Source organism: Rhodomicrobium sp., assembly GCF_047605405.1.
Taxonomy (GTDB): domain Bacteria; phylum Pseudomonadota; class Alphaproteobacteria; order Rhizobiales; family Rhodomicrobiaceae; genus Rhodomicrobium; species Rhodomicrobium lacus.
Window position 1 is genome coordinate 1 of sequence record NZ_JASGFR010000013.1, and the last position, 56,784, is coordinate 56,784.

The 56,784-nt window shown below is 63.5% G+C and carries 52 protein-coding genes and 1 pseudogene (1 of these 53 only partly in view); 26 read left to right on the forward strand and 27 right to left on the reverse strand.

Annotated features, from left to right (window positions below; all coding sequences use genetic code 11):
- The 7 genes from QM659_RS07015 to QM659_RS07045 all read left to right on the forward strand — a co-directional run.
- On the forward strand, positions 1-561 hold a 561-nt coding region (locus QM659_RS07015), incomplete at its 5' end, for an SDR family oxidoreductase (protein WP_415187874.1).
- Positions 561-2,168 carry an acyl-CoA carboxylase subunit beta gene (locus QM659_RS07020; RefSeq protein ID WP_415187875.1) on the forward strand — a complete coding sequence of 536 codons (1,608 nt, stop codon included), beginning with the start codon at positions 561-563 and terminating at the stop codon, positions 2,166-2,168. The genes QM659_RS07015 and QM659_RS07020, both read left to right, overlap by 1 nt.
- Positions 2,169-2,293: 125 nt before the next feature.
- Complete coding sequence (locus tag QM659_RS07025) at positions 2,294-2,452, forward strand: hypothetical protein (protein ID WP_415187876.1); 159 nt, start codon at positions 2,294-2,296, stop codon at positions 2,450-2,452.
- 100 nt (positions 2,453-2,552) lie between these two features.
- On the forward strand, positions 2,553-3,842 hold the full coding sequence (murA, locus tag QM659_RS07030; protein ID WP_415187877.1) for a UDP-N-acetylglucosamine 1-carboxyvinyltransferase: 1,290 nt from the start codon (positions 2,553-2,555) through the stop codon (positions 3,840-3,842).
- Between the two features lie 30 nt (positions 3,843-3,872).
- Positions 3,873-4,379, forward strand: coding sequence for a DUF2948 family protein (locus QM659_RS07035; RefSeq protein WP_127075484.1), 507 nt, complete (start codon positions 3,873-3,875; stop codon positions 4,377-4,379).
- A gap of 155 nt (positions 4,380-4,534) precedes the next feature.
- Positions 4,535-5,836 (forward strand): histidinol dehydrogenase, encoded by a 1,302-nt coding sequence (hisD, locus tag QM659_RS07040; protein ID WP_415187878.1) that lies wholly within the window; start codon positions 4,535-4,537, stop codon positions 5,834-5,836.
- Between the two features lie 9 nt (positions 5,837-5,845).
- Positions 5,846-6,340, forward strand: a complete 495-nt coding sequence (locus QM659_RS07045) for a UPF0262 family protein (RefSeq protein ID WP_415187879.1) — start codon at positions 5,846-5,848, stop codon at positions 6,338-6,340.
- Between the two features lie 393 nt (positions 6,341-6,733).
- Here QM659_RS07045 and glnA read toward each other — a convergent pair whose 3' ends face one another.
- Positions 6,734-8,143: a type I glutamate--ammonia ligase gene (gene glnA / locus QM659_RS07050; RefSeq protein WP_127075478.1), complete on the reverse strand. Its 1,410-nt coding sequence runs from the start codon at positions 8,141-8,143 to the stop codon at positions 6,734-6,736.
- Between the two features lie 105 nt (positions 8,144-8,248).
- A complete protein-coding gene (locus tag QM659_RS07055) occupies positions 8,249-8,587 on the reverse strand; it encodes a P-II family nitrogen regulator (protein WP_013418230.1) in 339 nt (112 codons plus the stop codon).
- 365 nt (positions 8,588-8,952) lie between these two features.
- On the opposite strand from QM659_RS07055, the gene QM659_RS07060 reads away from it, so the two are divergent.
- Complete coding sequence (locus QM659_RS07060; protein WP_127075476.1) at positions 8,953-10,446, forward strand: NAD(P)H-hydrate dehydratase; 1,494 nt, start codon at positions 8,953-8,955, stop codon at positions 10,444-10,446.
- A gap of 358 nt (positions 10,447-10,804) precedes the next feature.
- On the opposite strand, the gene QM659_RS07065 is transcribed toward QM659_RS07060, so the two are convergent.
- The 8 genes from QM659_RS07065 to mdh form a co-directional block, all read right to left on the reverse strand.
- Positions 10,805-11,722 (reverse strand): ROK family protein, encoded by a 918-nt coding sequence (locus tag QM659_RS07065; protein ID WP_415187880.1) that lies wholly within the window; start codon positions 11,720-11,722, stop codon positions 10,805-10,807.
- A 135-nt stretch (positions 11,723-11,857) separates the two neighbouring features.
- Positions 11,858-12,406 (reverse strand): hypothetical protein, encoded by a 549-nt coding sequence (locus QM659_RS07070; protein WP_127075472.1) that lies wholly within the window; start codon positions 12,404-12,406, stop codon positions 11,858-11,860.
- A 440-nt stretch (positions 12,407-12,846) separates the two neighbouring features.
- On the reverse strand, positions 12,847-14,256 hold the full coding sequence (lpdA, locus tag QM659_RS07075) for a dihydrolipoyl dehydrogenase (RefSeq protein ID WP_415187881.1): 1,410 nt from the start codon (positions 14,254-14,256) through the stop codon (positions 12,847-12,849).
- Positions 14,257-14,382: 126 nt separating this feature from the next.
- On the reverse strand, positions 14,383-15,669 hold the full coding sequence (odhB, locus tag QM659_RS07080) for a 2-oxoglutarate dehydrogenase complex dihydrolipoyllysine-residue succinyltransferase (RefSeq protein WP_415187882.1): 1,287 nt from the start codon (positions 15,667-15,669) through the stop codon (positions 14,383-14,385).
- A 212-nt stretch (positions 15,670-15,881) separates the two neighbouring features.
- Entirely contained in the window at positions 15,882-18,839 is a 2,958-nt protein-coding gene (locus QM659_RS07085; RefSeq protein WP_127075466.1) for a 2-oxoglutarate dehydrogenase E1 component, read from the reverse strand.
- Between the two features lie 167 nt (positions 18,840-19,006).
- Positions 19,007-19,882 carry a succinate--CoA ligase subunit alpha gene (gene sucD / locus QM659_RS07090; protein WP_127075464.1) on the reverse strand — a complete coding sequence of 292 codons (876 nt, stop codon included), beginning with the start codon at positions 19,880-19,882 and terminating at the stop codon, positions 19,007-19,009.
- A gap of 45 nt (positions 19,883-19,927) precedes the next feature.
- Entirely contained in the window at positions 19,928-21,127 is a 1,200-nt protein-coding gene (sucC, locus tag QM659_RS07095) for an ADP-forming succinate--CoA ligase subunit beta (protein WP_127075462.1), read from the reverse strand.
- Between the two features lie 107 nt (positions 21,128-21,234).
- On the reverse strand, positions 21,235-22,206 hold the full coding sequence (mdh, locus tag QM659_RS07100; protein ID WP_303487154.1) for a malate dehydrogenase: 972 nt from the start codon (positions 22,204-22,206) through the stop codon (positions 21,235-21,237).
- A gap of 644 nt (positions 22,207-22,850) precedes the next feature.
- On the opposite strand from mdh, the gene trxA reads away from it, so the two are divergent.
- The 3 genes from trxA to QM659_RS07115 all read left to right on the forward strand — a co-directional run bounded on the left by trxA (position 22,851) and on the right by QM659_RS07115 (position 24,841).
- On the forward strand, positions 22,851-23,765 hold the full coding sequence (gene trxA / locus QM659_RS07105) for a thioredoxin (RefSeq protein ID WP_303487156.1): 915 nt from the start codon (positions 22,851-22,853) through the stop codon (positions 23,763-23,765).
- A 21-nt stretch (positions 23,766-23,786) separates the two neighbouring features.
- Positions 23,787-24,464, forward strand: coding sequence for an LON peptidase substrate-binding domain-containing protein (locus tag QM659_RS07110; RefSeq protein ID WP_415187883.1), 678 nt, complete (start codon positions 23,787-23,789; stop codon positions 24,462-24,464).
- A gap of 185 nt (positions 24,465-24,649) precedes the next feature.
- Positions 24,650-24,841: a Trm112 family protein gene (locus QM659_RS07115; RefSeq protein ID WP_127075454.1), complete on the forward strand. Its 192-nt coding sequence runs from the start codon at positions 24,650-24,652 to the stop codon at positions 24,839-24,841.
- A gap of 299 nt (positions 24,842-25,140) precedes the next feature.
- On the opposite strand, the gene QM659_RS07120 is transcribed toward QM659_RS07115, so the two are convergent.
- The 3 genes and pseudogenes from QM659_RS07120 to QM659_RS07130 form a co-directional block, all read right to left on the reverse strand.
- Positions 25,141-26,547 carry a sensor histidine kinase gene (locus tag QM659_RS07120; protein WP_415187884.1) on the reverse strand — a complete coding sequence of 469 codons (1,407 nt, stop codon included), beginning with the start codon at positions 26,545-26,547 and terminating at the stop codon, positions 25,141-25,143.
- Positions 26,544-27,208: pseudogene (locus QM659_RS07125) on the reverse strand (response regulator transcription factor). Before QM659_RS07125 ends, QM659_RS07120 begins: the two are co-directional and overlap by 4 nt.
- Positions 27,209-27,517, reverse strand: coding sequence for a PepSY domain-containing protein (locus QM659_RS07130; RefSeq protein WP_415187885.1), 309 nt, complete (start codon positions 27,515-27,517; stop codon positions 27,209-27,211). It abuts the pseudogene before it with no gap.
- Positions 27,518-27,667: 150 nt separating this feature from the next.
- Here QM659_RS07130 and QM659_RS07135 point away from each other — a divergent pair, with 150 nt between their 5' ends.
- Together QM659_RS07135 and QM659_RS07140 are read left to right on the forward strand one after the other, a co-directional pair.
- The gene (locus tag QM659_RS07135; RefSeq protein WP_415187886.1) at positions 27,668-27,955 is read left to right on the forward strand and encodes a PepSY domain-containing protein; all 288 of its coding nucleotides are present in this window, start codon (positions 27,668-27,670) and stop codon (positions 27,953-27,955) included.
- Complete coding sequence (locus tag QM659_RS07140) at positions 27,955-28,542, forward strand: cytochrome b/b6 domain-containing protein (protein ID WP_303487172.1); 588 nt, start codon at positions 27,955-27,957, stop codon at positions 28,540-28,542. Before QM659_RS07135 ends, QM659_RS07140 begins: the two co-directional genes overlap by 1 nt.
- 164 nt (positions 28,543-28,706) lie before the next feature.
- Here QM659_RS07140 and QM659_RS07145 read toward each other — a convergent pair whose 3' ends face one another.
- Positions 28,707-30,284 carry a glycoside hydrolase family 3 N-terminal domain-containing protein gene (locus tag QM659_RS07145; protein ID WP_415187887.1) on the reverse strand — a complete coding sequence of 526 codons (1,578 nt, stop codon included), beginning with the start codon at positions 30,282-30,284 and terminating at the stop codon, positions 28,707-28,709.
- A 539-nt stretch (positions 30,285-30,823) separates the two neighbouring features.
- On the opposite strand from QM659_RS07145, the gene QM659_RS07150 reads away from it, so the two are divergent.
- On the forward strand, positions 30,824-32,197 hold the full coding sequence (locus QM659_RS07150; protein ID WP_303487175.1) for an ATP-binding protein: 1,374 nt from the start codon (positions 30,824-30,826) through the stop codon (positions 32,195-32,197).
- A 438-nt stretch (positions 32,198-32,635) separates the two neighbouring features.
- On the opposite strand, the gene QM659_RS07155 is transcribed toward QM659_RS07150, so the two are convergent.
- A complete protein-coding gene (locus QM659_RS07155; protein ID WP_415187888.1) occupies positions 32,636-32,788 on the reverse strand; it encodes a hypothetical protein in 153 nt (50 codons plus the stop codon).
- Positions 32,789-32,807: 19 nt separating this feature from the next.
- On the opposite strand from QM659_RS07155, the gene QM659_RS07160 reads away from it, so the two are divergent.
- Entirely contained in the window at positions 32,808-33,869 is a 1,062-nt protein-coding gene (locus QM659_RS07160; RefSeq protein WP_415187889.1) for a tetratricopeptide repeat protein, read from the forward strand.
- A gap of 96 nt (positions 33,870-33,965) precedes the next feature.
- Here the strand turns inward: QM659_RS07160 and ligD are convergent, their stop codons facing one another.
- Positions 33,966-36,875, reverse strand: a complete 2,910-nt coding sequence (gene ligD / locus QM659_RS07165; protein WP_415187890.1) for a DNA ligase D — start codon at positions 36,873-36,875, stop codon at positions 33,966-33,968.
- Entirely contained in the window at positions 36,875-37,849 is a 975-nt protein-coding gene (locus tag QM659_RS07170) for a Ku protein (RefSeq protein ID WP_415187891.1), read from the reverse strand. The genes ligD and QM659_RS07170 overlap by 1 nt, the downstream gene beginning before the upstream one ends.
- 263 nt (positions 37,850-38,112) lie before the next feature.
- Between QM659_RS07170 and QM659_RS07175 the strand changes: the two genes are divergently transcribed.
- Complete coding sequence (locus QM659_RS07175) at positions 38,113-38,814, forward strand: SDR family NAD(P)-dependent oxidoreductase (RefSeq protein WP_415187892.1); 702 nt, start codon at positions 38,113-38,115, stop codon at positions 38,812-38,814.
- Positions 38,815-38,831: 17 nt separating this feature from the next.
- Here QM659_RS07175 and QM659_RS07180 read toward each other — a convergent pair whose 3' ends face one another.
- Positions 38,832-39,500, reverse strand: a complete 669-nt coding sequence (locus QM659_RS07180; RefSeq protein ID WP_415187893.1) for a glutathione S-transferase family protein — start codon at positions 39,498-39,500, stop codon at positions 38,832-38,834.
- 183 nt (positions 39,501-39,683) lie between these two features.
- On the opposite strand from QM659_RS07180, the gene QM659_RS07185 reads away from it, so the two are divergent.
- The 3 genes from QM659_RS07185 (at position 39,684) to QM659_RS07195 (ending at position 42,833) form a co-directional block, all read left to right on the forward strand.
- Positions 39,684-40,883, forward strand: a complete 1,200-nt coding sequence (locus QM659_RS07185; RefSeq protein WP_415187894.1) for an acetyl-CoA C-acyltransferase — start codon at positions 39,684-39,686, stop codon at positions 40,881-40,883.
- Between the two features lie 145 nt (positions 40,884-41,028).
- On the forward strand, positions 41,029-41,580 hold the full coding sequence (locus QM659_RS07190) for a hypothetical protein (protein ID WP_415187895.1): 552 nt from the start codon (positions 41,029-41,031) through the stop codon (positions 41,578-41,580).
- Between the two features lie 380 nt (positions 41,581-41,960).
- Entirely contained in the window at positions 41,961-42,833 is an 873-nt protein-coding gene (locus QM659_RS07195; RefSeq protein WP_415187896.1) for a thermonuclease family protein, read from the forward strand.
- A 111-nt stretch (positions 42,834-42,944) separates the two neighbouring features.
- Here QM659_RS07195 and QM659_RS07200 read toward each other — a convergent pair whose 3' ends face one another.
- From QM659_RS07200 to rpmF, 3 genes are all read right to left on the reverse strand, one after another.
- The gene (locus tag QM659_RS07200; protein ID WP_127075423.1) at positions 42,945-43,511 is read right to left on the reverse strand and encodes a CarD family transcriptional regulator; all 567 of its coding nucleotides are present in this window, start codon (positions 43,509-43,511) and stop codon (positions 42,945-42,947) included.
- 336 nt (positions 43,512-43,847) lie between these two features.
- Positions 43,848-44,915: an NrtR DNA-binding winged helix domain-containing protein gene (locus tag QM659_RS07205; protein WP_127076319.1), complete on the reverse strand. Its 1,068-nt coding sequence runs from the start codon at positions 44,913-44,915 to the stop codon at positions 43,848-43,850.
- A 283-nt stretch (positions 44,916-45,198) separates the two neighbouring features.
- Entirely contained in the window at positions 45,199-45,384 is a 186-nt protein-coding gene (gene rpmF / locus QM659_RS07210) for a 50S ribosomal protein L32 (protein WP_013418306.1), read from the reverse strand.
- A 529-nt stretch (positions 45,385-45,913) separates the two neighbouring features.
- Between rpmF and QM659_RS07215 the strand changes: the two genes are divergently transcribed.
- The gene (locus tag QM659_RS07215) at positions 45,914-46,540 is read left to right on the forward strand and encodes an acetate uptake transporter family protein (protein WP_127075421.1); all 627 of its coding nucleotides are present in this window, start codon (positions 45,914-45,916) and stop codon (positions 46,538-46,540) included.
- Between the two features lie 86 nt (positions 46,541-46,626).
- On the opposite strand, the gene QM659_RS07220 is transcribed toward QM659_RS07215, so the two are convergent.
- The 4 genes from QM659_RS07220 to QM659_RS07235 all read right to left on the reverse strand — a co-directional run bounded on the left by QM659_RS07220 (position 46,627) and on the right by QM659_RS07235 (position 49,677).
- The gene (locus QM659_RS07220; RefSeq protein ID WP_415187897.1) at positions 46,627-47,598 is read right to left on the reverse strand and encodes a tetratricopeptide repeat protein; all 972 of its coding nucleotides are present in this window, start codon (positions 47,596-47,598) and stop codon (positions 46,627-46,629) included.
- A gap of 88 nt (positions 47,599-47,686) precedes the next feature.
- Positions 47,687-48,265, reverse strand: coding sequence for a thiamine phosphate synthase (locus QM659_RS07225; protein ID WP_415187898.1), 579 nt, complete (start codon positions 48,263-48,265; stop codon positions 47,687-47,689).
- 183 nt (positions 48,266-48,448) lie between these two features.
- Complete coding sequence (gene gap / locus QM659_RS07230) at positions 48,449-49,456, reverse strand: type I glyceraldehyde-3-phosphate dehydrogenase (RefSeq protein ID WP_127075415.1); 1,008 nt, start codon at positions 49,454-49,456, stop codon at positions 48,449-48,451.
- Positions 49,453-49,677 (reverse strand): hypothetical protein, encoded by a 225-nt coding sequence (locus QM659_RS07235; protein WP_415187899.1) that lies wholly within the window; start codon positions 49,675-49,677, stop codon positions 49,453-49,455. The genes gap and QM659_RS07235 overlap by 4 nt, the downstream gene beginning before the upstream one ends.
- A 126-nt stretch (positions 49,678-49,803) precedes the next feature.
- Here QM659_RS07235 and QM659_RS07240 point away from each other — a divergent pair, with 126 nt between their 5' ends.
- The 6 genes from QM659_RS07240 to pyk all read left to right on the forward strand — a co-directional run bounded on the left by QM659_RS07240 (position 49,804) and on the right by pyk (position 55,571).
- Complete coding sequence (locus QM659_RS07240; RefSeq protein ID WP_415187900.1) at positions 49,804-50,367, forward strand: hypothetical protein; 564 nt, start codon at positions 49,804-49,806, stop codon at positions 50,365-50,367.
- Between the two features lie 212 nt (positions 50,368-50,579).
- Positions 50,580-51,104: a DUF1499 domain-containing protein gene (locus QM659_RS07245; protein WP_415187901.1), complete on the forward strand. Its 525-nt coding sequence runs from the start codon at positions 50,580-50,582 to the stop codon at positions 51,102-51,104.
- 101 nt (positions 51,105-51,205) lie between these two features.
- Positions 51,206-52,075 carry a carboxylating nicotinate-nucleotide diphosphorylase gene (gene nadC, locus QM659_RS07250; protein ID WP_415187902.1) on the forward strand — a complete coding sequence of 290 codons (870 nt, stop codon included), beginning with the start codon at positions 51,206-51,208 and terminating at the stop codon, positions 52,073-52,075.
- A 177-nt stretch (positions 52,076-52,252) separates the two neighbouring features.
- On the forward strand, positions 52,253-53,557 hold the full coding sequence (locus QM659_RS07255) for a glycerate kinase (protein WP_303487210.1): 1,305 nt from the start codon (positions 52,253-52,255) through the stop codon (positions 53,555-53,557).
- Between the two features lie 80 nt (positions 53,558-53,637).
- Positions 53,638-54,141 carry a DUF1036 domain-containing protein gene (locus tag QM659_RS07260; protein ID WP_415187903.1) on the forward strand — a complete coding sequence of 168 codons (504 nt, stop codon included), beginning with the start codon at positions 53,638-53,640 and terminating at the stop codon, positions 54,139-54,141.
- Positions 54,138-55,571, forward strand: coding sequence for a pyruvate kinase (gene pyk, locus QM659_RS07265; protein WP_303487213.1), 1,434 nt, complete (start codon positions 54,138-54,140; stop codon positions 55,569-55,571). The genes QM659_RS07260 and pyk overlap by 4 nt, the downstream gene beginning before the upstream one ends.
- A 53-nt stretch (positions 55,572-55,624) precedes the next feature.
- Here the strand turns inward: pyk and rph are convergent, their stop codons facing one another.
- Together rph and QM659_RS07275 are read right to left on the reverse strand one after the other, a co-directional pair.
- The gene (rph, locus tag QM659_RS07270; protein WP_127075399.1) at positions 55,625-56,338 is read right to left on the reverse strand and encodes a ribonuclease PH; all 714 of its coding nucleotides are present in this window, start codon (positions 56,336-56,338) and stop codon (positions 55,625-55,627) included.
- Between the two features lie 280 nt (positions 56,339-56,618).
- On the reverse strand, positions 56,619-56,784 hold the 3' portion of the coding sequence (locus tag QM659_RS07275) for a hypothetical protein (RefSeq protein WP_415187904.1). 674 nt of this gene lie beyond the right edge of the window; 166 of the gene's 840 nt are visible here — the last part of the coding sequence; its start codon lies beyond the right edge, outside the window — the gene reads right to left on this strand; it ends in the stop codon at positions 56,619-56,621.

Below are 56,784 nucleotides of genomic sequence, written 5' to 3' on the forward strand. Positions count from 1 at the left end.
CCGCTGATGGCGATCCCGAAAAAAGGCTTCGAGGCCGTCGTCGCGACAAACCTCACCGGCGGCTTTCTCATGATGCGCGAGGTGTTCACGCAGACGATGCGCGAGCACGGCGGCGCGATCGTGAACATGGCCGCCGACATGTGGAACGGCATGCCAGGCATGGGCCATTCGGGCGCGGCGCGGGCGGGCATGGTGAACCTCACGAAGACGGCGGCGTTCGAGTGGGCTTTCGCGGGGGTGCGCGTGAATGCGGTTGCGCCGGGCTGGATCGCGTCGTCGGGCATGGACCGCTACGAAGGGCCTGTGAAGGCGCTCATTCCGAAGCTCAAGGATCACGTGCCGCTGCGCCGTCTCGGCACCGAGGCCGAGGTTTCCGCCGCGATCTGCTTCCTGCTGTCCGAGGGCGCGGCCTTCATCAACGGCGTAACGCTCCAGATCGACGGAGGCGCGCCGCTCGGCAACCCGCTGTTCGACATGGGAACAAGTCCGCCCTCCCCCGAATTCAACGGCTTTCACCGCGCCGGAAAGCCGAAGGTGCTCGATCCGAAGGACGAAAGCTGATGCCGCCGCTGCCCTCGAAAATCGCGCTCGACTCCGATGCCTTCAGAGCGAACGCGGCGGCGATGCTGGCGAAGGTCGAGGCATTTCGCGCCGCCGAACGCGCCGTCATCGCGCATTCCGCGAAGGCCGCCGACAAGTTCGCCGCGCGCGGTCAGCTTCTGCCGCGCGAGCGTGTGACGCGGCTTCTCGATCCGGGCACGCCGTTCCTCGAACTGTCGACGCTCGCGGGTCTCGGCATGCATGACGACGACGGCGAGGCGCGTGCGATGGGCGGCGGCAGCGTCATCGGCATCGGCGTCGTGTCGGGCAAGCGCGTGCTCGTCTCGGCGAGCGATTCCGCGATCAAGGGCGGCACCGTCTCGCCCATGGGCCTGCGCAAGGCGCTGCGCGCGCAGGAGATCGCGCTCGAAAACAAGCTGCCGCTGATCTATCTCGTCGAATCGGGCGGCGCGAACCTCCTCTATCAGGCCGAGATGTTCGTGGAAGGCGGGCGCAGCTTTGCCAATCAGGCGCGGCTTTCGGCGGCGGGCATTCCGCAGGTCGCGGTGGTGCACGGATCGTCCACGGCGGGCGGTGCCTATCTCCCCGGCCTTTCCGATTACGTGATCCTCGTGCGGGACCGCAGCAAGATCTTCCTCGCGGGGCCGCCGCTCGTGAAGGCCGCCATCGGCGAAGACACCACCGACGAAGCGCTCGGCGGGACCGATCTGCATGCAAGCGTGACCGGGCTCGGCGAATTCGTGGCGCGCGACGACGCCCATGCCATTCAGCTCGCCCGCGATCTTCTTGCAAAACTGAAATGGGACCGCGTGCCCGCCCGCGCCAACGCCGCCCCTCCGCTCTACGCCCCCGAAGAGATCCTCGGACTCGTGCCCGTGTCGGAGCGCGAGCCTTACGACGTGCGCGAGATCATCGCCCGCATCGTGGACGGTTCCGACTTCCTCGATTTCAAGCGCGACTACGGCGCGGAAATGGTCTGCGGCTTCGCGACAATCAGCGGTTTCGAGATCGGCATCCTCGGCAACAACGGCGCGATCCAGCCGGACGGCTCGACCAAGGCCGCGCAGTTCATGCAAGCGTGCGACCAGACCGGCACGCCGCTCGTCTTCCTGCAAAACACCACGGGCTACATGGTCGGCAGCGCGGCCGAGCGCGGCGGTGCGATCAAGCACGGCTCGAAGATGATCCAGGCGGTCGCCAACGCGCGCGTGCCTAAATTCACGATCCTCGTCGGCGGCTCATACGGCGCGGGGAATTACGGCATGTGCGGGCGCGGCTTCGATCCGCGCTTCATCTTTTCCTGGCCGAACGCGCGCGTTGCCGTGATGGGCGGACCACAAGCGGCGAAGGTGATGGAAATCATCACGCGCGCCAAGTTCGAGAAGGCGGGCGGTGTGAACGAGCCTGTGCTGCGCCAGATGGCGCAGGCTATCGAGGCCCAGCTCGACCGCGAATCGACCGCGCTTTATGCCACCGCGCGGCTATGGGACGACGGCATCATCGACCCCCGCGACACGCGCGCCGTGCTTTCGCTGTGCCTGTCGCTCGCCGCCGAAGCCGATGCGCGCACCCTTCGCCCGAACGCTTTCGGCGTCGCCCGGCTTTAAGGAAGAACTGCCGCGAAAAGACTCGGATATGTTAGCGTTTCGTCAGCACTGGCCGCTGTTGATCGATCGCGCTAGAACTTTCTTAGAATCGTGCCCCTACCATCATGACTGGGTTGCAAGAAGACATGGCGAAGGAGAAAAACCCGGCGGGTGCGGAGCCCGACGCAAAGATTTCGCGCGATGAGGAGAAGAAAAAGCGTCTCGCTGCCGCCCTGCGTCGCAATATCGCCCGGCGAAAAGACACGAAACAGACTACTTCGGGGGAAGGCCCCGACACGGATTAAGGGCTATACCGGCTTGCTAGGGGAGCAGCGCTCGTTTAGCGTGCCGCGCTTACGCCGCTTTTTCCGGGCAAACGGCATCATCATTCAACCGACAGGCATCATGGATAGAATTCGCATAGTCGGCGGACGGCACCTGAACGGCACCATCCCGATCAGCGGCGCGAAGAACGCGGCATTGCCGCTGATGATCGCGAGTCTGCTCACGCCCGAGACGGTCACGCTGAAGAACGTGCCGAACCTCGCTGACGTCAGCCTTCTCATCCGCATTCTTCGCAACCACGGCACCGACGCGGCTTTCGACGGCAAACGCGCGAACGGCCATGCCCATCAGGGCGACACGATCCATTTCACGGCGCGAGACATCGTCGACACGACCGCGCCTTACGACATGGTGCGCCGCATGCGCGCAAGCTTCTGGGTGTTAGGCCCACTGCTCGCGCGCGAGGGCAAGGCGCGCGTCTCGCTGCCGGGCGGATGCGCCATCGGCACGCGCCCCGTCGATCTGCATCTCACCGGCCTTCAGGCGCTTGGCGCCGATATCAAGCTCGATGGCGGCTATGTGGTGGCAAGCGCGCCCGGCGGCCTCAAGGGCGGCGTCGTGCGCTTCGCGAAAGTGTCCGTGGGCGCGACACACAATGTGCTGATGGCGGCGACGCTCGCGAAGGGCGAAGTCGTGATCGAGAATGCGGCCTGCGAGCCGGAGGTGGTCGACGTCGCGGCCTGCCTGTCCAAGATGGGCGCGAAGATCGAGGGCGCGGGCACGCCCACTATTCATATCCAGGGCGTCGACGAACTCGAAGGCGCGACGCACACCGTTCTTCCAGACCGCATCGAGACCGGCACTTACGCCATGGCGGTCGCGGCTGCTGGCGGCGACGTCACGCTCGAAGGGGCGCGCGTCGACCTTCTGCCTGGCGTGCTCGATCTGCTCCGCGGCGCGGGCGTCGAGATCACCGAAACGAACCGCGGCATTCGCGTATCACGCAACGGTGCCGCCCTTCGCCCCGTGAGCGTCGAGACGGAACCCTTTCCCGGCTTCCCGACCGATCTGCAGGCGCAGCTCATGGCACTGATGTGCCGGGCTGAAGGCATTTCGGATATCCGCGAGACGATTTTCGAAAACCGCTTCATGCATGTGTCGGAATTGACGCGCCTCGGCGCCGACATCGAGGTTAAGGGTGAGATGGCGCGGGTCAAGGGCGTGCCGCGACTGCACGGTGCTGAAGTCATGGCGACGGACCTTCGCGCGTCGGTATCGCTCGTGATCGCGGGCCTGATGGCCGAAGGCGAGACGATGGTAAACCGCGTCTATCACCTCGATCGCGGTTTTGAACGCCTCGAAGAGAAACTTGGGTCTTGCGGAGCGGAGATCGAACGCCTTCATTCATGAGTGAAATTTCACTCAGCGAGGCTCCGTGTCATGGGCTCTTTACCCAAAGCTCCCCTCAAGCTCATCGCCCTCGACGAAGACGATCTGAAAATCATCTCCGCCCATCTGCAGGACGCCGTGATCCGCATGGCGGACATGGCCTATGTGCCGGGAGAACACCGGTTCGCCGCGATCCTGAACCGCTTCGACTGGTTGTCCGCAGTCGAGAGCGATGGCGATCTCGCCGCACTCCACCGCTGCCGTTGCGCGCTCCGCTTCGAACGCGTCAAACGCGCGCAGGTGCTGAATATCCGCCCCGGCGCGCCTTCGGAATTCGCCGAGCTTCTTGCCGTCACCTACGAAGAATCCGAGCCGCCGGGCGGATTTATCACGCTTTACTTCGCGGGAGGCGGCGCGCTTCGTCTTCATGTCGAGTGCATCGAGGCTGAAATGCGCGACCTTGGCGCAGCGTGGAAAACGGCTATAAAGCCTGAGCATGCCTTGGGCGAGGCCGAGCCTGGGGCACCCAACGCCGAGTTGGTGCGGGATTCGAGCTAGGCGGGCGCATCCGGCGCGATCTCTGGGCAATTCCCCATCGGATCGTCGCGAGCCTTCCAGGCATGGAGCTTCGCCACACGGCGAACAAACGACATCGATAACAACATCGTGAGCGCCCGCAGAACTGGGGGCTCGAAAGAGACGGGACGACTTTCTTGACACTCTTCTTGCGTTCGACGGAACCTGATTTTCAGCAGCGGTTCGATGCCCTTGTGCAGGGACGGCGCGACCAGCCGCATGATGTGCAGGATGCGGTTCGCTCCATCGTCGCTGCGGTGCGCGACCAAGGCGACGCGGCGCTCGTCGCGTTTACCGAGCGCTTCGACCATGTGAACATCGCCCACACCGGCCTTGCCATCGCACCGGAAGAGCTTGAGGCGGCCTGGGACGGCCTCGCGTCCGATCTCAAGGCCGCACTCCAGACCGCATACGAACGCATCGAGAAGCATCACCGCCGCCAGATCCCCGCCGACGACCGCTATGCCGACGCCATCGGCGCGGAGTTGGGGCACCGCTGGACGCCGCTCGACTCGGTCGGCCTCTACGTGCCGGGCGGCAAGGCAAGCTATCCGAGTTCGGTCCTGATGAATGCCGTGCCGGCCAAGGTGGCGGGCGTGCCGCGCCTCGTGATGGTGGTGCCGACGCCAAGGGGTGAAGTGAACCCCGCCGTGCTCGCCGCCGCCCATCTCGCAGGCATTCGCGAAGTGTACCGCATCGGCGGCGCGCAGGCGGTGGCAGCGCTCGCCTACGGCACGGAAACAATCAAGCCGGTGGTCAAGATCGTCGGCCCCGGCAACGCGTATGTGGCCGAGGCCAAACGGCAGGTCTTCGGCATCGTCGGCATCGACATGATCGCCGGGCCGTCGGAAGTCGTCGCGGTTGCGGATGCCAAGGCCGATCCCGCCTGGCTCGCGGCCGATCTGCTCGCGCAGGCGGAGCATGACGAAGCGGCGCAATCGATCCTCATCACGGACTCTCCCGCCCTCGCCGAGGCGACCGCGAAGGCCGTAGACACGCAGCTTGGCGTCATGCCGCGCGGCGCGATCGCGGCCAGAAGCTGGGCCGACCATGGTGCCGTGCTGCTGGTGTCCGACCTGTTGAACGAAGCGCCGCCGCTTGTGAATGCGCTCGCGCCCGAGCATCTGGAGCTTGCCTGCGACGAGGCGGAAGCCATGCTGCCCGCGATCCGCAACGCCGGCGCGATCTTTATCGGCCATTTCACGCCCGAGGCGGTGGGCGATTATGTTGGCGGGTCGAACCATGTGCTGCCGACATCGCGCGCTGCGAGATTTTCATCGGGACTGGGCGTACTCGACTACATGAAGCGCACGTCGCTCCTGAAGCTGAGCCGGGAAAGCCTTGGCGTGCTGGCGGCCCCCACGATGACTTTGGCCGAGGCCGAGGGGCTGTTCGGCCATCGTCAGTCTGTTGCCGTCAGAACAAACGGATCGGATTGAGGCACGGCCATGCCGGAGCGAACTGAGGCAGACCCTTCGGCGCGTCTCATCGAAGTCAACATCGATGAGGCTTCGATGGGCGCGAATGCGCTCGAAATCGAGCACGAGCGCCGCGTCGCGATCTTCGACCTCTTGGAAGAGAACACCTTCGAACTCCTTGCCGGACCGCGAGGGCCGTACAAGCTCGACATCGCGATGATAGAGCAGAAGCTCGTCCTCGCGGTGCGGACGAACGGCGCCGCCGAAGCCGACGCCACCTTCATCCTGTCGCTGAACCCGTTCCGCAGACTGGTGAAGGACTATTTCCTGATTTGCGAGAGCTATTTCGAGGCCATCAAGACCGCGCCGCCCAGCCGCATAGAGGCGCTCGACATGGCGCGCCGCGCGCTGCACGACGACGGCAGCAAGCTCTTGCAGGAGCGGCTCGAAGGCAAGGTGCGAATGGACTCGCCAACGTCGCGGCGGCTGTTCACGCTGCTCTGCGCGCTGCACTGGCGCGGCTGACAGGCGCCAGCGAACGCGCGAAGCGTTACGCTCTTGCGCACGCCTCTGTTCCCTCTGCGTCACCGATCCCCAAGCCTGCACCGCCTGAAGCGCCATGTGGCGCGACCATGTCCCCCGCGAAGAAGCTCAACCGGGCCGACGGGCGCCGGGCTCGCTGCCACCGACCGAAGTCGAGGCGTCTTTTGTCGGCGCCCCGACGAGCTTGCCGCGACGACACGCGCCCTCCGCGCGGTCGGACATGCCGAGCACGGGGAACCGTCCGCGCGTCTTGCAGCTCCGCTGCCAATCGAAGAGGCGCGGCGCAATCGAGCCCAACGAAAAAGGCCGGGATCGCTCCCGGCCTTCGTGTTCTGCGGCTACGATGCGCGGCGCACGGCGCCGCGCAGGTCGCGCTTAAACCGAGTAGTACAGGTCGAACTCGACCGGATGCGGCGTCAGGCGAAGGCGGTCGATTTCCTCTTCCTTCAGCGCGATGTAGGAGTCGATCTGGTCGTCCGTGAAGACGCCGCCCTGCTTGAGGAAGGTGCGGTCGGCGTTGAGCGAGTCGATGGCTTCGCGAAGCGAGCCCGAAACGGTCGGGATTTCGCGCAGTTCCGCTTCCGGCAGGTCGTAAAGGTTCTTGTCAATGGCCGAGCCGGGGTGGATGCGGTTGATGATGCCGTCGAGACCTGCGAGCAGCAGCGCAGCAAAGGCGAGATAGGGGTTCGCCGACGGATCGGGGAAGCGGATTTCGACGCGCTTGCCCTTGGGGCTCGACACGATCGGAATACGGGCCGAAGCCGAACGGTTGCGCGACGAGTAAGCGCGGAGCACCGGAGCCTCATAGCCCGGAACCAGACGCTTGTAGGAGTTCGTCGTCGGGTTGGTGAACGCGTTCAACGCCTTGGCGTGCTTCAGAACGCCGCCGATGTAGAACAGCGCGGTCTCGGAGAGGTCAGCGTATTCGTTGCCAGCGAACACGGGTTCACCGTTCTTCCAGATCGACTGGTGAACGTGCATGCCCGAGCCGTTATCGCCGAACACCGGCTTCGGCATGAAGGTGGCCGTCTTGCCGTAGGACTGGGCGACGTTGTGGATCGCGTACTTGTAGATCTGCATCGCGTCGGCGGTGCGCGTCAGCGTGCCGAACTTGATGCCGAGTTCGTGCTGAGCGGCAGCCACTTCGTGGTGATGCTTCTCGGTCGCGACACCCATCGCGGCGATGGTCGAAAGCATCTCGGAGCGGATGTCCTGAGCGCTGTCGATCGGGGGAACCGGGAAGTAGCCGCCCTTCGTGCGCGGACGGTGCCCGAGGTTGCCGATCTCGTATTCCGTGCCGGTATTGGTCGGCAGTTCGCTCGAGTCGAGGCGGAAGCCGGTGTTGTAGGGATCGGCGGAAAAGCGAACGTCGTCGAAAATGAAGAATTCGGCTTCCGGGCCGAAATAGGCGGTGTCGCCGATGCCCGTCTGCTTCAGATAGGCTTCGGCCTTGCGAGCGATGCCGCGCGGGTCGCGCTCATAGCGCTCGCCGGTGGACGGTTCGAGAACGTCGCAGAAGATCGCGAGCGTGGACTGCGCGAAGAACGGATCGAGGTGGGCAGTCTCGGGATCGAGAGCGAGCGTCATGTCGCTTTCGTTGATGGCCTTCCAGCCGGCGATCGAGGAGCCGTCGAACATGACGCCATCGGCGAACGCGTCTTCGTTGATCTCGCTCGCTTCCATGGTGACGTGCTGAAGCTTGCCACGCGGGTCGGTGAAGCGCAGGTCGACGAAGCGGATGTCTTCGTCCTTCAGTTTCTTGATGATTTCGTTGGCGTTAGACATGTAACTCCCTCGTCCTGTTAGCCGTGAGATGGTTATCAGCGCTTCTGCGCCGGATGGAAGGGTGTGGTCTCGGATATTATTGGTTTGATGAGGCAGGTCAGCAGGCTAAATCGCCTCAGTACCTGTTTCACCCGTGCGGATGCGGATCGCATCTTCAACATTGAGAATAAAGATCTTTCCGTCGCCGATGCGCCCGGTTCTCGCGCTGTTCTTGATCGCTTCGCAGGCTTTTTCGACCATGTCTTCGGGAAGCACAATCTCAATCTTCACTTTGGGCAGGAAATCGACAACATATTCAGCGCCGCGATAAAGCTCGGTATGGCCCTTCTGGCGCCCAAAGCCCTTGGCTTCCGTGACCGTGATGCCCTGCAGGCCGATTTCCTGAAGCGCCTCTTTCACTTCATCAAGTTTGAAAGGCTTTATGACCGCCTCAATTTTTTTCATGACGGATCGATTCCTCCGAACGGGGCGAAATTCATTGTCTCGCGTCGCAAGCATGGCCCGTGCCAAACAGCTTCACTCTTTGACAACAAAGGTTAAGACCTGCGAAACAAGGCCATTCTGCCAAAAAAGCGGGCGCATTGCTCGAAAATTGCGCAGAAGGCATTCCGATTGCGCGCGGCAATGGGGCGCGGGGGCATCTGTGCTCAGGAAGGCCGTCAGATCTCGCGTTGAAGTGGAACCAGGCGGTTTACCAGCAGCGCCCGTCGCGCATCGCTTTTCTTTCGCCCTGCCCAAATTTTCGCTACATTCGCCCGACAAGTCCCTCTAATGGTAACCGTGTAAAACCTCGCAATCGCAGGCTCGCCTTGCTTGAACTTCTGACCTCCGAAGAAATGGCCCGTGCCGAGCAACTTGCTGCCGAGGCCGGGACGTCCACGCTCACCATGATGGAGAACGCGGGCCGTGCGGTCGCGGAGGAGGTGGTGCGCCGCTACCCGCGTGGCAGCCGCGTTACCGTGCTGTGCGGTCCCGGCAACAATGGCGGCGACGGGTTCGTCTGCGCACGCTATCTGCGCGAGCGCGGCTATCAGGTCCGGCTTGCCCTCCTCGGCAAGCAGGAGGAACTGCACCGCGATCCGAAGGAGATGGCCAGACGCTGGGATGAGGCCATCGAACCCTTGTCGCTTCAGTCCCTCGAAGGCGCGCAGATCATCGTCGATGCGATCTTCGGCACCGGGCTTCGCGACGACATCGGCGGCGCCGTTGCGCAGATCATAGAGGAAGTGACGGCGCGCAAGCTGCCGGTGGTTTCCGTGGACGTGCCGACCGGCATCGACGCGACACGCGGCAGCGTGCGGGGCATCGCGTTCAAAGCCGCGGCGACAGTTACATTCTTCCGGCGCAAGACCGGACACGTGCTGCTGCCCGGGCGCCTTTATTGCGGGGATGTGCGAGCCGTCGATATCGGCATCCCGTCATCGGTGCTGGGTGACATCGCGCCGCGAACTTTCGTGAACGACCCCGATTTCTGGCTTCGCTATTATCCGAGGCTCCGCCTCGACGGGCACAAGTACGATCGTGGACACGCTGTCGTGGTTTCAGGCCCGATGGAGAGCACGGGCGCTGCGCGGCTGGCGGCGCGCGCCGCGCTGCGATCAGGCGCGGGGCTCGTCACCGTGGCCACGTCGAAAGCCGCCTTCTACATCAATGCCGCCCAACTCACCGCGATCATGGTGGCTCCGTTCGACGGTGCGGCGGGGCTTCTCGACTATCTGTCCGACCCTCGCATCCGCTCGACGCTGATCGGCCCCGGCGCCGGACGCGACCCCGAGGTGCGAGATCTCGTTCTCAGCGTGCTGGCGAGCGACGCCGTTGCCGTCCTCGACGCGGAGGGCATCACGGCATTCGAGGACTCGCCGGTCGAACTCTTCAACACCATCAAGGCACGCCCGGTGCCAACGATCATGACGCCGCACGAGGGCGAGTTCCGCAGGGTTTTCCCGGAGCTGGAAGGCGAGGTGTCGAAGCTCGAACGGGCGCGGCGCGCTGCCGAGCTTTCGGGCGCCGTCATCATCCTGAAAGGCGCCGACACCGTGGTTGCCGCGCCGGACGGGCTGGCCGCGATCAGCGAGAACGCACCGCCATGGCTCGCGACGGCGGGCTCCGGCGATGTTCTCGCGGGCCTTGTTACCGGCCTTCTCGCGCAAGGAATGGCAGCTTTCGACGCGGCTTCTGCGGCGGTCTGGATCCATGGCGAGCTTGCGACGACTTACGGTCCGGGGCTCATCGCCGAGGATTTGACCGAAGTCACTCCGGCCGTGCTGCAACGCCTCGACAAGCGCGGGAAGATCTTTTCCTGACGACTGAAGTTTGAACGGCGCGCCGGACCGACTGCGCCCCTCCTTGCGCGACGGCCCAAGCCCGCCTGGGCGATCGCCCTGCCTCCCATCGGCGGGGAGCCGCAACCGGCTGTCGCAACGCCGCAACGAAGCAATCCAAAACACACCTGCACACTGTGCGCCTGCGACAAATCACCTTTTCCGTATGTAACCGTAATGCAACAATAGCGAGCAAACATAGCCGCCTATACCAATTTTCATCCGAACAGGTGATGCCTTCCATTGGCCCGCGCGTTATCAATCGGGCATACTTGGTTTGTAAGCACCAACCTGTAATAACGTTCCGTTTTGAAGAAATACTGCTCGGGTAACATCGTGTCTATACGGCGTTACCCGAGTATATTAAGCAAGCTGCGCCCCTTACACCGCTGGAATCTCCCCAGCGATTCTTCAGCAATGGTGTGGCGAAACTGTCGGAAAACACCCAATCGGGCAAATCGCGCGCGGCGCGGCAAATAACTGCGTCGATGTTGGATATCCCTCCACCAAACACAACGACGTCGGGATCGAGGGTGTTCACAACCGAAGCGAGCGCCTTAGCCAGTCTCCGCGAATAGGCTGCGAGCGCTGCGATGGCCGCCGCATCGCCTGCCTCCGCTCGCTCCGAAATCGTCCTGGCATCGACGTTTTCACCCGAAAGCGCCGCATATTGGCGCTGGAGCGCGGGGCCGCTCAGGAACGTCTCGATACAGCCGCGCTTGCCGCAATAGCAGGACTCGCCGGGCCATTCATCGGCATCCGGCCAGGGAAGCGCGTTGTGCCCCCACTCGCCGCCAAGCGCATTCAATCCCCGATGCGAACGACCGCCGATCACGATTCCCCCGCCGACACCCGTGCCTATGATCACGCCGAAAACGGTGCCATAGCCCGCGCCCGCGCCATCCGCCGCCTCGGAGAGGGCGAAGCAGTTCGCGTCGTTTTCGACGACACAGGGCCACGGCAGACGTGCCTGAAGATCGCGATGCAGAGGCTTCCCGTTGAGCCAGGTCGAATTGGCGTTGCGGACGATGCCGGTCATGGGCGAAAGGCTGCCGGGAATACCGACGCCCACGCCCGCAATGTCGTCAGCCGCCAGGCCGTCGACGCAGCGCGCGACGAGCGCTGCAATCGCATCGAGCGTACCCCCGTAATCGCCGCGCGGCGTCGCAATGCGCAACCGCGCGCGCTCCTCGCCCGCGGGTGACAGGGCGAGCGCCTCGATCTTCGTGCCCCCCAGATCCACCCCGACGCGCCACATGGCAGACTCCCTCGCTGTGCAGCTACGCGGCAGCGGCAAACTGGCTGACGCGGCGTGTCCGCCGCGCATACCGACAGCTTTCGCCGGATGGTTACGGCTCGACGCCAGCAGGCGCAATGCCTGACCCGTGCGAGTTTATCTCTGAACGCTGGCCGCCGCGATGAACTTCTTCGTATCCGCAATCGTTTCAAGCACCTGCTGCGAGCCATTGCGCATGCCGATCACGGTGTTGCTTGCGGGATTGTGGAGGCCCGGAATGGCGCGGCTCACGTCGGTCACCTTGTTCGATACGAGGTAGATCGTATCGCCGTTGGGAGCGGTAAACTTCGTAAGCGGCAACTTCTTGCTCACTTCGGCGACAAGTCCATCGAACGGGGTTGCGATGAAGATGCGGTTGTTGCCGAAATCCACGATGGACGAGCCGTTCGGTTCGTCGGAGGCAAACGAGCGCCTGAGTCGCCAGATGTCGGAGTAAGGCACCGTTTGCGGGCCACCCTCGCGCAGATTGACGGTGATGCTGTCGACCTCGATCTTGACGATCTTGCCGGGATAGTTGCGGCCCAGGATATTGGTCGGGGCCCGCGTCGGCTGGCCGAAGCCTTGCGCGATGACAGCTTGTGACAGGGGCATCGTCCCGGCGACAGCCAACAGGGAAGCGAGCCAGAACGCAAAGCGAAATCTCATCCGTCTTCCTCGATCCGTCCCGCGTCGGCGCGGTTGGCATCCTCTTGCTTGTGGACTCGGCGGCGATCCCCCGGCCGCCGCCGCTTTACGCTTCCGATGACGCGATCCCGGCTTCACGCCATCGGCGCCGACGAGCGTACGCGCGCGGCCAGCCGGGCATAAAAGCGAAAGGCGATCAAAAGGTGACCTCGCGAAAAACCGGGAGTGTCAGCGCCAAAATTCTTGTGAGCGGCCATCGATGCGCCACACCTGAAACCTGCCACGCGGATCTTGCAGCATGCTGGCTGGCGGAAGCCCGAGCAGCGGCGTGTCCGGATTACGACGCGAATCGACGCACGACGCATGGGGCTTCTCGACCCGCCCGACGACAAGACGAGATCCGGGTTCCGAGAAAACTCGCCTCCGTTCCCGCGTCCCCGCGAGCGCCGGAGGCATGCTTCTCAGATGTGCAGCGCCCGCTTGCTGACGGCGAGCGCGGCTTCCTTCACCGCTTCCGGCAAAGTCGGATGCGCGTGGCAGGTGCGGGCCAGATCCTCCGCCGAGCCGCCGAACTCCATGAGCACCGCCGCTTCCGCGATCATGTTGCCTGCGTCGGGTCCGAGGATATGCACACCGAGCACGCGGTCCGTCTTCGCGTCCGCCAAAATCTTGACGAAACCTTCGGTCTGCCGGTTGACCTTGGCGCGACCGTTCGCCGTGAACGGGAACTTGCCGACCGTGTATTCGACGCCCGCCGCCTTCAGGCTCTCTTCCGTCTTCCCGACGCTCGCAACCTCGGGATAGGTATAGATCACACCGGGGATGACGCCGTAATTCACATGACCGGCCTTGCCCGCGAGGTTTTCGGCGACGGCAACGCCCTCGTCCTCCGCCTTGTGCGCAAGCATGGGCCCGCGGATCACGTCGCCGATGGCATAGATGCCCGGAACATTTGTCTGGAAATGATCGTCGACGACGATGCGGCGCTTGTTGTCGATGGCCACGCCCGCTTCTTCGAGACCGAGCCCCTCGGTGTAGGGCACGCGGCCGACGGCGACGAGCACGTGGCTCGCCTCGAACTCCTCAGCCGCGCCATCGCCCGAAGCCGGCGCGACCGCAACCTTGAGCGGGCCTTTGCCGTTTGCCTTGACGCCCGTCACCTTCTGGCTGACGCGGAAGGCCACGCCCTGCTTTTCGAGGATGCGCTGGAAGCTCTTGACCACCTCATTGTCCATGCCGGGCAGGATGCGGTCGAGGAATTCGACGACTGTCACCTTCGCGCCGAGCCTGCGCCAGACAGACCCCAGTTCGAGGCCGATCACGCCCCCGCCGATGACGACGAGATGCTCGGGAACCGTATCGAGGTCGAGAGCGCCGGTGGAGGAGACGACGCGCTTCTCGTCGATCTCGATGCCGGGCAAGCGCACGATATCGGAGCCGGTGGCGATGACGATGGCCTTCGTCGCGAGCGTTTCGACCGAACCGTCGGCCGACGTAACCGCAACCTTGCCCGCGCCCGCAAGGCGGCCCGTACCGCGATATGAGGCGATCTTGTTCTTCTTCAGGAGATATTCGACGCCCTTGACGTTACCCTCGATGCCCTCGGCCTTGTATTTCATCATCGCCGCGAGATCGAGTTCAGGCTTTACCTTGATGCCCATGGCCGCAAAGCCGTGGCCCGCCTCCTCGTAAAGCTCGGACGCGTGCAGCAGCGCCTTCGAGGGGATACAGCCGACATTGAGGCAAGTGCCGCCGAAGGTCGGGTTCTTTTCCACGATCGCGGTCTTGAGCCCGAGCTGTGCCGCGCGGATGGCGCAGACATAGCCGCCGGGGCCGCTTCCGATAACGATAAGGTCATACGCATCAGCCATGCGTGTCTCCATAGGTCGCCGGGCATGTGCCGCCCGCAATGTATGTCGCCGATTACCCGCGCCTCAAGCGCGAGGCGTTGCGAAACGCCATCGGCACGAAGAAGCGCCCGCGCCGATGGCGGCGCTCTAAAGGTCGAGAATGAGACGCTGCGGATCTTCCAGCGCGTCCTTCACATGCACGAGGAAGGTCACGGCCTCCTTGCCGTCGACGAGCCGGTGATCGTAGGACAGCGCGAGGTACATCATCGGGCGGATCTCGATCTTGCCGTTCACGACGACGGGCCGTTCCTGGATCTTGTGCATGCCGAGAATGCCCGATTGCGGCGCGTTCAGGATCGGCGTCGACATGAGCGAGCCGTAGACGCCGCCGTTCGAGATGGTGAAGGTGCCACCCTGCATTTCTTCAAGGCTGAGCTTGCCGTCGCGCGCCTTCAGGCCAAAGCCCGCGATCTCCTTCTCGATGTCGGCGATGGACTTCTGGTCCGCGTCGCGCACGACCGGCACCACCAAGCCGCGATCCGTGCCGACCGCGATGCCGATGTGATAGAAATTCTTGTAAATGATGTCGTCGCCGTCGATCTCCGCGTTCACGCTCGGGACGTCGTGCAGAGCATGCAGCACCGCCTTCACGAAGAACCCCATGAAGCCGAGCTTCGTACCGTGCTTCTTCTCGAAGATCGTCTTGTAGCGGTTGCGCAGGTCCATGATCGTCGACATGTCCACCTCGTTGAAGGTGGTGAGCATGGCGGCGGTGTTCTGGGCCTCCTTCAGACGGCGAGCGATGGTCTGGCGAAGCTTCGTCATGCGCACGCGTTCCTCGCGCGCTTCGAGGGTGCGCGGCGCGGCGGGACGCGGAGCGGGAGCCGGCGCGGCGATCTTTTCGAAGAAAGCGGCTGGCGCGGCCGACGGCGGGGTGGAGGCAGCACCGCCTTCGATCACGGAGAGCATGTCGCCCTTGGTCACGCGACCGTCCTTGCCCGTTCCCGAAACCGCTGCGGGATTGATGCCTGTTTCCTCCGCGATACGGCGGACGGACGGCGCAAGCACGTCGACGTTCGGCGAGCGGGGCGAAGCGGCCTGAGCGGGGCTGGGAGTGGCAGCTTGAGCGGCGGAAGCGACAGGGGCCTGGGCAGGTTTTTCGGCGGCCTTGGAAACTCCGTTCGCGGCAGCACCGGCACCTTCCGCAATCGTGCCGAGGAGAGCGCCGACGCCGACGGTTTCACCCTCCTTTACCAGAATTTCGGCGATGACACCGGCTGCGGGCGCGTTCACTTCGAGCGTGACCTTGTCGGTCTCAAGCTCGGCCAGAGCTTCATCGGCCTTCACGGCGTCGCCCGGCTTCTTGAACCATCGGCCGATGGTCGCTTCTGTGACTGACTCGCCAAGAGTGGGAACGACGATTTCCGTGGTCATGCACTAATCCTTCAACAGCCTCGCGCCGAGGCCCTATTGCCGCTCCGAGCCCCGAAGCGCCCGGAAGCCCCCTGAAAACAGACCGTGGCCACCCCTCGATTGAAAGGCGGTCGCGCCCTCATGTCCTGTTTTGTCCCTGCCGAGCGATGCCGCTCGCAAGGCTCCAGAGGCGCCCGGCTCGAAGCCGCAACCGGCGCCTCTCGCGTGCCAACTCAGCCCTGCACCGTCAGGGCCTCGTCGAGGAACGCGTGCAACTCGGCCGTATGCTTGCTCATCAAACCTGCCGCTGTCGATGCGCAGGCAGGCCGCCCGATATAGCGGGGGCGCCGCGTATCCGCGCCGATGTGATCGAGCACCCACTCGATGTTGCTTTCCACGAATGTCCATGCGCCCTGGTTCTTGGGCTCTTCCTGACACCAGACGATTTCGGCGTTCGGGAAGCGCGACAGTTCCTGAATGAGCGCACGTGCCGGGAACGGGTAGAGCTGCTCCAGACGCATCAGGTAGATATCGTTGGTGCCACGGCTCTCGCGTTCCTCGAACAGGTCGTAGTAGACCTTCCCGGTGCAAAGCACGACGCGCTTGATATCCTCGTCCCGGACGAGTTTCACCGTCTCGCTCTTGCCGACCTGCGCGCTGTCCCAGAGCACGCGGTGGAACGTCGTTCCGGGACCGAACTTTTCGAGCGAGGAAACCACGCGCTTGTGCCTGAGCAGCGACTTCGGCGTCATCAGGATCAGCGGCTTCCTGAAGCTGCGATGAAGCTGGCGGCGCAGGATGTGGAAGTAGTTCGCGGGCGTGGTGCAATTGGCAACCTGCCAATTGTCCTCCGCCGAAAGCTGAAGGTAGCGTTCGAGACGGGCGGAGGAGTGCTCCGGCCCCTGGCCTTCATAGCCGTGCGGCAGCAGGAGAACGAGACCCGACATGCGAAGCCATTTGCGCTCGCCGCTCGCGAGGAATTGGTCGATGACCACCTGCGCGCCGTTCGCGAAATCGCCGAACTGCGCTTCCCAGAGCACGAGCGCGTTGGGCTCCGCGAGGCTGTAGCCATATTCGAAGCCGAGCACCGCCTCTTCGGAGAGCATCGAATTCACGATCTCGATGCGCGACTGCTTGTCGGAGAGGTGATTCAGCGGCGTGAACTGTTCCTCGTTCTCCTGATCGGTGAGCACGGCATGTCGCTGGGAGAAGGTGCCGCGTTCCACGTCCTGACCAGAGAGGCGCACGGGGTAACCCTCATCGAGGAGCGTACCGAAGGCGAGCGCCTCCGCCATCGACCAGTCGATGCCCTTGCCGTCCTCGATCATCTTGCGGCGGTTGGCGAGGAAGCGTTCGATCGTCTTGTGCGCCGTGAAGCCCTTCGGCACCTCGGTGAGCTTCTCGCCGATGCGGCGCAGCGTGTCGAGATCGACGCCGGTATTGCCGCGACGCGGGCCCTCCTCGGGAAGCGTGATCGACGACCAGCGGCCATCGAGCCAGTCGGCCTTGTTCGGGCGGTAGCTTTCAGACGCGATGAATTCCTGTTCGAGCTTGTCCCAGAAGGTGGACTTGAGCTTCTCGGCCTCTTCCTCCTTGACGAGGTTTTCATCGGCGAGCCGCTTCGAGTAGATCGCCACCACGCTCGGCTGCTGGCGGATCTTCTTGTACATAAGCGGCTGCGTGAAGGACGGCTCGTCGCCCTCGTTATGGCCGTGCCGCCGGTAGCAGATCATGTCGATCACGACCGGCTTGTGGAAGCGCTGGCGGAACTCGGTTGCGACGCGCGCGCAATAGACCACGGCCTCGGGGTCGTCGCCGTTCACGTGGAAGATCGGCGCCTCGATCATGCGCGCGATGTCCGACGGATAGGGGGAAGAGCGCGAGAAGCGCGGTGCCGTGGTGAAGCCGATCTGATTGTTGACGATGAAATGGATCGAGCCGCCGGTGCGGTGTCCTTTAAGCCCCGACAGGCCGAAGCACTCCGCGACGACCCCCTGCCCCGCGAAAGCGGCGTCGCCATGCAGCAGCAGCGGCAAGACCTCGGTGCGGGACTTGTCGCCGAGCTGATCCTGCTTCGCGCGCACCTTGCCGAGCACGACCGGGTCCACGATTTCGAGATGCGACGGATTCGCGGTGAGCGACAGATGCACCGAATTGCCATCGAATTCGCGGTCGCTCGACACGCCAAGGTGATACTTCACGTCGCCCGAGCCTTCGACGTCCTCCGGATTTGCGGAGCCGCCCTTGAACTCGTGGAACAGCGCGCGGAAAGGCTTGCCCATCACATTGGTCAGCACGTTGAGGCGCCCGCGATGCGGCATGCCGATCACGATTTCCTTCACGCCGAGCTGGCCGCCGCGCTTGATGATCTGTTCGAGCGCGGGGATCGCCGCTTCGCCGCCTTCGAGGCCGAAACGCTTCGTGCCGGTATATTTCTTGTCGAGGAAGCGCTCGAAACCCTCGGCGTGAACGAGCTTCGTCAGGATCGCGCGCTTGCCGAGCGCTGTAAACTCGACTTCCTTGTCGGGGCCTTCGATGCGCTCCTGAATCCAGAGCTTCTGCTCCGGCGACGAGATGTGCATGAACTCGAAACCGATCGTCCCGCTATAGGTCCGCTTCAGGATCTCGATGATCTGGCGCAGGCTCGCGGTTTCGAGGCCGAGCACGTTGTCGATATAAATCTGGTGATCGAGGTCGGCTTCGGTGAAGCCGTAGGTCTTCGGATCGAGTTCGGGGTGCGAGCCGGGAGGCGAGATGTGCAGAGGGTCGAGATTGCCGATGAGATGGCCGTTGACGCGATAGGCCCTGATGAGCATGAGCGCGCGCACGCTTTCGCGCGTGGCCCGGAACGCTTCCTCGCGGGTGATCTCGACGCCGTGCTGCTGCGCCTTCGCCTGGATGCGGCGATTGATCGGAAGCCCTTCTTCCGGTCCCCAGTCGGCGGCGAGAGCGTTCAGCAGGTCGCCGTCTTCGTCGCTGTGCCCGTTCTTCGGCTTCCACGAGGGCCCGAGAGCTTCGGCGTCCACCGTGTCGCGGCGTTCTTTCAGATCGGTGAAAAAGGCGCGCCAGTCTGCGGTGACCGCGCCGGGGTTCTCCTGAAAGCGCTCGTAGAGGTCTTCGATATAGGCCGCGTTAGCACCGTGCAGAAACGATGTCCTCGCGAACGCTTCGTTGAGGTTTTCCCGTCTCACTTCGATCACCATTACCCAAAAGGCATTTAGAGCGGACATAGAGCAAATTTCGCGCGCACTTGCGCAAAATTTGCTCTCACATTCTGGTTACCGAATAGGCGGCGTACCCCAAAACGAGGAGCCATGGCGCCATCGGTGAATGGCTGTCCGCCCCGCCTTTCGGCGGATCAGCCTTTGAGAACCTCGACGAGCGTGCTCCCGAGTGCGGCGGGCGAAGGAGACACGACGATGCCGGCGGACCTCATCGCTTCGATCTTGTCGCCAGCTGAGCCTTTGCCGCCAGCAATAATCGCGCCAGCGTGGCCCATACGACGGCCAGGAGGTGCGGTGACGCCCGCGATGAAGCCTACAATCGGCTTCTTGCGCGAGGATGTCTTGTAGAATTCCGCCGCTTCCTCCTCCGCCGAGCCGCCGATTTCACCGATCATGATGATCGATTGCGTCTCGTCGTCGGCGAGCAGCATTTCGAGCACATCGATATGTTCGGTCCCCTTCACAGGATCGCCGCCGATGCCGATGCAGGTCGTCTGCCCGAGGCCGGCGAGCGTCGTCTGATGGACAGCCTCATAGGTAAGCGTGCCCGAGCGCGAGACAATGCCGACGCTGCCGCGCTTGTGGATATGACCGGGCATGATGCCGATCTTGCACTCGCCGGGCGTGATGACGCCGGGGCAGTTCGGGCCGATGAGGCGCGACTTCGAACCGTCGAGCGCGCGCTTCACCTTGATCATGTCCTCGACCGGGATGCCCTCGGTGATGGTCACGATGAGCGGGATCTCCGCATCGATCGCTTCGAGGATGGCGTCGGCCGCGAACGGAGGCGGCACGTAGATCGCGGTCGCGTTCGCGCCGGTCTTCTGGACGGCGTCGAGCACGGTGTCGAACACGGGCAGGCCCAGATGCGTGGAGCCGCCTTTGCCGGGCGTTACACCACCCACCATCTGCGTGCCGTATGCGATTGCCTGTTCGGAGTGGAAGGTGCCCTGCGCGCCGGTGAAGCCCTGGCAGATCACCTTTGTGTTTTTGTCGACGAGGATGGCCATAATCTATTCCTTGAAATGGGGCGTCTGGGAGGTGGGGCGCGCCGTTCAGGCGGCCTTCTTCACCTCGGCCACGATCTTTTCGGCGGCGTCCGCGAGGTTGTCGGCCGGGATCACGGCGAGCCCCGAATTGCGAATGATCTCCTTGCCGAGTTCGACGTTCGTGCCTTCGAGGCGCACGACGAGCGGCACCTTGAGGCTCATTTCGCGGGCAGCCGCGAGCACGCCTTCCGCGATGATGTCGCAGCGCATGATGCCGCCGAAGATGTTGACGAGGATGCCCTTCACGTTCGGGTCGGACAGGATGATCTTGAAGGCTTCCGTCACCTTTTCCTTGGTCGCGCCGCCGCCGACGTCGAGGAAGTTCGCGGGCTCCGCGCCGTAGAGCTTGATGATGTCCATCGTCGCCATGGCGAGGCCCGCGCCGTTCACGAGGCAGCCGATGCTGCCGTCGAGCTTCACGTAGGACAGGTCGTAGCGGGACGCGAGCACTTCCGCCGGGTCTTCTTCTTCAAGGTCGCGCAGAGCCACGATCTCGGGATGACGGTATAGCGCGTTACTGTCGAAGTTCAGCTTCGCGTCGAGGCAGACGAGGTCGCCCTTCTCGGTCACGATCAGCGGGTTGATTTCGAGCTGGCTCATGTCCTTCTCGACGAAAGCCTTGTAGAGGCTGCCGATCAGCTTAACGCACTGCTTGACCTGATCGCCTTCGAGGCCGAGCGCGAAAGCCACCTTGCGGCCGTGGAACTGCGAATAGCCCGACGCCGGATCGATGGAGAAGGTGAGGATCTTCTCGGGCGAGTGGTGAGCCACTTCCTCGATGTCCATGCCGCCCTCGGTCGAGGCGATCACGGCCACGCGGCTCGTCGCGCGATCGACGAGGAAGGAGAGGTAGAGTTCGCGCTTGATGGCGGCGCCCTCTTCGATGAGGAGACGCTTCACGACGCGGCCTTCCGGGCCGGTCTGCACGGTCACGAGCGTGCGGCCAAGCATCTCGTCCGCGAAGGTGCGGACGTCGTCGAACGACTTGGCGATGCGAACGCCGCCCTTCTCGCCCGCTTCCGGCTCCTTGAACGAGCCCTTGCCGCGACCGCCCGCATGGATCTGGGCCTTCACGACGCTGATGGGACCGCCGAGTTCCTTCGCAACCGCGAAAGCTTCCTCGGGCGTGAAGGCTGCATGGCCCTTCGGCACCGGCACACCGTATTCTTTCAGGATGGCTTTCGCCTGATATTCATGAACGTTCATGATGCACTCTCGAATGTGTGGGAGTGGGCTGGCGGCGTTGTGCGCCGCAAAAACTTGGCTTACACAGCCGGAAAAAAAAGCCGCCTGCAAGGCGGCTTTCGTCTAGGTCAGGCGGTTTGGGCGAGACCGGGCGCGATGCGCACACAGGCTTCGACGAGGCCCTTCACCGCTTCGACGGACCGGTTGAAATCGAGGCGCTCGTGCGTGTTGAGATCGATTTCGATCACGCGTTCCATGCCCTTCGCGCCGATCACGGTCGGCACACCGATATAGAGCCCCTTCACGCCATATTCGCCGGTCAGATAGGCGGCGCAGGGGAGCACGCGCTTCTGGTCCTTGAGGTAGGATTCCGCCATCGCAACCGCCGAGGCAGCCGGAGCGTAATAGGCCGAGCCAGTCTTGAGCAGCTTCACCACTTCGGCGCCGCCGTCGCGCGTGCGCTGCACAATCTCGTTCAGGCGCTCATGCGTGATCCAGTTCAGCTTGACGAGGTCGGGAAGCGGGATGCCCGCGACCGTTGTATAACGCGTCAGCGGAACCATCGTGTCGCCGTGGCCGCCGAGCACGAAGGCCGTCACATCTTCAACCGACACGTCGAACTCGCGCGCGAGGAAGTAGCGGAAGCGCGACGAGTCGAGCACGCCCGCCATGCCGACGATCTGGTTTTTCGGGAGACCCGACACGCGCTGCAATGCCCACACCATGGCGTCGAGCGGATTGGTGATACAGATGACGAAGGCGTCGGGGGCATACTTCTTGATGCCCGCGCCAACCTGCTCCATCACCTTGAGATTGATTTCGAGAAGGTCGTCGCGGCTCATGCCGGGCTTGCGCGGCACACCTGCCGTCACGATCACGACGTCGGCGCCCTTGATGTCGGCATAGTCGTTGACGCCCTGAAAGCCCGTGTTGAAGCCGTCGACCGGTGCGGATTCGGCGATGTCGAGCGCCTTGCCCTGCGGCAGCCCTTCGGCGATGTCGAACAGCACCACGTCGCCAAGTTCCTTGAGGCCGATCAAGTGGGCAAGCGTGCCCCCGATCATGCCTGACCCGATGAGTGCGATTTTGGCCCGTGCCATGCCGTTCTCCTGTCTTTAGTGTGGCTCGCGTGCGTCTCCGCCGCGGGAAAATGCTGCGCTCGCGTTCCGTTACTCGCATTTCACGCTTGCGGCAAGACAAGTGACGGCAAGTTTACCACTCCGCGCGGGTCGCCCGGTAGGACCAATTGAAGCCGCGCACTGCGAAGATCGCAGCGGATTTCACAATTAAATTGCAAAAGAGTTTATTCGATTCCCGAATTCCGCCGAAAATGTCTGCGATTAGCCCCGTATTGAAGGCGAATGCATGCGGAGCCGCCGAACGGACGGTTTTCGAATATGATTACATGTCTTGTGCGGCGAGGGTGCTGTGCTCTGGCTCGGCGACGTGGCCGGCGCCATCTCTTTCCTCGCGGGTAAAAACCGCGCAGCACATCGGAGACCGCAAACGAACGCCTTGGAGCGCGCCGAGCCGAGGCACACGCTTCTCCGCCACAGAGCTTGCCGGAGACGGCAACGGCGAAACAGACGTAGTCGGAGCATAAAAGCGGCGTTCGTTTTGCCGCAAAAGGTTGTAACAGCCGATTTCGTGCTTGTCGGCGGTTCGCGGAAAGCCCATGTAAGGCGCGAAATTTCCGGCGGTCGATCCGCCGCTCATCAAGTGCACATTTTCGGGTGATTCAACGATGGCGATTTCGCTTCTCGGCGGCGGTGCCGCTAAACCGGCGGACAACACGAGCGACATCATCAAGAACACCACCACGGCAACCTTCGTGGCGGACGTGATCGAGGCATCGCGGAAGGTACCCGTGATCGTCGATTTCTGGGCGCCCTGGTGCGGCCCTTGCAAGCAGCTCACACCCATTCTCGAAAAGGTCGTCCGCGCCTCGAAAGGCAAGGTGAGGCTCGTCAAGATGAATATCGACGAGCACCCGGAAGTGGCGGGCCAGCTTCAGATTCAGTCCATCCCCGCGGTCTTCGCATTCTCGCAGGGCCAACCCGTTGACGGCTTCATGGGCGCGTTGCCGGAAAGCCAGGTGAAGGCGTTCGTTGAGCGGCTCATCGGTCCCGACGCCGACGATCTGGCGGGTATCGACGAGGCGCAGCGCTTGTTTGACGAAGGCGACATCGCGGGCGCAGCGCAACTTTACGGAGCCGTGCTCAAGAACGACCGTGAGAATGCGGATGCGATCGGCGGACTGGCGAAATGCTACGTGCGCCTTGGCGACATCGCGCGCGCCGAGCAGGTTCTGGCCATGACCCCGCCCGCAAAGCAGACCGCAGCGGCCTACCTTTCAGCGAAAGCGGCTCTCGAACTTGCGAAGAAGGCCGAACCTTCCGCCGACACCGCGCCGCTGGAACAGGCGATCGCTGCCAATCCGCGCGACTGGGACGCCCGCTTCAAGCTCGCGCTCGCGCTCGTCGCGAAAGGCAAACGCGAGGAAGCGCTCGACCAGCTCTTCGAGATCGTGCGGAAGGATCGCGGCTGGAACGACGATGCGGCAAGACAACAGCTTGTGGAACTTTTCGAAGCATGGGGGCCTAAGGATCCGTTGACGCAAAGCGGGCGCCAGCGCCTGTCGTCGATTCTTTTCGCCTGAGACATAAAGAGGGACGTTGCCGTGGGCATCACCGAACGATACCGGACGCTCTCCGACCTCCCGGCGACTATCCCCGTGTTTCCCTTGCAGGGATGCATCCTGCTGCCGCGCTCGAACCTTCCGCTGAATGTCTTCGAGCCGCGCTATCTGTCGATGGTCGAGGATGCGATCGCGGGGAACCGTCTCATCGGCATCGTCCAGCCTCTGCCCGCCGAGGAAGAATCGCCGCCCGCGAAGGGTTTTCCGCTGCGGGCGACGGGGTGCGTCGGCCGCCTGTCGGCTTTCTCCGAAACCGACGACGGACGCCTTCTCATCACGCTGACCGGCGTCTGCCGATTCGATATCGTTGGCGAAACGCAGACTTCGAAGCCCTATCGTATCTGCGATGCAAGTTACCGCCCGTATGAAACCGATCTCATTCGCGGATACGGTCAGGACGCCGTCGACTGGCCGAAATTCGTCGACGTGCTCCGCGCTTATCTCGACGCAAGGAAACTCACCGCCGACTGGGAGAGCATCCAGCGGTCGCCGACGGAGCTTCTCATCAACACACTGTCGATGATAAGCCCTTACGGCCCGGAGGAGAAGCAGGCGCTGCTGGAAGCTGCCGATCTCAAGGCGCGCGCAGAGGTGCTTATGGCTCTGGCGGAGATGGAAATCGCCGCACCCGGGTCCGGCACCGGAACCAGTCTTCACTGAAACGCCCCACACCATGCACATCGCGGACAAAACGATCTGCTCGTTTTCAACGCTTTCAAGCGACACAGGGGCGCGTTAAACACGACCGTCTGGAAATTTGCTCGCAAAATTGCGTAACTTGTGTCCAAGAGCTATTCTAATCCCGCCTCGGGCTTCGCCCGACCGAACTGACTGAAAGGTTAACGATGGACGTCGCGCCAAAAGAAGAACTCGATCCCGTTCTCCTCGAAATCCTTGTGTGCCCGATCACGAAAGAGCCGCTCGTTTACGACCGGAATGCGGGCGAACTCCTGAGTCAGTCCGCCGGGCTCGCCTACCCGGTTCGCAAGGGGATTCCGGTGATGCTCCCGGAAGAGGCCCGCAAGCTCCCGGCCTGACGCCCGCCTGCACGGTGCACGACAAGCGGTCGCACATCGCCGATGGCGCCCGCTCGATTATACTCCTGCGGTGAAGCTCGCCGCTTGTTCAACGCTCCAAGCGTTTCAGTAGAAGGTTTCCGCGCTCCGAGCCGATTCGCAGACTTCCAGCATCCATGGCGAGCGCGCCGTCGCGCGCTGGTCATCCTGCGGTCTCGAACGTCCCGCTAATGCCTGAAGCCCCCTCCGCACACTGGCTAAGCCCAACACATGCCACGCTCACGTCACAGATTTGCGACGCCGCGGGCATCGTTCCGGATTCAGGCCGAAGACACACCCGCCAACGCCGCCCCGGATTTGGGAGTCCGACCGCCCTCGACCGTCGCCCGCAATCCGCCGAGCGCCGGCGACGTCTCCAGCGAGAGTCCCCAGCCATAGGCATCGAGCACGTCCTGCACGATGGCCAGCCCCAATCCGGCGCCGCGCTCGCGCTCGTCCAGGCGGACGCCCCGCTCCATCACCCAACCGCGCACCTCCGGCGCAATCCCTGCGCCGTCGTCCTCGACCGTGATCCGAAGGCGCCCGCCGCCCTCGTCCGCCGCCGCCGAAACGAGAACGCGCGCGGTCGCATGCCGCGCCGCGTTTTCCAGCAGGTTTCCGAGCACTTCGGCAAGATCGGTTCGATCCATGGGAACCGCGAAATCAGAGGCAACGGTCGTGTCGAAATGGACGCGCGCACCTTCGGGCGTTCGGCCAAGCGTTGCGATCAGAGAGGCCAGAAGCGGTGCCAGCGGCGTGGAGCGGCTCGAGCTGCGACCGCCGACGCCACGGACCCGCGCCCGCGCCAGTTCGCGATCCACGTGACGGCCCATCGCGGCGACAACGCCCTCTATATCAGCCGCGATCTGGCTCTCGCCCTGCTCTCGCAAGCGGCGCGCATCGGCCGAAAGCGCGGCGAGCGGCGTCTTGAGACCATGCGCAAGGTCCGCGGCGCGCCCGCGCGAGCGCTCGATCTCACGTTCCTGACTGTCGAGCAGCGCATTCATTTCCTCGACAAGCGGCTGCACCTCGGAAGGCACTGCCATAGGCAGGGTCATGATGCGCCCCGCGCGTATGTCGGCAACGCCCCGGCGCAGCCGGTCGAGCGGGCGAAGCCCGAGACTCACCTGAAGGATGGTCGCCCCCGTCAGGACTGCGCCGAGGATCGCAAGCGCGACGGCGAGATCACGCGTGAAGGCCGCCGCCGCCTTCGAGACGCCGGCAAGGCTCGCAGCAACGGCAACCCGTACCATCATCTTGCGGTCACCCAAGGTCAGGACGACGCTTCGCTCCGCGGCGAGCACCTCGGCGCTTCCCGGCCCCTGCAGGACATGCCGATGTTCCTCGCCCGGCGCGATGGCGTCGGCGGCGATGGGCAGCGTTGCATCCCACAGCGAGCGCGACCGCAAGAGTTGCCCGCGATCGTCGCCGACCTGCCAGTAGAGCCCCGACAGTGGCACCTCGAAGCGGGGATCGCCCGGCTTCCGCGTAAGGACAAGCGTACCGTCCCGGTTCACGTCGAGCGCGGCGAGGATCTGGCTCAGATGAAGGTTGAGATCGTCGGCGATGGTGCGCGCGACATGGCGCTTGAAGAGATGGACGAGCCCGCCGCCCGCGACGGTGAGGGCGAGGAGAATGGCCGCCATCCCGCCTACGATCAGTCGCAGCCGAAGCGACGACCCCGTCATGGCGACGGTTCTTCGACAATGTAGCCGAAGCCGCGCCGAGTCCCGATCAGGGGCACACCGAGCTTGCGCCTCACCCGCCCGACCAGAACCTCGAGGGCGTTCGAATCGTGGTCCTCGTCGTGGCCGTAGACGGCCTCCTCAAGCTCATGCTGCGGCACGACGCGGCCGCGATGCAGCACGAGAAAGGCTATGACGCGATATTCCAGCGCCGAGAGCGCCACGGGCACGCCCCGCACGCTCACGCGCATCTGGCGGTCGTCGACGGTCACATCGCCGACGGCGACGAGCGAGGACGCCGCCCCGGCCGTCGGCGAATGATCGCGCGCAGCCGGGAGAGAAGCTCTTCCATGTGGAACGGCTTCGGAAGATAGTCGTCCGCGCCCGCGTCGATGCCGTCGACACGCTCCGCCCAGCTTCCGCGGGCGGTGAGAATGAGCACCGGCATGCGCCGGTCGGCGGCGCGCCAGCGCTTCAGCACGGAAAGCCCGTCCATGCGCGGCAGGCCGAGATCGAGAATGACGGCGGCGTAATCTTCCGTATCGCCGCGAAACCAGGCGTCTTCGCCCTCCTCCGCCCTTTCCACGACATAACCGCTCGCCTGAAGCGCGCGCGCCACATCGTCGGCGATGCGCCGGTCGTCCTCGACAAGAAGCACGCGCATCTATTTTTCCTTGATCCTTGCGATTTCGGCGGTCTTCGCATCGACATAGACCTCGAAGATCCGGCCCGCCTTGTCCACGGTGCGAAGTTCATAATACCACACGCCGTGCTTGCGCTCGATTTCGATGCCGACAACCTCGCCCGGCAGCCTGTCCTTTACCGCCCCGAGGATGTCGGCCAGTTGCAGGATGTCCTTCTTTTCGACGGCTTCCAGCGCGGCGTCGTGGTCATCGTCGGAATGGGCGAGCGTCGACGCGGGCGCGCCGAACGCGATCAGCGTAGCGAAGATGATCCTCAGCGGCACACGCATCGAAAGCCTTCCTTTTGCAGCAACTATCTCATCGCATCGCTGACAGGTTGCTGACATCGCTCAACAGGCTGCCGTCATGGCCTCTCTGCCATGGATTGATCATCGGCCGGGCAATGGTGCCCCGAGCCAATCCAATCCCGGAGACTTCAGATGCGGAAACTTCCCCTTGTTCTGTCAGCCCTTGCCGTCTGCGCGGCAGCGACCGCTGCAAACGCGAGCGATCCGTCCCGACCCTGCACGAGCGCGCCCGAGGCTCAATGGCTCAAGATCGCCGATCTTCAGGCGAAGGTCGAAGAGCAAGGCTACAAGGTTCGCAAGGCCAAGCTGAAAAAGGCATGTGGCGAGCTTTACGCCGTCGACAAGGCCGGTGAGCGCATCGAGTTGTTCGTCGATCCGACAAACGCGAAGATCGTCGAGACCAAGAGGGACGACGACTGATGACCATCGCCCAACAGGCGATCGAATCCGGCGGCGCGACGCCGCCGGCAACGGTCAAGGTGTGGGATCCGTTCGTGCGGGTCTTCCACTGGTCGCTCGTCGGCCTGTTCATCGCGGCCTTCGCGACGGGCGACGAGGTCGAGCGCGTGCATGTCGTGGTCGGCTATACCATCGCGGCGCTCGTCGGTTTGCGCATCGTGTGGGGCTTCATCGGGACGAAACATGCCCGCTTCACCGATTTCGTGAAATCCCCGGCGACGGTCGTCGCCTATCTCAAGGACGCAATGTCCTTCAAGGGCCGCCGCTATCTCGGCCATAACCCTGCGGGGGGCATCATGATCCTGCTGCTCATCGCGGCGCTCGTGGGCACCTGCACCACGGGTTACATGATGACGACGAAAACGGGCTGGGGCTCGCATGATCTGGAAGAGGTGCACGAAGCCTTTGCCAACGGCATGCTGGTGCTGATCGGTCTCCATATAGTCGGCGTTATCTGGGCGAGCATCGAACATGGCGAGAACCTCGCCCGCGCGATGATTACCGGGCGCAAGAGAAGCGAAATCGGCACCGACGCACCACGGGCGTAGAAGGTCGGATCGGCCCGCTTGAATCGGCATCGATTTGACGCAGCCAAAAGCCGATCGACACCATAAATCTGCAGCGTCGTATGGCATGACGCTGCAGCATCCTTCGGGATATTGCTGTTTGCCGCTTGGGTCGCCTTATGCATGAGCGCCTCGGCTCAACGCTGCTATCGCAGAGCGGTCGCAACCTGCATCCGCTGGCGGATAGTGCGCAGGCGTGACTTCAGCGAAAGCACGTGACGCCACGCGTCCTCGACCCGCGCGCGCGGCAGCCGCCCCGTAACCACCGCCGCTTCCACCGCCTCGTAAACGGTCTCGTCGAGATCTTGCGGGACGTCAGGCGTGGCCCGCACAAGCACGAGATCAGCGCCCGCGGCCAGTGCGGACACGACCGCTTCACCGTGGCGCAACGGCGCGCCCCCTGAGCCGAGGTCGAGATCGGCGATAATTGCTCCGCCGAACGCCATGTGGCGCCGAATTCTGCTCTCGCCTGGTCGGAGCGACGGATACAGGCTTGCGACCGCGACCGGAAACGCCCCCTCAGCAGCCTTCATGCGCAGGATCGCGGCATCGGCCGTATCGACCTTCGCGACGGCTTGCAACATGGCGGTGCTTGCACGCTCGCGCCGCCACGATGCCATCGCGCGGCCTGCGCCGAACGGCTCGGCGCGAAGCGCCGTCAGAACCGCGCGGTCATGATGGCCGCGCGTGAATGTGGCCGCGAACGCCCTGGCGCGCGGCTCCGTCGCGGCAAAGCACGGAGCCGAGAAATCGGCCCGCTTGTCGCCGCACGCCCCGAGCGCCGGACCGAAGTTGAGACTGATGCCGAGCGAAGACATTTCCCCCGCCATCTCCCGATAAAGCGCGCGCGCTTCGCCAAGGTTTCGGCCCTGTCCGACATTCCTGGCAGAGGGATAGAAGGTAAACCCCTTCTCCTCGGCGAGCGCGGATTCGGGGCCGCCTTCCTGATCCACGGCGATGAGGGCGGGCTCCGCTGCGGTGTCGCCCAGATGACGAAGCAATTCCCCAAGCTGTGCCGAGGATGAAATGTTGCTCGTGGCGACCACGACACCCGCAAGACGCCCGGCCGCCAAAGCCGCACGAACGCGGCTGACGTCCGGATCGGTCGCGCGCCGCCCGGAAAAGCCGGAAAGCAGCAGTTGACCGGTCATCGCGCGCAAAGAGGCGGGCGCATTCGGCACAGAGGCTTTCCCGGCATCGCCTTTCTGCGCGTCGGCTTTTGGAACGCTGGCCTTCACCACGTCGGTTTTCGGCAGCCCGTTGACGATCCGCGAAGTCTGCATCCCCACCGGCTTCGCCGCTGGCGGAACGCCCGTGCTTTCGTTCGCGGCACGCGGGGCGCTTGCGGCTGGGACGGTCGGCGCGGTCGGCGTGCGGGGCGGCGCCGCAGCCTTCGAGGACGAGGCCGGAGCCGCCGTTTGCGGCTTAGGCTGGGGCGCGAGCGCAGGTTTTACCGACGGGGAAGCGGGCGGCTTCACCGGCGATGCGAGCGGCGGCTGTTCGACCGCCACACACGCGCCGCCACTATACTGCAACGCGCGGGCGCGGCATTCGGCGGGAGTGGCGCGAGGACCCGGTGGCGACGCCGTGCCGGAGAACGCGTCATCGAAATCGTTGACAAATATGACGACGGCGGAAGGAGACACCACCGGCAAAGGAACGGGCGTGGCGATCGCCGCCCCCGAAAAACCGAAAACTCCAAGCGCGACGAGTCTTGATCGCACCACTGCCCCCAACGCACGCACCCAAATCAGCCGGTTGCAAGATATTGCATGGCTGAGTTGCGTTCCAGCACGCGGGACGCGAGATGCATGCTTCTTTCGCCGCAGATGCATTTGGGTTTCGCTTCGAAAGAAAAGATGAGAGAGGCGGCAATCCCTACATTGCCTTTCCCGCGCGGATCATCTTGTTGCGAGCCTGACTTGCTTGCCGGACGCACCGGCCCGAGGCGAAATGCGGCGCCCCGAGACACGCTGTCTCACCGCCTTTTTCACGATCGCGCGCCATGAGACGGACACCATCGCAATGGCAATGACCTCCTGGAACGTGGACGGGAAACGCTTCGGGTCATTGCACAGCAGGGGTTGTGGTGGACGAGCCACAAGGCGGGGGAAAACTCGATAATCCCCCCGGTATCGGCTCGGCTCGCCTTGCGTTTTGCACGTTTGGCATTTGTTATCGGCGTTAAAGACGGGGTAGTGGTAATGGCGCTCAATTCACAACGCAGCGCGGGCGTGCCCAAACAGTGATGGGCAATCCGCATATGGATCAAGAGACGCTGCAAGCGCTGATCAAAGTCTACAAGACTCGCGCAAGCGGTGACCTCCTCTCGATCATCATCGACGAAGCCGAGGGGCAGGATGGGCAAGCGGCAGTTCTCGAACTGCTCCGCACGCTTCCGCAAGACACGCTGACGGGCGTGTCTTTTGCCGCAGCGAGACGCAAGGCCTGCCGTTTCAGCCTCAATGCCGAGGATTTCGACCTCGCTGAAATGCTTGCCCGCTCATCGGAAGATCCCGAGGAACAGGCGCTCAGGGCGCGCGCATTGTTCGCGCTCAACCGCGAGCAGGAGGCGCAGACGCTGTACCGGCAAGCCGTTCAGCAGGACGCCTCCATACGCAACCGCGATCTGGAGCGTCTGCTCGGCATTCGTCCCGGCACCCCGATCATCGCCACACCCGCCAAGGTGATCTCGCTGAACACCTATACCCTGCGCCGGGATGCGAAGACCGAACAGGAGCGCCGCGACGTTTTCTCTGACGTCTTCCTCGACGATTTCGACGATGTCGCCTTTACGTTCGGCGACGTCGCCGGCCTCGACGATGTCAAGATGGAAGTGCGTCGCCGCATCGTGCTGCCTTATCTAAAGCCGAGCATTTTCGAGCGCTACAAGCAGAAAGCCGGGGGCAACATCCTGCTTTACGGCCCTCCCGGCTGCGGCAAGACGCTGGTCGCACGCGCCACTGCGGGCGAAAGCGACGCGCGCTTCCTGTCCGTGAACCCGGAAGACCTGATCGACAAATATCCGGGAGAGGCGGAAAAGCGGCTTCGCGTGATGTTTGACGAGGCGCGTTCCGACACGCCCGCCATTCTGTTTTTCGACGAATTCGACGTCGTCGCCCAGCGTGCGAAGTCACCGCGTGAAAGCGTGAATGCCCTTATCTCTGCCTTCGCCTCGGAAATCGACGGGACTCAGCGCAACAACAGTGGCGTTTTGGTCATCGTCGCGTCGAATGCGCCATGGCTTCTCGACCGCGCGCTTTTCCGCTCGATGAGGCTGCAGAGCCTGTTTTTCGTCCCGCCCCCGGATTACGAGGGCAGAAGAAAAATCCTCTCAACGGCTATCGCGGGCATCCCTGGAGCCGAGGCGGTCGCCACAGACCGTATCGCGCGAAAGACCGATGGATTTTCGGGAGCGGACCTGCGCGCTCTGGCCGACCACGTCAGTAACGCCTCGTTAACAAAGGCGTTATCGGGGTCGGGCGAGGGTGCGCTGACGACCGCTGCCTTCGAAGACGCCTTGAGGCACTTTGCGCCGTCGACCCTTTCCTGGTTGTCTCACGCGCGCGATGAGTTGAAGCCGCTTCAACGCCATGACGTTTTCTCGCGGCTCTTCGCGCCCCTCGCCAGAATTTGATTTAAAGGTTTTACGACACGGTTCCGAGATGGTTACCGTTTAGTCGCTCCTGTTGCCCAAACAGCACGGGATGAGACGCCCCTGCCCCGTTTAGGCCATAAACAGGAACCACATTGTTCTAAGTCGAAAGTGAAAGCAATTCGGCTGGTTTCTGTAGAAGAGGCTTAGAGTTTGTCGAAGTTGCCGTCGGTTAGGCGTATGCGGTGCTTCCCTCCCGATAAATAACTGACTTTCCGGAGCACCGGTTACTGCCGGTGAAGGATGGTTGCCGTGACCGCTCGCACATTACACGCCCAGACCGCCCCAAACCCTCGCGTCTTCTCATCCGCGTCTGCGGCACGTGCTGGCCGGGGCAGCGCGATATCGTGGGGAAAAGGGCTCTGCCGTCAATATGCCGGGACTTTGCCTCAAAACGACTACAACTTACGGGTATCAAGACTACACGCTCAGCGTGTTGAGCGGGTACTGCATCAGCTTGTCGGGCGCCCGCTGGCGTCGGTTGAAATCATTTGCCATGAAGATCTCTAAAGTAATGCGCGCGCTGAGGGTCTTGTCCATTCCGTTGCTGTTTTGCGGCGTAGCCATCGCCATGGTCGCCTTGCAGACCGGCATGCAGCCAAAGCGCGCCGTCGTGAAATCTGCACCGGCATCGGCTTCTTTCGCGCCGTTCCAGGCTGCGCAAGCCGCCCCCGCGCTTCATGAGACAAAATATGGCGATCTCGCCGCAGCCGCGGACAGGGGCGATCTCGCCGCGCGGCTCGAACTCGGCAGACGCTTCGCCAGCGGTAATGGTGTCAAGAAAAGCGAAGGCCGCGCCGCCGATTACTTTCAGGGCATCATTGCCGAATTCGGCGAAACGGGCTCGCGGGACGTCCGCGCCCCCTTGATCGCCTCGGCCTTCCTGCAGATGGCCCGGCTGTACAAGCAGGGCATAGGCGAAGCCGACATGGATCCCGATCCGGCATACGCCTTCAGCCTTGTTCACCATGCCGCGAGCTATCTCGCCGATCCTGCCGCCCAGTTCGAACTGGCAAGGCTTCTCATGGAAGGAGAAGGCGTAACGAAAAACACCCGCGCTGCCGCTCAATGGCTTCTTTCGGCCAGCCGCAAGGGCTATGCCCCCGCTCAGGCAATGCTCGGGGAAATCCTTTGGACCGGTCGCGACGGCGTGAAGCGCGTCCCCGGCGATGGACTAGGCTTGCTGGCGATCGCGCACCGCAACGCCTCGAACGAAGACAAGGCATGGGTCGGACCGATCTTCGAGAAAGCACGGGCAGAAGCTGCGCCGAGTGAAATTCTGGAAGCGAACGCCTTCATCGTGCAGGAAGCGAGCGCCGCCCGCTTCCCCATGTCGAGCGATATCCTGATCAACGGCGGCATACGGGACGAGGCTTCCGCCGCGACGGTGCCTGTCGCGCCCTCGGCCATCGCGCCGCTCACGCAGGGATCGCTCGCGGCACCTTTGGTCGGCACGCCGATCATGGGAACGTCCAAGGCCCTGACCGAGCTTGACGCCACGCCGATGTCCGCGACCGAGGCAATCACCCCTCACTTTGGTGTGGACTCGAAGGAAGGCGGCTCCGCCGGAATCATCGAAATGTATCGCGCTCGTACGACCGACGCACGGAGCGACCTCTCCTCCAACATGAAGTTTGCGGGCGTCGACGAGTAAACGCGCCCTGCCCGCGCCCCGCCTGAGATCGCGGGCTGGTCCTTTGCTGCTGATCAGACCGATGGTGTGTCCCGCTTGTCGATCAGCTTTTTCGCGTCAAATCGAGCCCGCCGATCCGGATCTCTGGCGGCGTTTCGATCTCCGCACGCCGCCGCTTTCGATGCGCTGAGGATTATCGAGATAGCCGGCCCACGGATCGCTCTTCAACGAATCGAGCCGCCTGCCCATGGTCTCGACGGTAAACCGTCGCGGCGCGAGAGCGGGCGTGAGTTCTTCCCAACGGAGCGGCGTTGCGACAGGCGCTCCCTCTCGCGCTCGCGTTGAATAGGGCGCAATGGCCGTCGAGCCGCGACCGTTGCGGAGATAATCGACATAGATTCTTCCGTCGCGCGCCTTCTTCGCCATCGTCGAGACGAAGCGTTGCGGCGAGTCGCTCTCCATCGCCTGAGCGATGCCTTGGGCGAAAGCCTTCACCTCGCTCCAGCCGAGATCGGGCACCAGCGGCGACACCACATGCAGCCCCTTGCCGCCCGTCGTCTTGACGTAGGACTCGATGCGGAGATCGGCGAGTCGCTGCCGAACCTCGCGGGCGCCATCCATCACGGCGCCGAAGTCGACGCCATCGCCCGGATCGAGATCGAAAATCAGCGTGTCGGGGCGCTCAAGGTCATCGATCCGCGCGCCCCAGGGATGGATCTCCAGCACGTTCGCCTGCACGAGGTTGATAAGGCCGTGCAGGTCGTGGATGACGAGTGCCTCCGTGTCGCCCTCCTTGTCGGCAATCGGCACCACCTCGACGGCGTCGGAGAGGCCCGCGAAGGACCGCTTCTGATAGAAGCAGTCGCCTCCCTGCCCGTTCGGGCAGCGGACGAGCGCCAGCGGGCGACCTGTAATGAACGGCATCATAAACCCGGCGACGTCCGCGTAATATTCGGCAAGGCCGAGTTTCGTCAGCCCCTGCCCCTCCCACAGCACGCGGTCTGGATGGGTCAGGCGGATTCCCTCGAAATCGACGTTGCCGCCCTTGGCGGGTACGGCTCGGGATGTCGACGGGGCGTTTCGGCGTGAACCCTGGCGCGCGCGCCCGGCAAAATCGCTCTCGTCTCCGGCAAGCAGGACGGCATCTGCGCCGTCTTCGAGGCGGGCAGCGAACGCACCGCCGTCTGTCTGCGGGCGCGGCATTTCGAAAAGAACCTCCGTTGCGGGCTTGTCCTCGCGCAACCCCTTGAATGCGGCGTGACGCAGATGGCAATCGCCGGTCCAGCCGCGAAACTCGACCTCGGCGACGAGCTTCGGCTCGACATAAACAAGCCAGCGCTTTTCCTCCGACGACAACGCATTGGCGAAGGGCGAGGTTGCGCGCCGCAAGGGCTGAAGCTGCTTGAAGAGCGCCTTTGCCGTGCCTTGCGTGAAACCGGTTCCGGCGCGTCCCACATGCATGAGTTTGCCGTCGTCGTAAGCACCGAGCGCGAGGCTGCCGATGGCGCCGCGCGTCGCCGTGGACGGCGCGTAACCGCCAACGACGAATTCCTGGCGGTTGGTGCATTTCGTCTTGAGCCACGCGCCGTGTCTGCCAGAGCGATAGGGCGCGTCCGCGCGCTTCGACACGATGCCTTCGAGACCGAGACGGCAGGCGTTTTCCACCATGGCGGGGCCGTGCCCCACGACATGATCCGAATAGCGAAGCGCCCGCGCTCCGGCGGCTTCGATAAGCGGCGCGAGCGCGTCCTTGCGCGCTTCAAGGCTCGCGCCCCTCAGATCGTACCCGTCGAGATAGAGAAGGTCGAAAGCGTAGAAGACGATTTCAGCGGTGCTTTTGCGCGTGGACAAAGCCTCCTGCAGCGCGGAAAAACTCGACACGCCCGTGCGATCCTCAACCACCGCTTCCCCGTCGACGACGGCGAACTCAGCGGGGAAAGCGGCGAATGCCGCCGCGACCGCCGGAAATCGTTCGGTCCAGTCTAGGCCGCTTCGCGTCATGAGGCGAACGCGTCCGTTCTCGATCAGCGCCATCAGTCGATAGCCGTCGAACTTGATTTCGTGCAGCCAATTGTCGCCGTCGGGAGCCCGCTCGCAAAGCTGGGCGAGGCATGGCGCGACGAAACCGGGGAACGGTGCTTTCTTCGCGCCCGCGACGCCTTTTGCTGCGCGAGTCGCGGCCCCGGCCTTTTCTTTCGCGCCAGCGGGTTTGCGTGAAGCCGCACGCGTCGATTCGGAGCGTTCGGCGCGGATGGCTCCCACCGCGCCGGTTGCATCGGCCATCGTTCGGGTTTGCTTGCGTTTCGGCGGCGCTTCCGCTTCCTCCGCGCCGTCGGCGGGCGAAAGATCGCCTTTCACGAGCCCCGCCTTGCCGGACCAGACCGCCTCGCCGTCGCGCGCGATTTCATCAATGCTGCGCCCGGACGCCACCGAATCGGGCGCGTCTTCGAGGATGTCGCCGTCGGCTTCGGCGCGCGCATAGTCGTCGTCGGACTTGAACAGAAGCCACTGCTGGTCCTTCTCGCCCGACCTCGGCTTGATGTGGATGAGGTGCCAGCGGCCCTTGAGCTTCTCGCCGTGCAGCGTAAAGGCGAGATGGCCTTTCGCGTAGCCCTTTTCGGGATCTCCTTCCGGCTCCCACGTGCCGCGATCCCAGATCATCACGGTGCCGCCGCCATACTCGCCCGGCGGAATGATGCCCTCGAAATCGCCGTAGTCGAGCGGGTGATCCTCGACATGCACCGCGAGCCGCTTTTCGGACGGATCGAGGCTCGGCCCCTTCGTCACCGCCCAGCTCTTGTAAACGCCGTCGAGTTCAAGGCGCAGGTCGTAATGCAGCCTCCGGGCCGCGTGCTTCTGGATGACGAAGCGCAGAGCCGGGATCTTCGCCGCTCGCCTGCTGCCGGATGGCTCCGGCGTCTTCGTGAAGTCGCGCTTTTGGCGGTAGCGCGTAAGGTCGCCCTTTGCGGAGACGACGGGCGCGCTCCGCTTCGATTTCGCCGGTGCTGAAGCGGGGGCTCTCGGCATCAGTGTATGCCCGCCCTCTTGCGTTCAGGCTTGGAACGCGGCGGCGGAGGGACGGCGGCGGCCTTCGCCTTGGCGGCTCGCGGCTTGCGCTCCGGTTCGGCCCGCGCTTCGGCAGCGGCGCGCGGTGCGGCCTTCGCTGCGGATTTCTTCGCCTTCGGTTCCTCTTTGGAAGCGGGCGCAGCCGCAATTTTCGTTCCCTTTTCGGCTGCGACCGATTTTCTGAGAGCGTCCATCAGATTGATGACGTTCGTCGGCTGCGCGGGCCGGGCGGCCTCGACAGGACGGCCCGCCTGCTTGGCCTTGATCATCTCGGCGAGCGCGTTCTCGTAGCGGTCGTCGAAGGCGGCGATGTCGAAATGTCCGCGCTTCGTGCCAATGATGTGCTTTGCCAGATCCAGCATTTCGCCGGGGATCTTGATCTCGGGGATGTCCTCGAAATAGGCTTCGTCGCCGCGCACCTCGTAATTGTAATGCAGCGACGTCGCGAGGATGCCCGCATCTCTCGGCTCCAGCATGAAAAGCCGCTCGCGCCGATTGATGACCGCGCGGCCGAGCCCGGCCACGCCCTCCGCCGCCATGGCGTCGCGGATCACGGCGAAAGCTTCCTCCGCCACCTTGTCGTTCGGCGCGAGATAATACGGGCTGTCGAGATAAACGAGATCGATTTCAGACTTCGGCACGAAACGCTCGATCTCGATGGTGTGCGAGCTTTCGATTTCCACCGCGTCGAGGTCGTCGTCCTCGATGAAGAGGTAATCGTTCTTGGCGATCTGATAGCCGCGCACGCGGTCCTCACGCTCAACCGGCTCGTTCGTGTCCGAGTCGACCATGAGCTGCTTGAGCCTGTTGCCGGTCGCGCGATTCAGCCAGTTGAACGAAATCCGCTCCGAACCCGAAGTCGCCGGATAGAGCGCGACAGAACAAGAGACGAGCGAAAGCTTGAGATAGCCTTTCCAGTAAGGGCGCGGGGCCATACGCGGAACTCCAAAGGCTTGCCGTGAGTATTCGATGCCGGGTGGCACGTTTCACGGTGAATCAAAACGCCGCTGACCTTCAAGAAGTTCCGTTTCAGCTCGCGTTCAAGGCGTAAGTTTCAAGAACAAAAGAAGATCATAAAGCACTGCTTCGCATTGAATTCTGCGATAAGGTGATGACACATAAGAAGCCCGTGCACAGATGAAGCCCAAAGCGGACTCGCGTGTTGTTCGCGGGTGAAACGAACACCAAGGAGAATGCGATGACGCTGCCCATCGATCCGATTGCGGGGAAAGTCATTCTGTTGACCGGCGCCAACAGGGGCATCGGCCTCGCCACGGCGAAGGAACTTGTGGCGAGAGGCGCGAAGGTCGTCGCGGGGGTGCGCGAACCGTCGAAAAAGCCCGCGCTCAAGGATGTGCTGGTTTTGCCGCTCGATGTGGCGAACGCCGAAAGCAGCCGCACTTTCGTGGAAAGCGCTGAGCAGCGCGAGGGACGGATCGACGGCCTCATCAACAACGCCGCAATTTTGCTGAACCCGAGATCGCCCGTGCTCGACATGACGGAGAGCGACCTGCTGAGCACGCTCGAAGTGGATCTCGGCGGCCCGATCCGCATGACGCAACTCGTCGTGCCGCGCATGCTGGCGAAGGGTTACGGGCGCGTCGTGAACGTGTCGTCCGGCCTTGGCGCGATCACGGACATGGCGGGGGGCTACGCAGCCTATCGCATGGCGAAGCTCGCCCTGAACGGCTTCACCAAAATCCTGGCCGCCGAACTCGGCCCGAACAGTCCCGTAAAGGTGAACAGCCTTTGCCCCGGCTGGGTGCGCACCGACATGGGCGGCGCGGAAGCGAACCGCGATCCGGCGGAGCCCGCGCGGGAAATCGCCGATCTCGTGGCGATCTCGGCGGACGGGCCGACGGGCGGCTTCTTCCGGCGCGGCGAACCCGCCGACTGGTAAGCGCGGGGGAACTGGAACTACCCAAACGCTCCGCATGCAACCGCCGGTCCGGTGACGGCGGGCGGCTCCGTTTCTCGCGCGCTCGCCCTGTCGGCGACGCGGGCATACCAGTCGAGAAGATGCGGCGATGTCTCCAGCATGGCCGCGCTTTCGGGCTTCAGCCGCATGAACCACATCACAGGAAACAGCATCATGTCGGAAAGGTTGAATGCGTCGCCCGAAAGATAGCGACTCGCCGCCAGCCGCTCATCGAGCACCGCGAAGCATTTGCGCATCTTCGGGAGCAGCGCGTCAATCGTGGCAGCGGCGGGCTTGCCGTCGGGCGCGGCGAGATAGGCGCTGATATATTGGCGGGCGAGAACGGGATCGATGGTGGTCAGCACGAGCGCAATCCATTGCTCGGTGATCGCGGCCCCGCGCGCATCGCGCGGCACGAGCGGCGGCCCGTCGAAGGCGCCGTCGATATAGGTGCAAATCGCGCGGCTCTCGAACAGCACGAGGTCGCCGTGACGTGCGCAGGGCACGAGGCTGAAAGGGTGGATCGCGGCGACGAGTGGATCGGTCGGGCGCACGATGGTCTGCGTGTAGGGGACGCCCTTTTCACGGGCGGCCATGCAAACGGTGCGGACGAAATTGCCCCACGGCGCGCCGATGATTTCAAAGTCTGCCTTGTCGCTGGTCGCCATGTCGGTGCGTCTCTTTCGGTCTCGTTTCGATGGGCAACAGTCCGCCTGCGTTGGAGTTCCGTTCAGGCGTATCGGCGATGTGGCTCGCGCGCGGTGTGCGGCGCGCATGGTTCCGGGAAGTCCTTTGAGGTAAAGTCAAAGGAAAAACGACGATCCGCGAAACAACGCGCTAAGAGGAAACCCATGTGCAAGACTGCCGACGCCGTCGTCATCGCATCCGCCGCGCGAACACCCATCGGCGCTTTCCAGGGTGCATTCGCGACCCTCGCCGCCCCCGAACTCGGTGCGGTGGCCCTACGCGCGGCGGTGGAACGCGCAAGGGTCGCGGCATCCGATATCGATGAGGTGGTCATGGGGTGCGTGCTCGGCGCAGGTGTCGGACAAGCCCCGGCGCGGCAAGCCTCGCTTCGCGCCGGGCTGCCGCTTTCGGCGGGCTGTACCACGATCAACAAGGTCTGCGGCTCGGGTCTCAAGGCCGTGATGCTCGGCCACGATTTGATCATTGCTGGCAGCGCGCGCGTGGTCGCCGCGGGCGGCATGGAGTCGATGACGAACGCGCCGTATCTGCTGCCGAAGGCGCGAGGCGGCCAGCGCCTCGGCCACGACCGCGTTCTCGACGCGATGTTCTTCGACGGGCTGGAGGATGCTTACGCTCCCGAAACCAGGGGGCGGCTGATGGGCACCTTCGCGGAGGAGTGCGCCGCCGCCTACGGCTTCACGCGCGACGCGCAAGACGCCTACGCCGTGGCCTCGGCGACGAGGGCGAAGGCGGCGGTGGAAGGCGGCGCGTTCGATTGGGAGACGGTGCCCGTCACGGTCGAAGCGCGCAATGGCGCGGCGATTATAGAGCGCGACGAGCAGCCGGGCCGCATCGACATCGCGAAGATCCCGGCGCTGAAGCCGGCCTTCGCCAAGGACGGCACCGTGACGGCCGCCAATTCGAGTTCGATCTCGGACGGCGCAGCCGCAGTCACGCTGATGCGCCGCTCCACCGCGGACGCGAAGGGCGTCGCGCCGCTGGCGACGATCCTCGGCCACGCAACCTATGCAAGCGAACCGCGCCTGTTCCCGACCGCGCCGGTCCATGCAATCCGCGCCCTCCTCGACAAGCTCGGCTGGGAATCACGCGACGTAGACCTGTACGAAATCAACGAGGCGTTTGCGGTGGTCGCCATGGCGGCGATGCGCGATCTCGGGCTTTCCCACGACACGGTCAACATCCACGGCGGCGCGTGCGCGCTCGGCCATCCCATTGGCGCATCCGGCGCGCGCGTGCTCGTGACGCTGATCGGCGCACTGAAGCGAGCGGGCGGAAAACGCGGCATCGCGAGCCTTTGCATCGGCGGCGGCGAAGCCGTGGCGATGGCCGTCGAACTCGACTGAGGCAGCGCCATTTCCGCTTGAGTGGAGGGGCCTTCTCCCGCATCGCGCTTCACTCTTGAACGGCGAAGCCCCGAAGCGGGGACACGGCTCTTTCTCCTTCGTGATATACTCATGGGATCGAAGAAAAAAGCCGGAGGGAGGAAACATGCTGAAGGAAAGCGCTCCAGCAGGTCGAATATCGCTGCTTGCCATCGGCGGAGGCGTTGTTCTTGTGCTTGCCGCCATCGGCGCGTACGCCGTCGCGGCCGTGTCGGAAAACTTCGCGCGCATGCTCATCATAAGCTATGGTCTGGCCATCGCATTGCTCGTGGCGAGCGTCCTCGCGATGCGCCACCTGCTGCCACGGGATCTGCGTTTTCTGGCGCTCGCCGCCGGCGTGCCCGCGGCTCAGGTCATTTCTCTTCTGATGTCGCTCGTCGCGTTTGGACCGGACGCGGTGCCGCAGGTGGCCGCCGACCTCGTAGCCCTTGTCATCGGCCTCGTCTGGCTGTTCCAGCGCCCCGGGCGAGCGCCGCTGCTATTCCTGTTCGCTTATCAAGCGCTTGCACTCGCCCTGAAGACCTACATCCTCTTTACGCAGGACTTCACGCTCAGCTTCATTCGCGGCGTGATTACAACGATCCTCGTCCAGATTCTGGCGCTGTTCGTGCTTTACGACGCGACTCTGAAGATGAAAGCGCGGGCGGAGCGCGTGTAACCCCCGCATCGCCCATCTCCATGCCGCAAGCTGCGCCCCAGTGATCGGAGCAAGGCCGACAGGTTTCCGCCGCGTGATGACACTCGCTAAAAGGGCGCAGGCGAGTTACGGGAGCTGTGTGTCCAGAAAAAGCGGGCCGAGGCCGTCAATCGCGCGCGCCGGACGCAGAGCGCGAGGCATTCCGGGAAACGCTTGAGCGCGGCGCGGCCAGAGATTACGAAATTCAGATGACCTTTTACTTCCGCCGCGCGTGGGCGAACATCGTTGATCGGTATCGCGCCGGACGCGGATGCCGGACCCGTTCACGCGGCGAAAACCGGTGGGAAACCCCGTCGGTCTCACCCCGATCGATGGCGCGCAGCTTGCGGCATGAGTCGAGTGTGTTCGCCGGGCCTGGCGCGACGAGCGCCGCGATCCCCTCGCGTCTCGCAGGCCGCTTCCACAAGGCGGCGGCCGTCTGCCTGCTGGCCGCGCTGGTTGGCGCCTCGCCGTCGCATGGGCAGTCGCGGAGAGCCAATACCCCCGGCTGTGACCTTAGAAGCGCAGGCGAAAGCGCGGTTGCCGCCGTCATCGGGCCTCAGACGCTGCGCCTCGCTGATGGCCGCACGATCCGCCTCGCCGAAATCATCGCTATCCCCGCCTTGCCGCAACATGCTGGAGACCCGGGGCTCGATGCTGTCTCCTTCCTCAGGAGCACGCTCGGAAAAAAGGTTGAGGTGAAAATTGGCGGCGCGGAGCGTGATCGCTACGGCATAACCACCGCGCATCTCCTCGTCGTGGACGATCCCACGCTCTGGCTGCAGGAAGGACTCGTATCCGCCGGGCTGGCGCTCGCCGCGCCGCAACCCGACAACAGGGCCTGCTTCGAGGCGCTTCGGGCTGCCGAGACAGCCGCCAAATCCGCCGGACGCGGGAATTGGGGGACGGCCGTTTTCAAGGTTCTGCCCGCATCCGACCCGCGTCTCATCGCCAATCTTGTCCAGACTTATCAGATCGTGGAGGGCGAGGCGAAAGCCATCGCCCGAAGCGGCGCGCGTGTCACGCTGACATTCGGCGAGGATGCCGGTTTCGGCTTTCGTGTCTATGCGGAGGGAGGCGCGGCGAAGCGTTTGAGCGGCGACGGAGCCGCGCTGGCCGGAAAGACCGTGCGCATCCGCGGCTGGGTGGAGCGCAAGGCCGGACCGTCGATCACGGTCGTTTTGCCCGAGCAATTGGAAGTCGTGAGCGGGGCGGAAGGAACCAAACATCCCTGACCCGGAACGCGCCGGCCGGGATGTTTCGTGTCATGGCGGAGAAAGAGCCTATGTCGCGGCATCGCGGCTCCGAGCGAAAGAGCGCGCGACGCTGCGAAAACGCGAAGCCGATCAGGCGGCTTCCTTCTTGTCTTCTTCGTCGTCGACGTCCTGCTTGCGAAGACGTCCGCCCTTGGTCAGCGCTTCGGCGACACGCTGGATGGCGATGGACTCGTCGACATCCTGCGCGGCCGCGATTTCGCGGGCCATGCGGTCGAGAGCCGCTTCGTAAAGCTGGCGTTCGGAATAGGACTGCTCGGGCTGAGCATCGGAGCGGTAAAGGTCACGCACCACTTCGGCGATGGTGATGAGGTCGCCGGAATTGATCTTCGCTTCGTATTCCTGCGCGCGGCGGCTCCACATCGTGCGCTTCACGCGCGCACGGCCACGAAGGGTCTCCATGGCGCGGGCGAGCACGGCCGCATCGGAGAGCTTGCGCATGCCGGCGCTCTGCGTCTTGGACGTCGGGACGCGAAGCGTCATCTTGTCCTTTTCAAAGTTGATAACGAAGAGTTCGAGCTTGCAACCCGCGATTTCCTGATCTTCTATTGCAACGATACGCCCTACGCCGTGCGTCGGATAAACCACGTATTCGTTGGTTTTGAAACCGAAGCATTGATCCTTATTATTATCAGGCATACTCGCTCTCACTTTTCTTTGTCTTGGTTAGAGGGTTCTCATCCACTTGCCGCCGCCTCGCGCCTCGCATGACCAGAAACAAATAAGCCACCCAGCCCTCTTTAGAGCCGACTTGAAGCCATGCTTTAATCGTGATCCTTTGCGGGCTGCTCGATACTCGTCCGCTGTTCGGGTCGTTGCCGAGGCCGATCAGACTCAATCGCCGCAGTGAGTCTTCTCTACCGACAGGGAAATATTATCAAAATGCGCCGATTTTAGGAAGCATTCAAAGAGCTTAATCGCTCTCTTTCTGGGGATTTCTCCTCTTTCCTCCGAGTAGTGTTAACAGGGCAACGGTCAAGCCGTCGAATTTGTTCTTGCAATGTTCTGCACGCGAACCCTGAAGCCGGGTGCAGGCCGCTCAAGAAGCACACTTTTCCGGAAGCGGTAAAGTCGCGCCGGGCGACCGCCTGTTCTCGACGCCTGCTGACCCGTCAGTTCGACGAGCCCCGCGTTTTCGACAAGCCGACGGAAGTTCTGCTTGTGCAGATAGCTACCGAGGATGGCTTCGACAACCCGCTGAAGATCAAGCAAGGTAAACGTCTCCGACATCAACTCGAAGATCACGGGCCGATATTTGAGTTTGCCGCGCAGCCGGCTCATGGCCGTCGCAAGGATGCGCCGGTGATCGAACATCATGGGCCGCCCGAGTTGGGGCAGGTCCGACCATGCGCGCGCCGCCTCGCGGCCGTCGCGGGCCGCTTCCGCGATCAGCCCCGCCTCATAAAGCAGTTCGTAGCGATCGAGCACCTTTTCGTCGTCCCATGGCACCGACTGACCGAAGCACATGCGAAAGCGGTCCCTTCGCGCCAGCGGCCGCCTCGGCGTTCCGGCGCTTTCGCGACGATGGGCCCATTCCTCAAGCCTCGGCTCGATCTCCTGCGTGAGGATCTGCGGCTTGCCATTGCGCCAGTCTTCCCATGGCAGATGCCGATACCATGCGTTCCAGTGAGCGCCGCCGCCGGCTGGCGCCTCCTCATTGCGGGTCAGCGCGAGGTAGCCGATCGATACGACATGCATGCCTTCGTCGCCGGGACGCGCGTGGCGACCGCGGTCGCCGAAGGTATAAAGCTGTTCGACATAGCCGAGATCGACGCCGGTCTGATCCTTCACCCAATCGCGCAGGCCGATTTCGAGCGTGCGGTGCTTGAGCGGCGTGAAGAGCCCGAACGGCAGAGCGGGCGGCGAGTCGCCATTGGTCGCGCCGCCGGTCGATACGGTAAGGATCTGGGGCTCGCCGCAAATCATCGAAACGATAGCCGCATTCAGTCCGATCTCGACCGCAGCCGTTTCTTCCCCGGACGCGGCGACCGGCTGGCCGTCCTGCGCTGTGTTTTCCCGTATGAGAAGATCCTCGGGCGTCATCGCAACCAATGGAATACCAGATCGGGCTTCACTACGCCATGCCATCGGCTCGCGAATCATGAGCGCGATTCCGATGCAGGGCGCCACGGCGGCGTGCGGCCAGACGCGGCACGACGCTTTGACTCTTGGCTGTCGATCAGCATCTCCGCGTAAATCGCGTCGATTTAATGCATGCCGATCTGAAAACGCCAAAGGCGCCGCGCGTGATGACGGCGCGGCGCATAAGAGCAAGAGCACCGATCCAGGAGGCGATGAGCCCGAGCGAGGCTTTCGGCCGGATCGGCTAGATGTCTTCGCGCGGCTCCAGAATCTGGCGACCGCGATATTTGCCCGACTTCAGATCGATGTGGTGCGGACGGCGCAGTTCACCCGACTCCTTGTCCTCGACATAGGTCGGGGCGGCAAGCGCGTCGGCCGAACGGCGGAAACCGCGCTTCATGGGCGAGACTTTTCTCTTGGGGACTGCCATCGTCGTTCTCCGGATAGAAATGCGACAAGCCCCGTCCTTCGACCGCATGGGCCGAAGAAGCGAAGCCTATCGAGAGTTAATCGTCGTCAGATATACATGCCCTTTCGACGCTTGGCTAGCCCGCTTGGCAAAAAGAGCGATGTTTTCAGGGGCGTTTCAATTGGCGCATGCACCCCGTTCCGCGCGCCGGCGCTCGCGTCTCGGGCGGCGTTTCGACGCGCCGGTTCGAGGCAGCAGGGTCGCGCTTCATGCATCCCCTTGTTTCTGCATCGGTCGCCCAGGCGACACCCCGGGATGCAGAACTTTAGTCGAGTGGCGCGAGCCCGCGCCCTGGACTAGGCACCGGCAGCATAACATTCTCGAAACGATGGACATATAGCGAGAGTCATTCCTCGCGAAGTGACGACAGACAGAACGGCATCCTTCGATCGTGAATAGGGCGGATACGAATCGAGGAGGCGTGCCTCAGCGGCGAGGGAAACCGCTGTCGCTGAACACATGTCAGGTCGACATTCGATAGAGGAATTCAATGGACCAGCGAGTAGACTCGAAATTTGAGAATTTTCAACTCACCACCTCCCCTTGGGCTAATCCGACACCCGCGGGTCTGGTCGGCCTGGCCGTAGCCTGTTTCTGCTTTTTCGCCCTGTTGAGCGGCCATGTCACAAAGGAAGCCATGCCGTTGCTGGGCCTGTGGCTGTTGGGCGGTTTCATCATCCAGTTCACCGTCGCGATCCTGGACTACAAGTCGAACAATTCGACCGGCGGAAACACATTCCTGTTCTTTGCGGCCTTCTTCATGTTCGTCGGCGGCGTCGAGATGCTGATGAAGTACGACATGATCGTGCGGCAGGTGCCCTTCGACGCGCGAATCGATGGATGGGCGTGGGTTGTCCTCACCCTCGTTCTCTGGCTGTGGACACCCGCCTTCCTCAAGAACACGGCGTTGCTTTTTGCCATTGTGGCGCTGCTCGACGTGGCCCTGCCCTTCGTGGCGTTGATGGATCTCGGCCTGATCGGGAAGTCCAACGCCTACATCCCCGCCTGGGCCTTGCTTGGCGCCGGCATCGTCGGGATTTATCTCAGCGGCGCTCTGGTGGTGAACACGGCTTTCGGCAGGCAGGTCTTGCCGTTGCCGGGGCCGCTCGTTGAATAACAGAATGCTCGTCGCCTCGTCGCGACGGCCTCCCTATGACAGAGCGCCGGGCAACCGTCCGGCGCTTTCGCTTCTAGGCGATCCTGTCATCGGACGGCGGCGGCGGTCTCCTCGCGCCACGCTTGCGCCTCGCCTTCCGCCTTCTTGCGCTCGTCGGGTTTCAGCGACATTACGAACAGGTCCATCCTGAAATCGCTCTGCCCGGCTGCCCGCGCCAGCAGATGCCACTTCGACGCGGCGATTCGGTCCTTCTCGATGCCGAATCCGGCGGAATAGGCGCGCGCGAGGCGATTTTGCGCGATAGGGTTGCCGCGCTCGGCCGCAACCCTCAACAGCTTCACCGCACCCGCCTCGTCCTTCGGCACGCCTTTGCCATTTCCGAGCATGATTGCGTATTCGACCTGCGCTTCGAGGTTCCCCAGTTCGGCCGCCTTCGCCATCAACTGAGCTGCCTTTGCCTCGTCCTTCGCGACGCCGTCCCCATGGCGAAGGAGCGTCGCGAGGTCGTATGCTGCCTGCGCGTGGTCCTTTTCCGCGGCAACGGCGAGCCAGTATGCGGCCCGCCCCATGTCCTGCGGCCGCGCGAAGCCCTCCACATAAACCTGCGCGAGATTATAGGCAGCGACAGTGTGGCCCTGCTGCGCGGCGGCCTCGAAAAAGTCCGCCGCCTTTCGGCGATCCTTCTTGAGCCCTCGCCCCTCCGCCAGCATCAACCCCAGACGGAACTGCGCGTGCATGTCTCCCGCGACCGCGCCCTTGGTGAACCATTCGGCCGCCTTCTTCAGATCCTGATGGACGCCAAGGCCTTGCTCGTAAAGCTCGCCGATGAGCGTGTTCGCCTGCGGTTCGCCACGTTGTGCCGCCGCACTCGCGAGCCGATAAGCCTCCTCATAATTCCCGGCCTCGAAAGCCGCATAAGCCGGATCGCCGGGGTCCGATGGCGCTTCGCTCGTCGACCAGCCGCCTTTGGATGCAGACTGCGCTTTTGGAGCGGCGTTGCAGTCGGCCGAAAAGGCTCCGGTAAGGAGAGCCGTAAAGACGAAGGCAAGAACTCGCATGCTTTTCACAGAAGCAAAACCCCGAAGACATCGCCTGCGCGATGGATTGCCCGTCAGGCCGAACCGGGAGGCAAGTCCGCACCGGAGGCTAGGTCTGGCTTTGCAAGCCGAACTCTGTTGCGAAAATAAGGCTTTCGCCCGCTGTCTCCGTTTCTTCGACAAGAAGAAAGTCGGGCCGTGCATCGAGGACGCGAGCGCGATCGGGTTTCTTCGCTCCGACGACGAGCGCGACGGGTATTTCCGCGACCTCATCCCACCAGGCCGAGACATCGACGGCGGCGTCAAGATCGGTGGCGGCGTCGAAGGCGAGGAAATCGACGCCAGCTTCCGCCGCTTCCATCGCCGCGTGACGGCTCACCCCGCACCCCGCGCCTAGGATCGCCTCGGCGCCGAGCGCCTTTCTTGCGCCGGCAAAATCCGCCGCTTCCGATGACGGGAACCAGACGCCGCTGGCTCCGGCACGCGCAGCTTCACGGACCTCGCCCGCGACGAGCACGGCGAGTTCGAGCGGTGCCGCCGCCTTTACCAGCGCTGCGTTCTCTCGCGACGGGTGAATGATCAGAGCAGCGGGACGGAAACTTGCCACGAGTTCCGAAAGGCGCGCCGCCCACTCCGTTTCCAGAGCGGGCGGGATGGCAACGATAAGCCCGCAAGGCTTTTCGTTCATGGTGTCATCGCTTTCTCCAGAGCCCGTTCCGATCCGACTGTCTCGCAATCGGATCGGCAAGAGGGTCTCTTCCTGAAGTTCAGAGGCGGATCTTCCTTTGATGGGATCAAAGGCGCGCTCCGTCTCTCTGCCTTGGCGAGCGTCGTTCTGGAAAACCGCTTAGCGCGCTTTTCCGTACGGACTCTAAAGCAGCTTGCCGATGGCGACGGCCGTGTCGACCATGCGGTTGGAGAAGCCCCACTCGTTGTCGTACCACGACAGCACGCGCACGAGCTTGTTGTTCACGATCTGCGTCTGCGTCAGATCGAAGGTGGACGAGTTCGGGTTGTGGTTGAAGTCGACGGAAACGAGTTCCTCGCTCGTCACGCCGAGCACGCCCTTCAGTTCCTCTTGCGAGGCGCGTTCGATGGCGTGGTTGATTTCCTCGACGCTCGTCTCACGACCGGGGATGAAGACGAGGTCGACGCACGACACGTTCGGCGTCGGCACGCGCACCGAAGTGCCGTCGAGCTTTCCCGCCAGTTCCGGCAGCACGAGACCGATCGCCTTCGCGGCGCCCGTCGTGGTCGGGATGATCGAGAGAGCGGCGGCACGGGCGCGGCGCAAATCCTTGTGGGGCAGGTCGAGAATGCGCTGGTCGTTCGTGTAGGCGTGGATGGTCGTCATGTAGCCCTGGTTGAGGCCGCACAGATCGTTGATGACCTTGACCACCGGCGCGAGACAGTTCGTGGTGCAAGACGCATTCGAGATGATCTCGTGCTTGGGCTCAAGCTGCTTGTGGTTGACGCCGTAGACGACCGTGAGATCCGCGCCTTTCGACGGCGCCGAGACGAGCACCTTCTTGGCGCCCGAACGAAGATGGATCGCCGCCTTGTCGCGGTCGGAGAACACGCCCGTGCATTCCATCACGAGATCGACGCCGAGGTCGCCCCACGCAAGCTTCGACGGATCGCGCTCGGCCAGAACCTTGATCGGGCCGTAGCCGACGTCGATGCCGTCGCCGGTAACGTTAACCTCGCCCGGAAACTTGCCGTGAACGGAGTCATATTTAAGCAGATGCGCGTTCGTCTTCACGTCGGTCAGATCGTTGATCGCGACGATCTGGACGTCCTGACGCTTGTATTCGGAAATGGCCCTGAGAACGTTTCGACCGATACGGCCAAAGCCGTTGATAGCTACCCTGACAGTCATTGTGTGTTTTTTCCGCTGGAAACGAGATTCGCAATCTTTTGCATCTGTTGCGCGCGCGCAACCTTGATCGCTAAAGCCGGGGAACGCAAGAGGCAAACGATTTTGCCCTCCGTTAAAGATTTTTTCTTGCGCGGAAACAGAGCAATCATCCGCGATGCGTCGCCCACGATCACTATCGGATGCGCTTTCTTGAATAATCGCGCAAAAGTTGCAATGAGCAAATTGATTTCCTCCAATTACTGCTGACCTAAAAGGCCAGAAAAAGCTGACGTTAACCAATCGCTGCTATGAAAAAAGCAGAAAAAAATGTGCGCGTTGACCCGTTAACCTTCCTTTAAGGAAACGTCATGCCCAGCCAATACCTCAATTACATGCTCGGGGCCTTGAGCTTCGGGCTGTTCGTCGCTTTTGTCGCCAGCACAGCCGAGAAGCATGACCTTCTTCAGGCCAATCTCGCAATGTCGAGCCAGCTCATCGAGGCGAAGGACAAGGCGAATACGCTCCGCGACAAGTACGCTGTCGAGGTCCGCGCCCGCGAATTCGCCGAAGCGGCCCGCGATATAGCCGAGGCCGCCGAGAAAGACGCGCGCGGCGAAGTCGGGATGCTCAAGGCGAAGCTCGACGAGGCGAACGCGGCGAAGGAAACGGCGGAATTCGCGCTTATCGGCACCCAGGAACTTGTGTCGGACCTGCTGGGTCGGCCGGCTGTCGCGTCGGCACGTCTGGCGCCTCCCGCCGCACTCGATGCCACGAAGGCCACCCCCGATTCGCCCCCGCAGGCGACGCCGCTGCCGTCGGCTGAAACGGCCAAGCCTTCCGAGGCGTCGCTGCCCGGCGGCGTGCTTCTCATTATCGGCGCGCTTGGCGCGCTGGGGTTTGGCCTGACGCGCTTCGGACGTTTTGTTCGCTGAGGCGAGGGACAAACGGCTTCGTCACCCTTTTCGACAAGGGCGGGGAGCCTTCGGGCTCCTTCCTTATTTGACGGCTTCCTTATTTGACGGCCTATTTTTTGCCGCCCCCCCCTGGTCCGAACCGCAAGCGCTCCGTCGGCGCTTGCCTTCCCGGGCGCGCGGTCTACCATCTCCAACGCCTGTATCCCTGCGTCCGCGTCATCGGAGAGACTATGAGAGCAAGATCCGTCGTCGCCGTCGCCCTGGCCGCGGTGCCCATCGCCATTATCGCCGTATTCCTGATCGCGGGTCCGGAGCGGATCTGGTCGCTCGCCGGTCCTGCCGACCAGGGGCCGGTGGATTTCGAAACGCTGAGCCGCCGCGATACACCGAATGACTCGCTCGCCTGCCCGCCCGGCGCATGCAAAGCGCGCAGCGATATCAGGCCGCCGGTCTTCGCGGTCGGCGCGCACGAATTGAGGAAGGCTTTCGCGAGGGCTGTCGCTTCCGAGCCGAACCTCGAACTCGTCGATGTCGACGAAGGCAAGCTCAGCGCGCGATATGTGCAGCGCTCCCCCTTCTGGCGTTTTCCCGACACCATCGAAGTGCGCTTCGTCGATGTGGAGGATGGCCGATCGACGATTGTGATCTACAGCCGCTCGCTCCTTGGCCGGGGCGACTGGGGCGTGAACAAGGCGCGAATTCAGCGCTGGCTCGACAAGCTGGCAAAGGTCGCGCCCGTGGTGCAGATCGCTTGAGCCTCATAAAGCCGCGCTTCCGCCCGAAGAGACGTTTGCACCCCGGGCGTTCCTTGTTAATGTCCGCGTTCATCTCCAGACGATACGAGCTTGGCAAAGACATGACGGGACACGCCCCCTCGAACCTTCAATTTCCCCACCATCTCGTCGCGTCTCTCATCGAGGAAGCGCTTGCGGAAGATCTCGGCCTCGCTGGCGACATCACGACCAACGCCATCATTGAGGCGGACCACATCTCGGAGGCCGTCCTCGCTCTTCGCGAAGACGGGTGCATCGCGGGCCTTCCGCTCGCCGAAGCGGCATTCCGCGCGATCGATCCCGGCATTGTCTTCGAAGCGGAGCTTCGCGATGGCGAAAGCGCCCATGCCGGAAGCGCCATCGCCCGCGTGTCGGGCAGCACGCGCGCCATCCTCTCCGCCGAACGCGTGGCGCTGAACCTCGTGCAGCATCTCTCCGGCGTCGCCACAGCAACGCGCCACTTCGTGGAAGCCGTTCACGGCACGCATGCCCGCATCGTCTGCACCCGGAAGACGACGCCCGGCCTTCGCGCCTTCGAGAAATACGCCGTGCGCGCCGGCGGCGGACACAATCACCGCTTCGGCCTCTTCGACGCAGTCCTCATCAAGGACAACCACATCGCGGCGGCGGGTAGCGTTTCGGCGGCGATCGAACGCGCACGGACAGCCAACGGCCACATGGTGAAGATCGAGGTGGAGGTCGACACGCTGACGCAACTCGAAGAAGCCCTTCAGCATGATGTCGACGCGGTCCTCCTCGACAACATGGCCGTGCCGGAACTCAAGAACGCGGTCGCTCGCGCCAAAGCCGCGAAGCCGGGCATCCTGTGCGAGGCGTCCGGAGGCGTGCGGCTCGTTACCGTGCGCGCCATCGCCGAGACGGGCGTGGACATGATTTCCGTCGGCGCCCTGACGCATTCGGTGAAGGCGCTGGATATCGGCCTCGACTTCTAAAAAAGGGAAGCGAAAACAGGGAATTGAATCGCGCGAGCGTATCCAGATGCAAACGCAAGCCATGCAATATATGCATGGCACCCCGCTACTTTCGGCGAGAGACTTAAAGCCAATTGGACCGTCGCGGTCGAAGCAGTAACGTGCGCTGGTCGACCATCAACACCACTGATTTGCGACGTGTCATACAACGCCAGACGCTTTCTTCACACGCTCTTTGAAACGGCTGTCGCAGTGGCGCAGCCGGGCCGTTGTCTGCCGCATCATTTTCCTGAATGCCCGACCGACGGCAAGATCGTCATCATCGCCTGCGGCAAGGCGGCGGCTGGTATGGCGCGTATCGCTGAAGACCACTTTTCGCGGATCTGTCCGTCGCATGCCCTGACAGGCGTTGCCATCACCCGGCATGGCGAGAAGTCCGAACCCTTGAAAAAGCTGAAGCTGATCGAGGCGGCCCACCCGATCCCGGACGAGAGCAGCGTCTTCGCCGCCGCAGAGGCGATCAAGGCCGCGCATTCGGCGAAGGCGGGCGACCTCATCCTCACCCTGATTTCGGGCGGCGCCTCGGCGCTCCTCGTCGCGCCCGCCGGCAAGATCACGCTGGCCGAGAAGCAGGACTTGACCCGCACGCTTCTCAAATGCGGGGCGCGCATCCATGAAATCAACTGCGTCAGGAAGCATATTTCGCGCATCAAGGGCGGACGCCTCGCCGCCTGCGCCTCGCCTTCGGCGATCCTCGTCACGCTCGCCATATCGGATGTGCCGGGCGACGAGCCGCAGACCATCGCTTCGGGCCTCACATGCCCCGACACAACGACGCTCGCCGATGCGCGGCGCATTCTGGCGAAATACGGCATCGCGGCGCCGCGTTCGGTCGTCGAAGCGCTCAACGATCCCGTGAACGAAACACCGAAGCCGGGGCACGCGATCTTCGCCAATGCGCGTTACGAACTCGTCGCCACCGGCCGCGATTCGCTTCAGGCGGCGGGCGAAGTGGCGCGCGGCCAAGGCTTCGAGGTGATCATGCTGGGCGACTCGCTCGAAGGCGAGGCCCGCGACGTGGCCGAGATGCACGCACGTCTGGCCCGGCGCTGCCTTTCGGACGGGCGGCGCGTCGTGATCCTCTCGGGCGGCGAACTCACCGTGACCGTGCGCGGCAACGGCAGGGGCGGCCCCAACCAGGAATATGCGCTCGCCCTCGCCGCCGCCCTCAACGGCGAGCAAGGCATAGCCGCGTTCGCGGGCGACACCGACGGCATCGACGGCGGCACCGGCGATTGCGCGAACGATCCCGCGGGCGCGATCGTCGATCCCGGCACCGCGAGGCGCGCGGCGGCGCTCAATCTCCTTCCAGCCACATTTCTCGCCAATAACGACGCTACCGGCTTTTTCCGGCTCACAAACGATCTCGTTGTCTGCGGCCCCACGGGAACAAATGTGAATGACTTCCGGGCTATTGTTGTCGACAGCTCAATCAGAGATTAGTGTGAGCCAGCGACTCACGTGATTCCTGGAACACACGGATGATCTTGCAACGGCTTCCCATATCGTCAAGGCTGGCTCGCATGACGGCCTTGGCGGGCGCTTTTTGCATCGGGCTGGCCCTGCCGGCTCCGGCGAATGCCGAACTCAAGCTTTGCAACAGCACGTCCAGCCGCATCGGCGTCGCCATCGGCTACAAGGACAAGGACGGCTGGGTCAGCGAAGGCTGGTGGAACGTCGACAGTCAGTCTTGCGCCCTTCTCATCCAGGACAGGCTCCGCGCGCGCTTCTATTATGTCTACGCCTTCGACTACGACAAGGGTGGCGAGTGGGGCGGCGCCATCGCCATGTGCACCAACGACGTCGAATTCACCATCAAGGGCATCGATAATTGTGACGGGCGCGGCTTCAAGAAAAGCGGGTTCTTTGAAGTCGACACGCAGGAGCAGACGGACTGGACGGTAAAGCTCACCGATCAATCCGAAACGGCGCCTGCCGCGCCGATGGATACGAGCGGCGTGCCGCCCGCCGCCGATGCTCCCGCGCAAGCCGCAGCAGCCACCGCGCCGGGAACACGCCGCCGATGAAAAGAAAACGCCGCGTCAAGATCATAGCCACCCTTGGACCGTCGACCAGCACACCGGAGCAACTCGAACGGCTTGTCGTGGCCGGCGCGGATGTCTTTCGGATCAACATGAGCCACTCCGGCCATGACGACATGCGCGCCTACGTCGCCGCGCTGCGTGAACTCGAAAAGAAATACGGCCCCATCGCGATTCTCGCCGACCTTCAGGGACCGAAGCTTCGCATCAGTTCCATCGCGGAAGGCAGCATCCAGCTCGAACGCGGTCAGACCATCATCTTCGATGCGAATCACACGCCGGGTACCGTGGATCGCGTGGGCCTTCTGCACCCCGAAATCTACGCGGCGGCCGAGCCGGGCCATACCCTTCTCATCGACGACGGCAAGCTTCACATGCGCGTTCTCGAAGCGCGCCCGGGGCGCATCGTCGCCGAAGCGATCACCGCCGGCGTGCTGTCGAGCCGCAAGGGCGTGAACCTGCCCGACGCCATCCTGCCGCTCGCATCGATGACGCCCAAGGACCGCAAGGATTGCGAAGCGGCTCTCGAAGCGGGCGTGGACTGGATCGCCATTTCCTTCGTTCAGCGTGTCCATGACGTGCGCGACGTGCGCGCCATCGTGGGTGATCGCGCAGCCATCATGGCGAAGATCGAGCGCCGCTCCGCCATCGCCGAAATCGACGACATCCTGCGCGAGAGCGACGGCGTGATGGTCGCACGCGGCGACCTCGGGGTGGAGATGCCGCTTGAACAGGTGCCGGGACTTCAGAAGCAGCTCTTGCGCGCGGGGCGCGATCTCGGCAAGCCGGTCGTCGTCGCAACGCAGATGCTCGAAAGCATGACGTCGTCTCCCGTCCCCACGCGCGCCGAGGTTTCCGACGTCGCGACCGCCGTTTTCGAAGGCGCTGACGCCGTGATGCTGTCCGCTGAATCCGCGACCGGCGCCTACCCGGTCGAGGCCGTGGCCACCATGGACCGCGTTGCGCGCGAAGTGGAAAAGGATGTGAATTACGAAAGCATCCTGCATTTTCGCGGGACCCCGTCCGACAAGACCGCCGCCGACGCCATCAGCGCGGCCGCTGCGTCCATTGCGGAGACGCTGAAGCTGAAGGCGATTTTCTGTTACACCGCGACGGGCAAGACAGGCCTTCGCGTCGCACGGCAGCGACCGGCCCAGCCGATCGTTGTGCTAACGCCCGTGATCGAAACCGCGCGGAGGCTCAACCTCGTCTGGGGGCTGCACTGCGTGCAGACGTCAGACCCCGCAAACACGGGCGAGATGGTGCGCGGTGCCGAGGAAGTTGCGCGCGGATCCGGCTATGCCGACGACGGCGACCGCGTCATCGTCTGCGCGGGCGTGCCGTTCAAGCGGCCCGGCAGCACGAACATGCTTCGCATCTTCACCATCGGCGAAGACAGCGGCAGACCGCACTGAAAAAGTGCGGCACCTGCATGCCCGCCGCCGGTCAGACAGCGGGCATCGCAACGTCAGAGCACCGTAAGCTTCTGCAGGTTCACGAGTTCGGCGATCCCCTTCTTCGCGAGCGCGGTCAGCTCGGCCATGCGTTCCTCGGAGAACGCGCCCTTCTCCGCCGTCGCCTGAATTTCGACGATCTGCCCCTTGCCGGTGAAGACGAAATTCGCGTCCGCCTCCGCATCCGAATCCTCGGGATAATCGAGATCGAGAACCGCTTCCCCCTTGTAGATGCCGCAGGAGACCGCCGCGACGTTGTCTTTCATGGGCTCGCCGCGCAGCATGTCGCGTGCGCGCATCCACTGGAAGCAATCATGCAGCGCGACCCAGGCGCCGGTGATCGACGCGGTGCGCGTGCCGCCGTCCGCCTGCAAGACGTCGCAGTCGACCATGATCTGGCGTTCGCCGAGCGCCTGAAGATCGACCACGGCGCGGAGCGACCGCCCGATCAGACGCTGGATTTCCTGGCTGCGGCCGGACTGATGGCCGGTCGTCGCCTCGCGGCGCGTGCGGTCGGAGGTTGCGCGCGGCAGCATGCCGTATTCGGCCGTGATCCAGCCCCGTCCCTGCCCTTTCAGCCACGGCGGCACGCGGTCTTCGAGGCTCGCCGTGCAAAGCACATGCGTGTTGCCGAACTTGATGAGGCACGATCCTTCCGCGTGATGCGAAAAGGCGCGCTGGAAACTCACGGGGCGAAGGTCGCCGGCCTGCCGTTTCGAGGGGCGCATGCAATTTCTTTCTTTTCGGGCGCGCTGCTTGCGCGAGGCCCTTTTATAAGTCTCACCTTACCGCAGCCGGACGGTTTATTCCGGCTCGATTGTGAAGTTGGGCATCCTTTTCGAACGCCGTAGCGGACAGTAGGCCAGCGTTTTTCGGGTATCAACGGCTTTTGGCCGCCCCCGCGTCGCTTTGATCCTTCGCCAAATGCCGCAGACGCACGCCAAGGCTGAAAGGGAGCGAAGTTGCTCGGTTCGCGGTTCTTGTCCCGTAAGTGCTCATAATGTCCCTTTATCTTTGCGGATCGAAAAGGCCGACGACGAAGCTGTCGACCGTGCGTGCGACTGCCTCCTGAACGGCGGTCCAATCCTCGAAATGGTCCATGCTGAAGGAGTACTCGATATCGATTGCCCGATGTGTCGGCGAGTTCATGTAAGCTGTGCAGCTTGGGGAGGGG

Coding starts and splice junctions, on each gene's coding strand:
- QM659_RS07020 (WP_415187875.1), top strand. CDS start 561: ATGCCGCCGCTGCCCTCGAAAATCGCGCTCGACTCCGATGCCTTCAGA.
- QM659_RS07025 (WP_415187876.1), top strand. CDS start 2,294: ATGGCGAAGGAGAAAAACCCGGCGGGTGCGGAGCCCGACGCAAAGATT.
- murA (WP_415187877.1), top strand. CDS start 2,553: ATGGATAGAATTCGCATAGTCGGCGGACGGCACCTGAACGGCACCATC.
- QM659_RS07035 (WP_127075484.1), top strand. CDS start 3,873: ATGGGCTCTTTACCCAAAGCTCCCCTCAAGCTCATCGCCCTCGACGAA.
- QM659_RS07045 (WP_415187879.1), top strand. CDS start 5,846: ATGCCGGAGCGAACTGAGGCAGACCCTTCGGCGCGTCTCATCGAAGTC.
- glnA (WP_127075478.1), bottom strand. CDS start 8,143: ATGTCTAACGCCAACGAAATCATCAAGAAACTGAAGGACGAAGACATC.
- QM659_RS07055 (WP_013418230.1), bottom strand. CDS start 8,587: ATGAAAAAAATTGAGGCGGTCATAAAGCCTTTCAAACTTGATGAAGTG.
- QM659_RS07065 (WP_415187880.1), bottom strand. CDS start 11,722: ATGTGGCGCGTCGGGGTGGATCTGGGGGGCACGAAGATCGAGGCGCTC.
- QM659_RS07070 (WP_127075472.1), bottom strand. CDS start 12,406: ATGAGATTTCGCTTTGCGTTCTGGCTCGCTTCCCTGTTGGCTGTCGCC.
- lpdA (WP_415187881.1), bottom strand. CDS start 14,256: ATGGCTGATGCGTATGACCTTATCGTTATCGGAAGCGGCCCCGGCGGC.
- odhB (WP_415187882.1), bottom strand. CDS start 15,669: ATGACCACGGAAATCGTCGTTCCCACTCTTGGCGAGTCAGTCACAGAA.
- sucD (WP_127075464.1), bottom strand. CDS start 19,882: ATGGCCATCCTCGTCGACAAAAACACAAAGGTGATCTGCCAGGGCTTC.
- sucC (WP_127075462.1), bottom strand. CDS start 21,127: ATGAACGTTCATGAATATCAGGCGAAAGCCATCCTGAAAGAATACGGT.
- mdh (WP_303487154.1), bottom strand. CDS start 22,206: ATGGCACGGGCCAAAATCGCACTCATCGGGTCAGGCATGATCGGGGGC.
- trxA (WP_303487156.1), top strand. CDS start 22,851: ATGGCGATTTCGCTTCTCGGCGGCGGTGCCGCTAAACCGGCGGACAAC.
- QM659_RS07115 (WP_127075454.1), top strand. CDS start 24,650: ATGGACGTCGCGCCAAAAGAAGAACTCGATCCCGTTCTCCTCGAAATC.
- QM659_RS07120 (WP_415187884.1), bottom strand. CDS start 26,547: ATGACGGGGTCGTCGCTTCGGCTGCGACTGATCGTAGGCGGGATGGCG.
- QM659_RS07130 (WP_415187885.1), bottom strand. CDS start 27,517: ATGCGTGTGCCGCTGAGGATCATCTTCGCTACGCTGATCGCGTTCGGC.
- QM659_RS07135 (WP_415187886.1), top strand. CDS start 27,668: ATGCGGAAACTTCCCCTTGTTCTGTCAGCCCTTGCCGTCTGCGCGGCA.
- QM659_RS07140 (WP_303487172.1), top strand. CDS start 27,955: ATGACCATCGCCCAACAGGCGATCGAATCCGGCGGCGCGACGCCGCCG.
- QM659_RS07150 (WP_303487175.1), top strand. CDS start 30,824: ATGGATCAAGAGACGCTGCAAGCGCTGATCAAAGTCTACAAGACTCGC.
- QM659_RS07155 (WP_415187888.1), bottom strand. CDS start 32,788: ATGGCGATGGCTACGCCGCAAAACAGCAACGGAATGGACAAGACCCTC.
- QM659_RS07160 (WP_415187889.1), top strand. CDS start 32,808: ATGCAGCCAAAGCGCGCCGTCGTGAAATCTGCACCGGCATCGGCTTCT.
- ligD (WP_415187890.1), bottom strand. CDS start 36,875: ATGCCGAGAGCCCCCGCTTCAGCACCGGCGAAATCGAAGCGGAGCGCG.
- QM659_RS07170 (WP_415187891.1), bottom strand. CDS start 37,849: ATGGCCCCGCGCCCTTACTGGAAAGGCTATCTCAAGCTTTCGCTCGTC.
- QM659_RS07175 (WP_415187892.1), top strand. CDS start 38,113: ATGACGCTGCCCATCGATCCGATTGCGGGGAAAGTCATTCTGTTGACC.
- QM659_RS07180 (WP_415187893.1), bottom strand. CDS start 39,500: ATGGCGACCAGCGACAAGGCAGACTTTGAAATCATCGGCGCGCCGTGG.
- QM659_RS07185 (WP_415187894.1), top strand. CDS start 39,684: ATGTGCAAGACTGCCGACGCCGTCGTCATCGCATCCGCCGCGCGAACA.
- QM659_RS07190 (WP_415187895.1), top strand. CDS start 41,029: ATGCTGAAGGAAAGCGCTCCAGCAGGTCGAATATCGCTGCTTGCCATC.
- QM659_RS07200 (WP_127075423.1), bottom strand. CDS start 43,511: ATGCCTGATAATAATAAGGATCAATGCTTCGGTTTCAAAACCAACGAA.
- QM659_RS07205 (WP_127076319.1), bottom strand. CDS start 44,915: ATGACGCCCGAGGATCTTCTCATACGGGAAAACACAGCGCAGGACGGC.
- rpmF (WP_013418306.1), bottom strand. CDS start 45,384: ATGGCAGTCCCCAAGAGAAAAGTCTCGCCCATGAAGCGCGGTTTCCGC.
- QM659_RS07215 (WP_127075421.1), top strand. CDS start 45,914: ATGGACCAGCGAGTAGACTCGAAATTTGAGAATTTTCAACTCACCACC.
- QM659_RS07220 (WP_415187897.1), bottom strand. CDS start 47,598: ATGCGAGTTCTTGCCTTCGTCTTTACGGCTCTCCTTACCGGAGCCTTT.
- QM659_RS07225 (WP_415187898.1), bottom strand. CDS start 48,265: ATGAACGAAAAGCCTTGCGGGCTTATCGTTGCCATCCCGCCCGCTCTG.
- gap (WP_127075415.1), bottom strand. CDS start 49,456: ATGACTGTCAGGGTAGCTATCAACGGCTTTGGCCGTATCGGTCGAAAC.
- QM659_RS07240 (WP_415187900.1), top strand. CDS start 49,804: ATGCCCAGCCAATACCTCAATTACATGCTCGGGGCCTTGAGCTTCGGG.
- QM659_RS07245 (WP_415187901.1), top strand. CDS start 50,580: ATGAGAGCAAGATCCGTCGTCGCCGTCGCCCTGGCCGCGGTGCCCATC.
- nadC (WP_415187902.1), top strand. CDS start 51,206: ATGACGGGACACGCCCCCTCGAACCTTCAATTTCCCCACCATCTCGTC.
- QM659_RS07260 (WP_415187903.1), top strand. CDS start 53,638: ATGACGGCCTTGGCGGGCGCTTTTTGCATCGGGCTGGCCCTGCCGGCT.
- pyk (WP_303487213.1), top strand. CDS start 54,138: ATGAAAAGAAAACGCCGCGTCAAGATCATAGCCACCCTTGGACCGTCG.
- rph (WP_127075399.1), bottom strand. CDS start 56,338: ATGCGCCCCTCGAAACGGCAGGCCGGCGACCTTCGCCCCGTGAGTTTC.